The 55,829-nt window shown below is 63.5% G+C and carries 54 protein-coding genes (2 of these 54 running past the window's edge); 20 read left to right on the plus strand and 34 right to left on the minus strand.

Going from position 1 to position 55,829, the window contains the following annotated elements; genetic code table 11:
* The 5 genes from SJI03_RS26665 to SJI03_RS26685 form a co-directional block, all read right to left on the minus strand.
* A protein-coding gene (locus SJI03_RS26665; protein ID WP_322429204.1) for a response regulator crosses the window boundary here: on the minus strand, positions 1-1,119 show its 5' portion. The gene continues 1,767 nt to the left of window position 1, outside the view; 1,119 of the gene's 2,886 nt are visible here — the first part of the coding sequence; it begins with the start codon at positions 1,117-1,119; its stop codon lies off the left edge, out of view.
* A gap of 7 nt (positions 1,120-1,126) precedes the next feature.
* The gene (locus SJI03_RS26670; protein ID WP_322429205.1) at positions 1,127-2,317 is read right to left on the minus strand and encodes a hybrid sensor histidine kinase/response regulator; all 1,191 of its coding nucleotides are present in this window, start codon (positions 2,315-2,317) and stop codon (positions 1,127-1,129) included.
* Complete coding sequence (locus tag SJI03_RS26675; RefSeq protein WP_322429206.1) at positions 2,314-3,192, minus strand: CheR family methyltransferase; 879 nt, start codon at positions 3,190-3,192, stop codon at positions 2,314-2,316. The genes SJI03_RS26670 and SJI03_RS26675 overlap by 4 nt, the downstream gene beginning before the upstream one ends.
* Positions 3,192-6,674: a response regulator gene (locus SJI03_RS26680; RefSeq protein ID WP_322429207.1), complete on the minus strand. Its 3,483-nt coding sequence runs from the start codon at positions 6,672-6,674 to the stop codon at positions 3,192-3,194. The genes SJI03_RS26675 and SJI03_RS26680 overlap by 1 nt, the downstream gene beginning before the upstream one ends.
* A 231-nt stretch (positions 6,675-6,905) precedes the next feature.
* Positions 6,906-8,252 (minus strand): MFS transporter, encoded by a 1,347-nt coding sequence (locus SJI03_RS26685; protein WP_099377550.1) that lies wholly within the window; start codon positions 8,250-8,252, stop codon positions 6,906-6,908.
* A gap of 217 nt (positions 8,253-8,469) precedes the next feature.
* Here SJI03_RS26685 and cyoA point away from each other — a divergent pair, with 217 nt between their 5' ends.
* The 7 genes from cyoA (at position 8,470) to SJI03_RS26720 (ending at position 15,253) form a co-directional block, all read left to right on the plus strand.
* Positions 8,470-9,453 (plus strand): ubiquinol oxidase subunit II, encoded by a 984-nt coding sequence (gene cyoA / locus SJI03_RS26690; protein WP_322429208.1) that lies wholly within the window; start codon positions 8,470-8,472, stop codon positions 9,451-9,453.
* Positions 9,454-9,537: 84 nt separating this feature from the next.
* Complete coding sequence (cyoB, locus tag SJI03_RS26695; RefSeq protein ID WP_099377160.1) at positions 9,538-11,541, plus strand: cytochrome o ubiquinol oxidase subunit I; 2,004 nt, start codon at positions 9,538-9,540, stop codon at positions 11,539-11,541.
* A complete protein-coding gene (gene cyoC, locus SJI03_RS26700; protein WP_034788486.1) occupies positions 11,534-12,172 on the plus strand; it encodes a cytochrome o ubiquinol oxidase subunit III in 639 nt (212 codons plus the stop codon). The genes cyoB and cyoC overlap by 8 nt, the downstream gene beginning before the upstream one ends.
* Entirely contained in the window at positions 12,169-12,555 is a 387-nt protein-coding gene (cyoD, locus tag SJI03_RS26705) for a cytochrome o ubiquinol oxidase subunit IV (protein WP_034788483.1), read from the plus strand. The genes cyoC and cyoD overlap by 4 nt, the downstream gene beginning before the upstream one ends.
* Complete coding sequence (locus SJI03_RS26710; RefSeq protein ID WP_322429209.1) at positions 12,552-13,394, plus strand: SURF1 family protein; 843 nt, start codon at positions 12,552-12,554, stop codon at positions 13,392-13,394. Before cyoD ends, SJI03_RS26710 begins: the two co-directional genes overlap by 4 nt.
* Positions 13,378-14,727, plus strand: coding sequence for an ATP-binding protein (locus SJI03_RS26715; protein WP_099667925.1), 1,350 nt, complete (start codon positions 13,378-13,380; stop codon positions 14,725-14,727). Before SJI03_RS26710 ends, SJI03_RS26715 begins: the two co-directional genes overlap by 17 nt.
* Complete coding sequence (locus SJI03_RS26720) at positions 14,717-15,253, plus strand: response regulator transcription factor (RefSeq protein ID WP_099402007.1); 537 nt, start codon at positions 14,717-14,719, stop codon at positions 15,251-15,253. Before SJI03_RS26715 ends, SJI03_RS26720 begins: the two co-directional genes overlap by 11 nt.
* Here the strand turns inward: SJI03_RS26720 and SJI03_RS26725 are convergent, their stop codons facing one another.
* From SJI03_RS26725 to SJI03_RS26780, 12 genes are all read right to left on the minus strand, one after another.
* Positions 15,254-16,006, minus strand: a complete 753-nt coding sequence (locus tag SJI03_RS26725; RefSeq protein ID WP_322429210.1) for a hypothetical protein — start codon at positions 16,004-16,006, stop codon at positions 15,254-15,256.
* Between the two features lie 146 nt (positions 16,007-16,152).
* The gene (locus SJI03_RS26730) at positions 16,153-16,737 is read right to left on the minus strand and encodes a hypothetical protein (RefSeq protein ID WP_322429211.1); all 585 of its coding nucleotides are present in this window, start codon (positions 16,735-16,737) and stop codon (positions 16,153-16,155) included.
* A 27-nt stretch (positions 16,738-16,764) separates the two neighbouring features.
* The gene (locus tag SJI03_RS26735) at positions 16,765-17,259 is read right to left on the minus strand and encodes a GNAT family N-acetyltransferase (RefSeq protein WP_322429212.1); all 495 of its coding nucleotides are present in this window, start codon (positions 17,257-17,259) and stop codon (positions 16,765-16,767) included.
* 95 nt (positions 17,260-17,354) lie between these two features.
* Complete coding sequence (locus SJI03_RS26740; RefSeq protein ID WP_322429213.1) at positions 17,355-17,777, minus strand: DUF4019 domain-containing protein; 423 nt, start codon at positions 17,775-17,777, stop codon at positions 17,355-17,357.
* Positions 17,778-17,869: 92 nt separating this feature from the next.
* A complete protein-coding gene (locus tag SJI03_RS26745; protein ID WP_322429214.1) occupies positions 17,870-18,235 on the minus strand; it encodes a hypothetical protein in 366 nt (121 codons plus the stop codon).
* Between the two features lie 24 nt (positions 18,236-18,259).
* Positions 18,260-19,063, minus strand: coding sequence for a phosphonate ABC transporter, permease protein PhnE (phnE, locus tag SJI03_RS26750; protein ID WP_322429215.1), 804 nt, complete (start codon positions 19,061-19,063; stop codon positions 18,260-18,262).
* On the minus strand, positions 19,060-19,896 hold the full coding sequence (locus tag SJI03_RS26755; RefSeq protein WP_322429216.1) for an ABC transporter permease: 837 nt from the start codon (positions 19,894-19,896) through the stop codon (positions 19,060-19,062). Before SJI03_RS26755 ends, phnE begins: the two co-directional genes overlap by 4 nt.
* Positions 19,890-20,702: a phosphonate ABC transporter ATP-binding protein gene (locus SJI03_RS26760; protein WP_322429217.1), complete on the minus strand. Its 813-nt coding sequence runs from the start codon at positions 20,700-20,702 to the stop codon at positions 19,890-19,892. Before SJI03_RS26760 ends, SJI03_RS26755 begins: the two co-directional genes overlap by 7 nt.
* Positions 20,703-20,771: 69 nt before the next feature.
* Positions 20,772-21,638 (minus strand): putative selenate ABC transporter substrate-binding protein, encoded by an 867-nt coding sequence (locus SJI03_RS26765; RefSeq protein ID WP_099377113.1) that lies wholly within the window; start codon positions 21,636-21,638, stop codon positions 20,772-20,774.
* 29 nt (positions 21,639-21,667) lie between these two features.
* A complete protein-coding gene (gene selD / locus SJI03_RS26770; protein WP_322429218.1) occupies positions 21,668-22,732 on the minus strand; it encodes a selenide, water dikinase SelD in 1,065 nt (354 codons plus the stop codon).
* 45 nt (positions 22,733-22,777) lie between these two features.
* Positions 22,778-23,869 carry a tRNA 2-selenouridine(34) synthase MnmH gene (gene mnmH / locus SJI03_RS26775; RefSeq protein ID WP_322429219.1) on the minus strand — a complete coding sequence of 364 codons (1,092 nt, stop codon included), beginning with the start codon at positions 23,867-23,869 and terminating at the stop codon, positions 22,778-22,780.
* A gap of 90 nt (positions 23,870-23,959) precedes the next feature.
* Entirely contained in the window at positions 23,960-25,102 is a 1,143-nt protein-coding gene (locus SJI03_RS26780; protein ID WP_322429220.1) for an NAD(P)/FAD-dependent oxidoreductase, read from the minus strand.
* A gap of 84 nt (positions 25,103-25,186) precedes the next feature.
* Here SJI03_RS26780 and SJI03_RS26785 point away from each other — a divergent pair, with 84 nt between their 5' ends.
* Positions 25,187-25,870 carry a TetR/AcrR family transcriptional regulator gene (locus SJI03_RS26785; protein WP_322429221.1) on the plus strand — a complete coding sequence of 228 codons (684 nt, stop codon included), beginning with the start codon at positions 25,187-25,189 and terminating at the stop codon, positions 25,868-25,870.
* Here SJI03_RS26785 and SJI03_RS26790 read toward each other — a convergent pair.
* Both SJI03_RS26790 and SJI03_RS26795 read right to left on the minus strand, forming a co-directional pair.
* On the minus strand, positions 25,867-26,556 hold the full coding sequence (locus SJI03_RS26790; protein ID WP_322429222.1) for an LrgB family protein: 690 nt from the start codon (positions 26,554-26,556) through the stop codon (positions 25,867-25,869). The genes SJI03_RS26785 and SJI03_RS26790 overlap by 4 nt on opposite strands.
* The gene (locus tag SJI03_RS26795) at positions 26,553-27,011 is read right to left on the minus strand and encodes a CidA/LrgA family protein (RefSeq protein ID WP_322429223.1); all 459 of its coding nucleotides are present in this window, start codon (positions 27,009-27,011) and stop codon (positions 26,553-26,555) included. The genes SJI03_RS26790 and SJI03_RS26795 overlap by 4 nt, the downstream gene beginning before the upstream one ends.
* A 103-nt stretch (positions 27,012-27,114) precedes the next feature.
* Between SJI03_RS26795 and SJI03_RS26800 the strand changes: the two genes are divergently transcribed.
* The 7 genes from SJI03_RS26800 to SJI03_RS26830 all read left to right on the plus strand — a co-directional run bounded on the left by SJI03_RS26800 (position 27,115) and on the right by SJI03_RS26830 (position 34,533).
* The gene (locus SJI03_RS26800) at positions 27,115-28,023 is read left to right on the plus strand and encodes a LysR family transcriptional regulator (protein ID WP_322429224.1); all 909 of its coding nucleotides are present in this window, start codon (positions 27,115-27,117) and stop codon (positions 28,021-28,023) included.
* Between the two features lie 25 nt (positions 28,024-28,048).
* Positions 28,049-28,867 (plus strand): glutaminyl-peptide cyclotransferase, encoded by an 819-nt coding sequence (locus SJI03_RS26805; protein ID WP_199534235.1) that lies wholly within the window; start codon positions 28,049-28,051, stop codon positions 28,865-28,867.
* Between the two features lie 81 nt (positions 28,868-28,948).
* Positions 28,949-29,803: a hypothetical protein gene (locus tag SJI03_RS26810; protein WP_322429225.1), complete on the plus strand. Its 855-nt coding sequence runs from the start codon at positions 28,949-28,951 to the stop codon at positions 29,801-29,803.
* Entirely contained in the window at positions 29,800-30,447 is a 648-nt protein-coding gene (locus SJI03_RS26815; protein ID WP_322429226.1) for a hypothetical protein, read from the plus strand. The genes SJI03_RS26810 and SJI03_RS26815 overlap by 4 nt, the downstream gene beginning before the upstream one ends.
* A 270-nt stretch (positions 30,448-30,717) precedes the next feature.
* Positions 30,718-32,742, plus strand: coding sequence for a ferritin-like domain-containing protein (locus SJI03_RS26820; protein ID WP_322429227.1), 2,025 nt, complete (start codon positions 30,718-30,720; stop codon positions 32,740-32,742).
* On the plus strand, positions 32,742-33,671 hold the full coding sequence (locus SJI03_RS26825) for a DUF692 domain-containing protein (protein WP_322429228.1): 930 nt from the start codon (positions 32,742-32,744) through the stop codon (positions 33,669-33,671). The genes SJI03_RS26820 and SJI03_RS26825 overlap by 1 nt, the downstream gene beginning before the upstream one ends.
* Positions 33,661-34,533, plus strand: a complete 873-nt coding sequence (locus tag SJI03_RS26830) for a DNA-binding domain-containing protein (protein ID WP_322429229.1) — start codon at positions 33,661-33,663, stop codon at positions 34,531-34,533. The genes SJI03_RS26825 and SJI03_RS26830 overlap by 11 nt, the downstream gene beginning before the upstream one ends.
* A gap of 65 nt (positions 34,534-34,598) precedes the next feature.
* On the opposite strand, the gene SJI03_RS26835 is transcribed toward SJI03_RS26830, so the two are convergent.
* The 9 genes from SJI03_RS26835 to SJI03_RS26875 form a co-directional block, all read right to left on the minus strand.
* Positions 34,599-34,847, minus strand: coding sequence for a DUF3297 family protein (locus SJI03_RS26835; RefSeq protein WP_010398340.1), 249 nt, complete (start codon positions 34,845-34,847; stop codon positions 34,599-34,601).
* A 178-nt stretch (positions 34,848-35,025) separates the two neighbouring features.
* Positions 35,026-35,358 (minus strand): GFA family protein, encoded by a 333-nt coding sequence (locus tag SJI03_RS26840; protein WP_322429230.1) that lies wholly within the window; start codon positions 35,356-35,358, stop codon positions 35,026-35,028.
* A gap of 11 nt (positions 35,359-35,369) precedes the next feature.
* On the minus strand, positions 35,370-37,142 hold the full coding sequence (locus SJI03_RS26845; RefSeq protein WP_322429231.1) for an ABC transporter ATP-binding protein: 1,773 nt from the start codon (positions 37,140-37,142) through the stop codon (positions 35,370-35,372).
* Complete coding sequence (locus SJI03_RS26850; protein WP_322429232.1) at positions 37,139-37,693, minus strand: hypothetical protein; 555 nt, start codon at positions 37,691-37,693, stop codon at positions 37,139-37,141. Before SJI03_RS26850 ends, SJI03_RS26845 begins: the two co-directional genes overlap by 4 nt.
* The gene (locus SJI03_RS26855) at positions 37,693-38,226 is read right to left on the minus strand and encodes a MauE/DoxX family redox-associated membrane protein (RefSeq protein ID WP_322429233.1); all 534 of its coding nucleotides are present in this window, start codon (positions 38,224-38,226) and stop codon (positions 37,693-37,695) included. The genes SJI03_RS26850 and SJI03_RS26855 overlap by 1 nt, the downstream gene beginning before the upstream one ends.
* Complete coding sequence (locus tag SJI03_RS26860; RefSeq protein ID WP_322429234.1) at positions 38,220-39,086, minus strand: SDH family Clp fold serine proteinase; 867 nt, start codon at positions 39,084-39,086, stop codon at positions 38,220-38,222. Before SJI03_RS26860 ends, SJI03_RS26855 begins: the two co-directional genes overlap by 7 nt.
* The gene (locus SJI03_RS26865) at positions 39,068-40,081 is read right to left on the minus strand and encodes an ATP-grasp domain-containing protein (protein WP_322429235.1); all 1,014 of its coding nucleotides are present in this window, start codon (positions 40,079-40,081) and stop codon (positions 39,068-39,070) included. Before SJI03_RS26865 ends, SJI03_RS26860 begins: the two co-directional genes overlap by 19 nt.
* Before the next feature lie 76 nt (positions 40,082-40,157).
* Positions 40,158-40,343, minus strand: coding sequence for a hypothetical protein (locus SJI03_RS26870; RefSeq protein WP_099376727.1), 186 nt, complete (start codon positions 40,341-40,343; stop codon positions 40,158-40,160).
* A gap of 194 nt (positions 40,344-40,537) precedes the next feature.
* Positions 40,538-40,729 carry a hypothetical protein gene (locus SJI03_RS26875; RefSeq protein ID WP_099376728.1) on the minus strand — a complete coding sequence of 64 codons (192 nt, stop codon included), beginning with the start codon at positions 40,727-40,729 and terminating at the stop codon, positions 40,538-40,540.
* Positions 40,730-41,031: 302 nt separating this feature from the next.
* Between SJI03_RS26875 and SJI03_RS26880 the strand changes: the two genes are divergently transcribed.
* The 3 genes from SJI03_RS26880 (at position 41,032) to SJI03_RS26890 (ending at position 43,313) form a co-directional block, all read left to right on the plus strand.
* A complete protein-coding gene (locus SJI03_RS26880; RefSeq protein WP_322429236.1) occupies positions 41,032-41,412 on the plus strand; it encodes a hypothetical protein in 381 nt (126 codons plus the stop codon).
* Positions 41,413-41,419: 7 nt separating this feature from the next.
* The gene (locus SJI03_RS26885; RefSeq protein ID WP_322429237.1) at positions 41,420-41,749 is read left to right on the plus strand and encodes a hypothetical protein; all 330 of its coding nucleotides are present in this window, start codon (positions 41,420-41,422) and stop codon (positions 41,747-41,749) included.
* A gap of 85 nt (positions 41,750-41,834) precedes the next feature.
* Positions 41,835-43,313, plus strand: a complete 1,479-nt coding sequence (locus SJI03_RS26890; RefSeq protein ID WP_322429238.1) for a serine hydrolase — start codon at positions 41,835-41,837, stop codon at positions 43,311-43,313.
* Here SJI03_RS26890 and SJI03_RS26895 read toward each other — a convergent pair.
* On the minus strand, positions 43,310-43,885 hold the full coding sequence (locus SJI03_RS26895) for a type 1 glutamine amidotransferase family protein (RefSeq protein WP_099376732.1): 576 nt from the start codon (positions 43,883-43,885) through the stop codon (positions 43,310-43,312). The two genes, SJI03_RS26890 and SJI03_RS26895, sit on opposite strands and share 4 nt — an antisense overlap.
* Before the next feature lie 179 nt (positions 43,886-44,064).
* Between SJI03_RS26895 and SJI03_RS26900 the strand changes: the two genes are divergently transcribed.
* Positions 44,065-45,726 carry a phosphoethanolamine transferase gene (locus tag SJI03_RS26900; protein ID WP_099376733.1) on the plus strand — a complete coding sequence of 554 codons (1,662 nt, stop codon included), beginning with the start codon at positions 44,065-44,067 and terminating at the stop codon, positions 45,724-45,726.
* Between the two features lie 78 nt (positions 45,727-45,804).
* Here SJI03_RS26900 and SJI03_RS26905 read toward each other — a convergent pair whose 3' ends face one another.
* Positions 45,805-46,578, minus strand: a complete 774-nt coding sequence (locus SJI03_RS26905; RefSeq protein WP_058051074.1) for a ferredoxin--NADP reductase — start codon at positions 46,576-46,578, stop codon at positions 45,805-45,807.
* 233 nt (positions 46,579-46,811) lie between these two features.
* Entirely contained in the window at positions 46,812-47,963 is a 1,152-nt protein-coding gene (locus tag SJI03_RS26910; RefSeq protein ID WP_322429239.1) for an acyltransferase, read from the minus strand.
* 252 nt (positions 47,964-48,215) lie between these two features.
* Here SJI03_RS26910 and SJI03_RS26915 point away from each other — a divergent pair, with 252 nt between their 5' ends.
* Positions 48,216-49,721, plus strand: coding sequence for an anion permease (locus SJI03_RS26915; protein WP_322429240.1), 1,506 nt, complete (start codon positions 48,216-48,218; stop codon positions 49,719-49,721).
* Positions 49,722-49,734: 13 nt separating this feature from the next.
* Here the strand turns inward: SJI03_RS26915 and SJI03_RS26920 are convergent, their stop codons facing one another.
* The 3 genes in view from SJI03_RS26920 to SJI03_RS26930 are tightly spaced (at most 20 nt apart) and all read right to left on the minus strand, a layout consistent with a single transcriptional unit that may run on beyond the window.
* Positions 49,735-50,109, minus strand: coding sequence for an oxidoreductase (locus SJI03_RS26920; protein ID WP_099376736.1), 375 nt, complete (start codon positions 50,107-50,109; stop codon positions 49,735-49,737).
* Between the two features lie 20 nt (positions 50,110-50,129).
* Positions 50,130-52,670 carry an EAL domain-containing protein gene (locus tag SJI03_RS26925; protein ID WP_322429241.1) on the minus strand — a complete coding sequence of 847 codons (2,541 nt, stop codon included), beginning with the start codon at positions 52,668-52,670 and terminating at the stop codon, positions 50,130-50,132.
* Positions 52,667-55,829: the 3' portion of a response regulator gene (locus tag SJI03_RS26930; RefSeq protein WP_322429242.1), read on the minus strand. Its footprint extends 491 nt past the window's final position; 3,163 of the gene's 3,654 nt are visible here — the last part of the coding sequence; the start codon falls outside the window, past its right edge; it ends in the stop codon at positions 52,667-52,669. The genes SJI03_RS26925 and SJI03_RS26930 overlap by 4 nt, the downstream gene beginning before the upstream one ends.

Raw genomic sequence — 55,829 nt, forward strand, 5'->3', positions numbered from 1 at the left:
GGCGGCATCCTCGGGCAGCACGAAGTCGAACAGGCTGCGGCCCAGCATTTCCTCGGGCAGCCAGCCCAGGATGGCGGCCGAGGCCGGGTTGACGGCGGCAAAGCAGCCTTCCGCATCGATGGCCACCATCAAGTCCTGCGCGCTGCGCCACAGCCGCTCGCGCTCGCTGTTGCGCGCGGCCAGGTCCGCTTCCAGTTTCTTTTCCACGGTGATGTCGCGCGCGCTGCAATACACCTTCTCGCCCTCGGGCACGGCGACCCACGACAGCCAGTGCCAGCCGCCCAGCTTGTGGCGGTAGCGGTTTTCGAAGCGCAGCGCTGGCTGGCCCTGGTTGGCCGCGTCCCAGGCCGCATGGGTACGCGGCAAGTCGTCGGGATGGACCAGTTCCAGGAAGCGCGTCGTGCGGATTTCCTCCACCGACCAGCCCAGGGTGGCTTGCCAGGCGGGGTTCGAATGCTCGAAATAGCCGTCGAGGTTGAGCACGCCCAGCAAATCGGGGCTGACGTTCCAGGTGCGACCGAATTCGCGCGTGCGCTCGGCCACTTGCGTTTCCATGCTGGCACTGAGGGCGCGCAAACGCGCTTCCGCCTGGGCCCGCAAGATGGTCGACCAGACCCGTTCCGACACTTGCACGGCCAGTTCGATCTCGTCCGCATGCCACAGGCGCACGGCGCGGCTGTGCACGACGAACAGGGCCGCCAGCTGGCCATCCTTGGCAATCGGAATGTTCAGGAAGGCACGGATGCCCAGGCGCGCAAACGTGGCCAGCGCGGCCGGCATAGCCGTGCGCGGGTCGCTGGTTACATCGCTGACGGCCAGCGCCTGGCCCGCGCCAAGCGCTTCGGCCAGGCCTGCAGCATAATCGCCGAGGAAATACTCACCGGCGGCGCCCGGCGCCAGGCCGTCGCTCCAGGCATGCTGCAGGGTGGGGCACTGCAGGGCCTGGTCGATATCGAAACACGCCACTTGCTGGGCGCCCAGGCGCTGGCCCAGCAGCTGCGCCGAGAGGGAAAGGATCTCGCCCGTGTCTTGCAGCAGCCGTAGCCGGCGTTCCAGGTGCAGCAGAAAGGCGACGCCGCTGGCGCCGGCCTGGCTGCGGGGGGCGTGTGTGCTGCTCATGCGGGCCTCAGCTGCCGGCCAGCGGCAGGGTGACGCTGAACAGGGCGCCATTGCCGGGCTGGCTTTGCAGGGTGATGGCGCCGCCGTGCGCATCGACCAGCTGCTTGGTGATGAACAGGCCCAGGCCCAGGCCGCCCGTGCGGTCCTGGTGGATGACGCGCTCGAAGGCGTCGAAAATGCGTTCCTGGTCGCGCGCGTTGATGCCGATGCCATGGTCGCGCACTTCGATGACGGCGCTGTTCTGCGTGTGCGCCAGGCTGATTTCCACGGGCTGGCCCTGGCCGTAGCGCACGGCATTGCTGATCAGGTTGACAACGATCTGTTCGACGCGGAAGGCGTCCCAGAAACCCTGGATCGGCTCGAAGGCCATCACTTCCAGCACGCTGCCCGTCGTGGCAGCATATGGCGCCAGGTCGTCCGCCACGCGGCGCACGAGGCTGGTCAGGTCGACGGCTTCGCGGCGGATCGACAGCTTGCCGCTGGTGATGCGCGACACGTCGAGCATGTCGTCGATCAGGCGCACCATGCTGCGGATTTGCCGGCCGTCGCGCGCCACCATCTTGCCCAGCTTGTCCGGCTCGAAGGCGGCCAGGTTGCCCCGTTCCAGGTTGACGGTGCGCATCTGCGTTTCCAGGAACAGCGTGTTCAAGGGCGTGCGCAATTCATGCGCCACCATGGACATGAATTCGTCGCGCAGGCGCAGCGAGCGCTGCAGTTCCGCCTGCGTGGCGCGCAATTCTTTCAGCAGTGCTTCCTGCTGCTGGCGGCTGTGCTCGAGCGCCTGCACCTGGCGCCGCGTTTCGCTGCGCTGCTGGTGCAGGGCCACGAAGACGTTGACCTTGCTTTGCACGGCATTGATGTCGAGCGGCTTGTGCAGGAAGTCGACGGCGCCGCTTTCATAGCCCTGGAAGGCGAAGTTCATTTCCTTGCCGGCCGCCGTGACGAAGACGATGGGGATGTGGCGCGTCTTTTCCGTGCCGCGCATTAATTGCGCCAGCTCAAAGCCATCCATTTCCGGCATTTGCACGTCGAGGATGGCCAGCGCGAAATCGTGCTCGAGCAGCAGGGCCAGCGCTTCTTCGCCCGAGGATGCCTGGTAGACGCTGCGGTCGCTCTCGCGGATCAGCGCATTGAGCGCGCGCAAGTTTTCCGGCAAGTCGTCGACGATCAGCAATTTGGTGCTTGTTTCATTCATCATGTTTCATTCCTGGCATGGCTTTGCCGTCCAGCGTAGTGGGAAGCGGCGTGCGACGGCGCACGCTTGCGGTAGAGCTTTTCGGGACCCGGCAATGGCTCGAAGTCGGCGGCAAAGCGGGTGAAATGCGTGCTTTCCTTGCTGCCCAGACCGAGGAAACCCCGGTGGCACAGCGAGTCGTGGAACAGGCCCAAGGCCCGCTCCTGCAAGGTTTTATTGAAGTAAATCAGCACGTTACGGCATAAAATCAATTGCGTTTCAATAAACACACTGTCCGTGGACAGGCTGTGGTCGGCAAAGTTGATACTGTCGAGCAGGTGCGGCTGGAAGCGCGCCGTGGCATGCTCGACCGTGTAGTAGTCGGCCAGCTGGCCCAGGCCGCCCGCGGCCAGGTAGTTGGCGCCGTACTCATCGAGCCGGTGCAGCGGATACACGCCGCGCGCGGCCGTGGCCAGCGCTTGCGGATTGATGTCGGTGGCGTAAATCGTGCTGCGTTCGAGCAAGCCTTCCTCGTGCAGCACGATGGCCAGCGACAGTGCCTCTTCGCCCGTGCAGCAGCCGGCCACCCAGATGGTCGGCGACGGGTAGGTTTTCAGCACGGGCACCACCTGTTCGCGCAAGGCGAGGAAAAACGCCGGGTCGCGGAACATTTGCGTGACGGGCACGGTCAAAATCTGCAGCAGTTTGCCAAAGGCTGCTGCGTCGTCCAGCACCAGTTGCTGCAAGGCTGGCACGTCGGCGCAATGGAAGCGATCGAGTGCCTGATGCAGGCGGCGCCGTTGCGAGGGTAGCGAATAGTCGCGGAAATCATAGCTGTAGCGCTGATAGATCGCCTCCATCAGCGCCTGCAGTTGTACGTCCGTGATGCGCAGGGACATCAGATGCGTTCCATCTTCGGCATCCACACGCGCAGCAGCGAATACAGGCGGTCGAGGTCGATTGGCTTGGCCAGGTAGTCGGACGCGCCTGCCTGCAGGCATTCCTCCTGGTCATTCTTCATGGCCTTGGCGGTAATGGCGATGATGGGCAGCTTGTTGTAGCGGCCATCGGCGCGGATCAAGCGCGTCGCTTCGAGGCCGTCCATGCCCGGCATCATGACATCCATCAACACGAGGTCGATATCGTCTACGCTGTTGAGCTTGCTGATGGCTTCGAAGCCGTTGCGGCCGATTTCCACCACCACGCCTTTTTGTTCCAGCGCATTCGTCAGGGCAAAGATATTGCGCACGTCGTCGTCCACCAGCAAAATCTTGCGCCCTTCAAACACGCGCTCGCGGCTGCGCACCTGCTGCAACATGCCCTGGCGCTCGCTCGACAATTCCGATTCCACCTTGTGCAGGAAGAGGGTCACTTCGTCGAGCAGGCGCTCGGGCGAGCGGGCGCCCTTGATGATGATGGAACGCGAATACTTCATCAGGTCCGCTTCTTCCTCGCGGCTCAGGTTGCGGCCCGTGTAGACGATGACGGGCGGGAACGAGCACAGCTCTTCATGTTCCATGCGTTCCAGTAATTCGTTGCCCTGGATATCGGGCAGCTTCAAGTCGATGATCATGCAGTCGAAAATCTGTGTTTTCAGCAATTCCAGCGCCTGCTCGCCCAGCGCCACGGCCGTGATTTCCACGTCGTCGTCGCTGATCAGGTGCACCACGCTTTCGCGCTGGCGTTCGTCGTCCTCGACCAGCAGGATGCGCTTCATCTGCTGCGTAAACTTCGATTCGAGCTTGCGGAACACTTCCTTCAGCTGCTCGCGCGTGCGCGGCTTGGTGGCGTAACCGATGGCGCCCAGTTGCATGGCTTCCTGGATCTGGTCGTTGCCGGAGACGATGTGTACGGGAATGTGGCGCGTCAGCGGGTTTTCCTTCAATTGCTGCAAGACCAGCAAGCCCGGACGGTCCGGCAAGCCCATGTCGAGCAGGATGGCGTCGGGCAGGAATTCTTGCGCCAGGCGCAAGCCTTCGTCGGCGCCGTGCGCCACCAGGCAGCGGTATTGCATTTCATGCGCAAGGTCGAACAGGATGCCGGCAAACGACGGTTCATCCTCGATCACCAGCACGGAACGCTGGCCCGTCTTGACGGCCGGCACGCTATTCCTGTCATCCTCAAAGGTGGGCAGCGGCACGGGCTTGGCGGCAGGCGCCGCCTTGGGTGCGGCGGCCGCGATTTTTGCGGGCGCCTGCGGCGCGGCGGCGGGCACGCTTGCCGCTTCCACTGCGCGTTCCGGCATGACGGCCGGCAGCACCAGGGTAAACGTGCTGCCCTGGCCCGGGGTGCTGGCCAGCTCGATGCTGCCACCCAGCAAGGCGGCCAGGTCGCGCGAAATCGACAGGCCCAGGCCCGTGCCGCCGTAGCGGCGGCTGGTGGTGCCATCGGCCTGATGGAAGGCGTCGAAAATCTTGTGCTGCTGGTCGCCGGCGATGCCGATGCCCGTATCCTGCACCTGGAAGCGCACCTGGCCTGCCGCATCCGGGCTCACGTGCAAGGACACCGTGCCTGCATCGGTAAACTTGATGGCGTTCGACAGCAGGTTTTTCAGGATTTGCTCGAGGCGCTGGCGGTCGCTGACGAAGGACGGCGGAGCATCCGGCGCCACCTTGACGTCAAACACGAGTTTCTTTTGCTGCGCCTGGGCGCCGAACAGCATTCTCATGCTGCTGAGCAGTTCGTCGAAGGGCACGGCTTCCGGCGTCAATTCCAGCTTGCCCGCCTCGACCTTGGAAATGTCGAGGATATCGTTGATGAGGGTCAACAAATCGTTGCCGGCCGAATAAATGGTTTGCGCGAACGTCACCTGCTCCGGCGTCAGGTTGCCGCTGGTGTTGTCCGACAGCAGCTTCGACAGGATGAGCGAGCTGTTCAGTGGCGTGCGCAGCTCATGCGACATGTTCGCCAGGAATTCGGATTTGTAGCGACTGGCCCGCTGCAGCTCTTCGGCGCGGGCTTCCAGCTGGGCATGCGCCTCGCCGATGGCCATGTTTTTCTGGTCCAGCGACAGCGCCTGCACGGCCAACTGCTCGTTCGACTGCTCCAGCGCCGCCTTTTGCTCTTCCAGGTGGGCTTGCGACTGTTCCAGCACGCGCGACTGCTCGCCCAGCTCCTCATTGGCCGTGCGCAATTCTTCCTGCTGCACTTCCAGCTCTTCATTCAATTGCTGGGTTTCTTCCAGTACATTTTGCAGGCGCTGGCGATACAGGGCTGCTTCCAGCGAGGTGCCGACATTCGCGGCAATCAGGTTCAGCCATTCCTTGGCGCGGGCGCTGACGGGATGCGTAAAGCCCAGTTCGATGACGCCGTTGACGACGCCTTCGTTGTTGACCGGCGTCAAGACCAGTTCCAGCGGCGTGCCGCGGCCCAGGCTCGATGTCACGGTCAGGTAATTCTCGGGCACCTGCTGCACATGCTTGAGGCGCTTTTCGCGCGCCGTCTCGCCCACCAGGCCTTCGCCCAGCTTGAAGACTTGCCTGTCCTTCACGCCCTGGTCGTTGAAGCCGTACACGGCCGTGCGGCGCAGGCTGCCATCCTCGTCGACCACGTACAGGGTGGCGACGGCCACGTCGAGGCGGTGGGCCAGGAAATCGAGCACATGCCGTCCCAGCTGCGGCAGGCCCAGCTGGCCACTCGTGTGGGCAGCCAGTTCCGTCTGCCCCGTGCGCAGCCACGCTTGCTCCTGCAACACGTCGTTATCCTTGCCGCGTTGTTCGAGCGCATCGTTGTAGATGTCGGACAGGCGCAGCAGTTCGCGCCGTCCCAGATAGGCCAGCAAACCCGACAATCCCAGGCTGAGGATGAGGAACACCACCACGGCCAGCATGGTGCGGCTTTCGGCCGTATCGGCCCGCTCCTGGCGCAGCCGCTGCTCCATCGACAGGAAGGCGAGGAATTCGCGGCGGATTTCGTCAAATTCCAGCTTGCCTTCGCCCTGGCGCACGCGCGCGAGGAATTCCTGGTTGCTGCGGCGCTGGGCGATCACGCCTTCCGCGTAATCGAGCCACTGGCCTTGCAGCGCGCGGATGCGGCGCAAGCGGTCCACCTGGATGGGACTGTCGGACACCAGTTCCAGCAGGGTGTTCATTTCGACGGCAATCTTCGCCTTGCCCGACTTATACGGCGCCAGGAAAGTCTCGTCGCCCGTCAGCAAATAGCCGCGCATGCCCGTTTCCAGGTCAACGGACAGCTTCATGACTTCATTCGCATTGCCGATCACCCGTTCGGAATGCTCGACCGAACGCAGGGCCGAGAGCAGGTAGGCGATCAGGCCGACAAACACGAGGGCGGTGATGACCCCGATGACCAGCGGCAAGGTCACATTGCGGGCGAGGATGCGGCGAAAGCTGAAGGAGTCGATCGGGGTCTTGGTATTCATCATGTCCGTGTAAGGCTGTCGCGAAAAAACAATTTTAATTGAAATGCAAGTTTTCTGGTGGTCAAGCAAAGTGTGCGCTAGCATAACAGCCTTACGGACAATTGCCGACTTGTAAGCCTGTGCAATGCGGGGCAGCGCACAGATGAGGTGGCGTGGCTGCCAGGCATAAAAAAACGCCGGACGGTGCCGGCGTTTTTCAGTGCTGCGCGCGCTGCGCTGTATACATATATGTCAGTCGCGGATTTCCAGCGCCCGGTTCAGGCTCAGGGCAGCCAGCGAAGCGACGGCGCCCGACAGCAGGTAGAAGCTGACGTAGGCGAGGCCGAAGTTGGCCGACAGGCCCAGTGCCACGAGCGGGGCGAAACCGGCGCCGACCAGCCAGGCCAGGTCGGACGTCAGGGCCGCGCCCGTGTAGCGGAAGCGGGCAGGGAAGTTGGCCGTCACGGCGCCGGCTGCCTGGCCGTAGGACAAGCCCAGCAGGCTGAAGCCGACGAGGATGAAGACGTCCTGGCCCGTATTGCCGCCGCCCATCAGGGTCGGCACGAAGGCGCTGAAGATCGCGATCAGCACGGCCAGCACGCCCAGGGTGGTGCGGCGGCCCACTTTATCGGCCAGCAAGCCGGAAATCACCACGCCGATGGCAGCCAGCACGGCGCCCAGCATCTGGATTTGCAGGAAGTCCGAGGCGGAACGGGTTTGGTAGACGGAAATCCACGACAGCGGGAACACGGTCACCAGGTGGAACAGGGCGTAGCTGGCCAGCGCGGCGAGGGCGCCGATCAGTACGTTGCGGCCCTGGCCGCGGCTCATTTCAAATACGCTCACGGGCTGCAGTTCGCGTTCGTCGAGCAGGCGCGCATATTCATTCGTCGACACCAGGCGCAGACGGGCAAACAGGGCGACCACGTTGATGGCGAAGGCGACATAGAAAGGATAGCGCCAGCCCCAGTCGAGGAAGTCTTCATCCGTCAGGGTGGTCAGCATGAACCAGAACAGGCCGGCGGCGATCAGGAAGCCGGCAGGCGCGCCCAGCTGGCCCAGCATGGCGTACCAGCCGCGCTTGTTTTCCGGCGCGTTCAGGGCCAGCAGCGACGGCAAGCCATCCCACGATCCGCCCAGGGCCACACCCTGGCCGATGCGCAGCACGGACAGCCAGATGATGGCGGCAAAGCCCAGGTGCGAATATGTTGGCAGGAAGGCGATGCCCGCCGTCGACACGCCCAGCAGGAAGAGGGCGATCGTCAGCTTGGCGCTGCGGCCCATGCGGCGCTGGATCTCCATGAAGATCACGGTGCCGAACGGACGGGCGATGAAGGCAAACGAGAAGATCAGGAACGCATATAAAGTACCTTCCAGGCGTTCTTCAAACGGGAAGAAGACGCGCGGAAACACCAGCACCGAGGCGATGGCGTAGACGAAGAAGTCAAAGTATTCGGAAGCGCGGCCGATGATCACGCCGACGGCGATCTCACCGGGGTCGATATGCGATTCGACCGTGCCGGCCCCGCGTGCGTCGCGCAGGGAGTGGGGGGAAAAGTCGGCGGGTACATCCCCGCTGTGTATGCGCGTGCTGGACATGATGATCGTCTCCAATATAGTTTCGAGTTCGGCCAACGCGTAACATACCCCGGGTGTCTCACGCCCGGAGTAGGACTATTCAATAGATAGCTGTAGGAAAACTCCGCAACTACCGAGTGAAAATCCGAGCAAGGGGTAGGACAAAACGTCCAATTGCCAACGCGCTCCAGTGAGAATACAGTACCATATCTTCATCCCCTGTACTGGACTTTCCTGTATGTTTTCATTAAAAGTTCGTCGCGGACTGCTTCTTTTACCCCTCGCATTGTTGGCTGGTTGCAATACGGTGGTACTGAATGCGTCTGGTGACATCGCAGTTCAGCAAGGCAATCTGATTGTCATCTCGACATTGCTGATGCTGTTGATTATCGTTCCGGTAATCGCCCTGACCCTGCTTTTCGCATGGCGCTATAGAAAAAATAACACCGCGGCCAAATACGAGCCGGACTGGGACCACTCGACTCGCCTCGAGCTGATCATCTGGGGCGCGCCCCTGCTGATCATCATCGTGCTGGGCCTGCTGACCTGGATCAGCACCCACACCCTCGATCCATACCGCCCATTGAGCCGTATCGACGCCAACCGTCCAATTCCTGCCAGCCACAAGCCGATGATCGTCGAAGTCGTGGCCCTGGACTGGAAATGGCTGTTCATCTACCCGGAGCAAGGCATCGCTTCCGTGAATGAACTGTATGCGCCCGTCGATCGTCCGATCCGCTTCAAGATCACCGCGTCGTCCGTCATGAACTCCTTCTTCATCCCCGCACTGGCAGGTCAGATCTACGCCATGCCGGGCATGGAAACGCAGTTGAATGCCGTCATCAACAAGCCTGGCGTCTACAAGGGCTTTTCCGCCAACTACAGCGGTGCCGGTTTCTCGGGCATGCGCTTCAAGTTCCACGGCGTGAATGATGCGGACTTCGACAAATGGGTGGAATCGGCACGTGCCGGTGGCGGCGCGCTGAACCGCGACGACTACCTGTCGCTGGCCCAGCCTAGCGAACGCGACCCGGTGCGCCGCTACAGCGCCGTGCCTAGCGATCTGTACAAGGCAATTCTGAACCGCACCATCGTTTCCGACGCCCTGTGCGTGACGCCGGTCGAGCCATACAAATTGACGATGGCAAATAGCCCGGTAGCGGCCGTAACGGCAGTAGTCGCTAGCGATGCAGTAGTTGAAAAGGGCGTTCAAGCCAAGTAACGACTGCATGAATCCCGCAGCGCATTGCGCTGCAGATACTGGCGCCGCTTGCCTGGCGCCTCCCTTTTTTCTCTGAGAGTAACAATGCTAGACCATATTGATCTGACGAAGCTTATATTCGGCCGTCTGACTTGGGATGCAATTCCATTTCACGAACCTATCCTGCTGGCGACCTTTGCGATGGTCGCCCTGGGCGGTATCGCACTCGTTGCGGCACTGACGTATTTCCGCGTCTGGGGTACCCTGTGGCGCGACTGGATCACCAGTATCGACCATAAAAAAATCGGTATCATGTACATGATCCTGGGCCTGGTCATGCTGCTGCGCGGCTTTGCCGACGCGCTCATGATGCGTACCCAGCAGGCGATCGCCTTTGGCGACAATGCCGGCTTCCTGCCACCGCATCACTACGACCAGATCTTCACCGCCCACGGCGTGATCATGATCTTCTTCGTCGCGATGCCTTTCGTGACGGGTCTGATGAACTACGTGGTGCCGCTGCAAATCGGTGCGCGCGACGTGGCTTTCCCTTTCCTTAACAACTTCAGCTTCTGGATGACCACCATGGGCGCTGCCCTGGTCATGGCTTCGCTGTTCGTCGGCGAATTCGCCCGCACGGGCTGGCTGGCTTATCCGCCGCTGTCGGGCATCGTCGGCAGTCCGGACGTGGGGGTAGACTATTACATCTGGTCCTTGCAGATTGCCGGGGTCGGGACGCTATTGTCCGGTGTCAACCTGATCGCCACCATCGTCAAGATGCGCGCGCCAGGCATGACCTGGATGAAAATGCCAGTCTTCACATGGACCGCACTGTGCACCAACATCCTGATCGTCGCCGCTTTCCCTGTGCTGACGGCTGTGCTGGCCATGCTGTCGCTGGACCGCGTTGCGGGCTTTAACTTCTTCACGACGGAACTGGGCGGCAACGCCATGATGTACGTCAACCTGATCTGGATCTGGGGTCACCCGGAAGTCTACATCCTGATCTTGCCACTGTTCGGCGTGTTCTCGGAAGTCGTCGCCACGTTCAGCAGCAAGCGCCTGTTCGGCTACGCCTCGATGGTGTACGCCACCTGCGTCATCATGATCCTGTCGTACCTGGTATGGCTGCATCACTTCTTCACCATGGGTTCGGGCGCCAGCGTCAACTCCTTCTTCGGCATCACGACGATGATCATCTCGATCCCGACGGGCGCGAAGATCTTCAACTGGCTGTTTACCATGTACCGCGGCCGTATCCGTTTTGAACTGCCCATGCTGTGGACGATCGGCTTCATGGTCACCTTCACCATCGGCGGCATGACCGGCGTATTGCTGGCCGTACCACCTGCGGACTTCGTGCTGCACAACAGCCTGTTCCTGATTGCCCACTTCCATAACGTGATTATCGGCGGCGTGGTCTTCGGTGTGTTCGCTGCGATCAACTACTGGTACCCGAAAGCCTTCGGTTACAAGCTCGACGCGTTCTGGGGCAAGTGCTCGTTCTGGTTCTGGTTCGTCGGCTTCTACCTGGCCTTCATGCCGCTGTACGTGCTGGGCCTGATGGGCGTGACCCGTCGTGTCAACCACTTTGAAGATCCATCGCTGCAAATCTGGACCATCATCGCCTGGTTTGGCGCCGTTTCGATCGCACTGGGTATCGCTTCCATGCTGATCCAGTTCTTCGTCAGCTACCGCAACCGTCACGCCCTGCGCGACGTGACCGGTGACCCATGGGGTGGCCGTACGCTGGAATGGTCGACGTCGTCGCCACCGCCAGACTATAATTTCGCCTTCACGCCACAAGTGCACGAACTCGATGCATGGACTGACATGAAGAAACACGGTTACCAGCGTCCGACGTCCGGTTTCACGAAGATCCACATGCCGAAGAACACCTGGGCTGGTTTCGTGATCGCTGCACTGTCCGCACTGGTTGGTTTTGGCTTGATCTGGCAAATGTGGCTCGTCGCCAGCATTGGCTTCGTGATCATGATGATTACCATCATCGTCCATACCTTCAACTACAAGCGCGATTACTACATTCCTGCGGAAGAAGTGGTCCGTACCGAAGACGCTTATACTAAATTGCTGAGCAGCCATGTCTGATACCATCGCCCATAACACCGGCGCCGCTGGCGCCGCACCAAGCACGCGCAGCTACTTTGTGCGCGAGCACCACCCGGAAAACGGCAGCCTGCTGGGTTTCTGGCTCTACCTGATGAGCGATTGCCTGATCTTCGCCTGTCTGTTCGCCACGTACGCCGTGGTCGGCCGCAGCTATGCGGACGGCCCGACGGGCGCCGCGCTGTTCGACCTGCCGCTGGTGGCCGTCAACACGGCCATGCTGCTGCTGTCGTCGATCACCTACGGCTTCGCCATGCTGGCCATGCAGCGCAAGCAATTGCGCAGCACCCTGGTCTGGCTGGGCATCACGGGCCTGTTCGGCCTGGCCTTCCTGTCGCTGGAAATGTATGAATTCATTCATCTGATCCACGAAGGCGCCGGTCCGCAGCGCAGCGCGTTCCTGTCGTCGTTCTTCGCCCTGGTCGGTACCCACGGCTTGCACGTGACGTTTGGCGTGATCTGGCTCGTGACCCTGATGTTCCAGTTGAACAAGCATGGCCTGACCCCGGAAAACGGCCGTCGCATGATGTGCCTGTCGTTGTTCTGGCACTTCCTGGACGTCATCTGGATTGGCGTCTTCACCTTTGTCTACCTGATGGGAGTGCTGCCATGAGCGACCACCACACACACGGCGATAGCCACCACCATGACAATCACGATCATGGCAGCCTGAAAAGCTACGCAATCGGCTTCATCCTGTCGGTGATCCTGACGGCCATTCCTTTCTGGCTGGTGATGACGAAAGCCATCACCAACTCGGGCACCATGGGCCTCGTCCTGCTGGCGTTCGCGGCTGTTCAAGTGGTGGTACACATGGTGTACTTCCTGCACATGAACACCAAGTCCGAAGGCGGCTGGAACATGATGGCGCTGATCTTCACCATCATGATCGTGGGTATTGCCATGGCCGGTTCCCTGTGGGTCATGTACCACATGAACCACAACATGATGCCGGATCTGATGCCTGAGTACATGCATACGAAAACGGCTCCATGATGAGTAATACGCGCCCAAGCAACACCGGGCGCGCCCCTGGCGCCGCATCGCAAGATGCCGCGCCAGGCCCACGCGGCATGGTCGTGCATTATTCAAAAATTGCACTGGCCTTGCTGGCGGGGATCTTATTTGCCGGTTTCTGTGCCCTGGGCACCTGGCAAGTCAAGCGCCTGTTCTGGAAGCTTGACCTGATCGAGCGCGTCGAACAACGCGTACACGCGCCCGCAACGGACGCGCCTGGACCTGCAGCCTGGGCCAGTGTCACGCAGCAAACGGATGAATACCGCCATGTGCGACTCTCCGGTACGTATCTCCCCATTTTTAATACCCTGGTGCAAGCAACGACGGCACTGGGCAGCGGTTACTGGCTGATGACGCCATTGCGCCTGGCCGATGGCAGCACCGTGCTGGTCAACCGCGGCTTCGTGCCGAAACGCGAAGGCATCGCCGCCAGCACCCCGGCCGGCATCGTCCGCATCGACGGCTTGCTGCGCGTCAGCGAGACGGGCGGCGGTTTCTTGCGCGAAAACAGTCCTGCCACGCAGCACTGGTATTCGCGTGACGTGGCCGCCATCGGCGCCTCGCACATGCTGAGCAACGTGGCGCCGTATTTTGTCGATGCGAAGGCCAAATCGGAAACGGCTGTGGATGCACCCGTCGGCGGCCTGACCGTGATTTCCTTCCACAACAACCACCTCGTGTACGCCTTGACGTGGTTCGCCCTGGCCCTGATGGTGGCCGGTATCACGTGGTGGCTCGTGCGCGAAGACAAGCGCCGCCGCGCGCGTGGCAAGAACCTTGATCAATCGCAAGAAAGCGACCATGCCGGGCAGGATTGAGATCCTGCCCAACCGCGAGGTATTAGAACGCGGTGCGGTGGCGGCCGAGATGGAACATCCGGCCGGCCACCAGAACATGAAGCTGCTGATCCAGCTGCGCTGGCTGGCCGTGATCGGCCAGATCAGCACGATCTTCGGCGTGGGCGTGGGACTGGGCATCGCCTTGCCCGTGCCCTACATGCTCGAGGTGCTGTCCTGCCTCATCGCCTTCAACCTGGCCAGCCTGCTGCGCTGGCACGAGCGCCAGCCCGTGTCCAACACGGCCCTGTTCCTCGCTCTGCTGGTCGACGTCACCGTGCTGACGGCCCAGCTCTACCTGAGCGGCGGCATCAGCAACCCGTTTGCCTTCCTGTACTTACTGCAAGTCATCCTCAGCGCCGTCCTGCTGGAAGTGTGGTCAACCTGGATCATGGTGGCCATCACGAGCCTGTGCCTGGCCGGCCTGGCCTTGCTGCCCGGCCCCTTGATCCTGCCGATCGACCCGGAGCGGGGCTTTTCCAGCCTCTACGTGCAGGGCTTGCTGATCTGTTTCATCCTGAACGCGGCCTTGCTGGTAGTGTTCATCACGCGCATCAACCGCAACCAGCGCGCCGGCGATGCCAAGGTGGCGGACTTGCGCCAGCGCGCGGCGGAAGAAGAGCACATCATCCGCATGGGCTTGCTGGCTTCGGGCGCCGCGCACGAGCTGGGCACGCCGCTGGCGACGTTGTCCGTCATCCTCGGCGACTGGCGCCGTATGCCGGAATTGAGCAAGAACAGCGAGTTGCTGGAAGAAATCACGGAAATGCAGGCGCAGTTGCAGCGCTGCAAGAGCATCGTCAGCGGCATTCTGTTGTCGGCGGGCGAGGCGCGCGGGGAATCTTCCGTCAAGACGACGATCAATACCTTCCTCAACGACCTGGTCGACGAGTGGCGCACCAGCCGCCCGATCCAGGATTTCGAGTACGATAACCGCATCGAGCACGACGTACCCGTCGTCTTCGATTCGACCCTGAAACAAACCATCTGCAATGTGCTCGACAATGCGCTGGAAGCGTCGCCCGACTGGCTGCGCTTTGAAGCGACGCGCGAAGCGGATGCCTTGCACCTGGTCATCACCGATGCGGGCCCAGGCTTCGAGCCGTCGATGCTGACGCACCTGGGCAAGCCGTATCAAAGCAGCAAGGGCAAGCCCGGCGGCGGCCTGGGCCTGTTCCTGGTGGTGAATGTTGCGCGTACCTTGGGCGGTACGGTGACGGCGCGCAACCGCGTGCAGGGCGGGGCCGTGGTGCACCTGGCCTTGCCGCTGGCGGCCATCAAACTGGAAAGAGAAAGCGACCACCATGCAGGATGACCGTCTGTTACTGATCATCGAAGACGACGCCGCGTTTGCCCGCACCCTGGGCCGCTCGTTCGAGCGGCGCGGCTACCAGGTCATCCTGGCCACCAATTTCGATGAAGCGAGCGCCTTGCTGGAGCAGCATTGCCCCGACTACGCCGTCGTCGATTTGAAACTCAATGGCAATACCTCGGGCCTGGCTTGCGTGCAAATGCTGCACCAGCACGATCCGGACATGCTGATCGTCGTGCTGACCGGCTACGCCAGCATTGGCACGGCCGTCGAAGCCATCAAGCTGGGCGCCTGCCAGTACCTGGCGAAACCGTCGAACACGGACGACATCGAAGCGGCCTTCGGCCACGTGGCCGGCAACGCCGACATCGAACTGACCAACCGCGCCACCAACATCAAGACCCTGGAATGGGAACGCATCCACGAAATGCTGGCCGAGACGGATTTCAATATCTCGGAAACGGCGAGAAGGCTGGGCATGCACCGGCGCACCTTGGCGCGCAAGCTGGAAAAGCAGCGGGTGAAATAATCACTGCGCAGTTTGGGCGTCGTCGAACGTCAGCTCGACAACGCTGTCATCGCTCCAGTCCTGTTCCCGCAACGGCGGCGTGAACGACGCGCCACTGAAGGGCACGGGCGCGCTTTTGCCGTTGTAGCTGATTGCCGCGGCCGTGATGCGCCGCGGTTCGGAAAAGCTGTAGGTTCCCTTTTGCGACACGAAATTGCAGGGCCCGCCCAATGCGCCCATCGCCGTGCGCATGGCAAATGGCAAGGTATCCTTGTCGATGGCCCAATGCACTTCGCACGCCAGCCGCAGGTCGCCAAGGCGGCAGATGGTGTCGCTGGTGGCCGCGCTCCTGACGTAGGGTATCCACCTGACCGACCCAGCCTTGCGGTTCACGGTCAACTCGGCCTGCTCATACAGCGGACCTTGCTCGACGGGCAAGCTGAAGATATTGCGCTCGCCCAACGCTATCGCCATGCCCGCGTCGTCGCTTTCCAGCCTCAGCGCGATGGCGTGCATGTCGACATCGGCACGGCGCGGCTCCAGGATGAAGCGCAGCTGCGCGCCAGGCGCCAGCGCGTGTTTTTCTTCGAAACGTTTGACGCCCTTGAGCATGGCACTGTAGGGCTTCCAGTCAGGATCCCGGATGCCTTGGACATTGATGGACGCCTCCGCCTCCTGGCCGGCTGGCTCCACGGCTTGCGGCGTGTCCGCCCGGGCCTGGACCGCGGCGGCGCATAAACACAGCAGAAAACCAGTTTTTTTGATTGCACGCATATTCATCCTGTTCATTTGACTCCCAAGTAATCGTAATCCCAGCTTGGCAGAGTGTAGAAAAAAACACAGGCGCCAGGTGGGTTTTAAGACAGGATGTCAATCGGGATGAATGGAGTGCCTGAAATTGCCGTTTTCCGGATTCGCCATCAATGATCTGCGGCTGTAATGGCGGTGCCCGAAATGACCAATGCCTCGTGCTCATAGGCGCCCAGATGGCCATAATGACCTTTGGGACTGAGATAAGCGACAATATGCACAAGCGGCTGCTCATAGGCTGAATTGGGCGCCGCCAGGCCCACGTCCCGCCACGCAACGCCGCCGAAGGAATTTAGCCACCACGGACCGGCGTCACCAGGGTCAAGCTGGGCCGGCTGGAACATGCTCTTTTCAAAGCCCCGCGACCAGACGCCATCGCGCTCGATGGCACGGTAGCCATAGCCTGCCATGATATTGGCGTGTTCGGATGGATGGTCGCGCCAATAGCGTTGACCATTTGTGTAGGCATCACGCATGACGCCTGATTGCGTGAAAATTCCACCGTATGGATGAACCAAGCCTTGAAAGAACCACTGCGCATAATCGGTTGGCGGCGTGGATGCTTGCTTGTCCCCCGCCTGTGTTTGCGCAAACGCATGCGCATATTCAAGAACGATATCTGGAATATTGCCAGCGTTCGCCTTGCCGGCAAGGGCAGTTATGAATAGCAGGAGTGTTGCAATAGATCGTCGCATCGCGGTTTATCTTTCCACTGTTAATGCCTATGCAGGTTCCCGCCACTCCATCTTCTGCACCTGGATATGCGGATGGCTTTCCAGCGGCTCCCATTCCGGTAAAAAGACAAAGCCCTGTTTCCGGTAAAACGCGGCCGCGCGCGCATTTTCCGGCGCCACGTCGAGCACCAGGCGTGCGCGGCCATTGTTCACGGCGCATTGTTTCACGGCGTCGACCAGGCCTTGCGCCACGGCCAGGCCCCGATATTCCGGATGTACCCACATGGCGATCAGATGGCACTCGCCATTGCCAGCCACCACTTGCGCGGCGAGGCCGATGGCTTGCTCTCCATCGAAGGCGAGGAAAAACGTGCGTTGCGGCGTGCTGACGGCGCGTTGCTGCCAGTCGGCATCGGAAAAACCGGCGGCGCTGGCGTGGCAGGCGCCAAAGGCCGTGGGGGCGTCAAGCAGGGCGGCCAGGCGCGCGGCTTTCAGGGCGGACCAGTCACTGGCGGTGGTGGGGCGGATGATAATGTTGTTCAATCTTGCAATGCCTTTATTTTAGGTGGCTATGCGCTGGCTCCGGATGCCAAGGACAGCAAGTGCGCGGTGGGGAGCGCGACCGTCAAGGCGGATGACTAGCCGTTGATGTTATACCCGGAAACTTTCCATCCAGAACCTTTTTCAAGGACCGTCGTGATGGTTTCCTGCACGTTGGCCTTGTTTTCGTACTGGCTCACATAATCGATAACGACCTTGTCCGGCCCTGGCTTGCCAGCCGTCGCTTTTTGCAGCGCGGCCGACTTGAGCTTGCGCGACTTGAACTCGCCCAGCGGCCAGTGCACGGCCGTGATGACCATCTTCCAGCTTGATTTCGACATTTCGCTACGCAGCGCTGCGGCACTGGCGTCCCAGGTAGCGGCCTCGTCGCCCGCATCCAGGCGCTTGAGCCAGCTTTCCGCGGCAATTTTGGCGGCCGCCACTTCCTGCGCTTCCTGCGCCATGGCAGGCAGGGACGTCAACAAGGCAACGGCGATACATACGTGGGCGAAGATTTTCATGGCGGCTCTGGAAAGTAGTGAACAGTCTTCAAGATATCCTGAAGGTCCGGTCCGGCAAAGCTCTTTTTAAAAAGGCGGGTATGCGCGCAACGTTACGACTGGTCCCACACTTCGACCGTCAGCAGCTGTCCCGGCGCGCAGGCGGCGATGCGCTCCGGGTGTACGGTAATGCAGCCGGGCCAGCCCGTCAGCTGGTCCTGTGGAAATTCGCCGTCCTGCGCCTCGGCGATGCCCGCCTGCAGCAGGGGCGCGATGACCTCCGTCTTGGCCGTGTAGCGGTTGGGAAAGCCGTTGAAGGTCAGCTGGGTCGCCTTGCCTTGCTGGCACAATTGCGCGATCCAGTCTGCGCCGAACAGGCCCGCTTCCCAGGTGGCGAGAAATGCATCCTTGTTGACTTTCGTCATGTCGGCCATTTGCGCCGGCGTTTCTGTCGAGATAATGGTCCACCAGCCTGACATGGGCGTTCCTTGCAAAAGTGAAAGTTAACGGGTCATGGCGCGGCGCAACAGGTAGCTGAGGCCGTCGACGGCCGCCACCATCAGCAGCATGGCGACGATGACGGTGGCGGCGTTCTGCATCTGGAACAGGGACAGATGGTATTTCAGCATCTGCCCCAGGCCGCCCGCACCGACGACGCCGAGGATGGCGGCGGCGCGGATATTGTTTTCCCAGCGATACAGGGTGTAGGACATCATCTGCGGGCTGCACTGCGGCAAGGTGGCGTACAGGAAAGCCACGGCGGGCCGGGTGCCGTTGATGCGCAAAGTGGCGGCCGGCAAGGGCGGGCAATTCTCGAAGGCATCGGCAAACAGACGGCCCAGCACGCCCACCGTGTGCAGCGCCAGCGCCAGGGTACCCGCGAACGGGCCCAGGCCGGCGGCGATCAGCAAAATCGACGCCCACACCAGTTCAGGGACTGAGCGCAGCACGTTGAGCACCGCGCGCGTGGCGTTGCGCGCGACCATGCCGAAGCGGCCGCTGGCGGGCAGGGCCAGCAGCGCGCCCAATACTGCCGCGATGACCGTGCCGATGGCCGACATGGCCAGGGTTTCAAACGTGGCCACGCCGACTTTCATGAGGAAGGGGCTGGCCAGCTCGGGCGGGGCGAAACCGTGCAGGAAGTCGGCGCTCGTGCGTACGGCGTCGGCGCTGAAGAACTCGCCCCATTTCAAGGGCAGGGTGGCGAAGCTGGCAATGATCAGCAGCAGCAATCCGGCCAGCAAGGCCCAGGTCGACCAGCGCACGGGTGCTGGCGCGGGCATTGCGGCGAAATTCGGATGCTTCATGCCAGCCTCCGGCGCAGCATGGCGGACACGGCGTCGGCGCCCGCCACCAGCAGCACGAACACCATCAGCATGGTGGCCAGTTCACTGCCCGCCATCATCTTCATCGATTCATCCATGCGCTGGCCCAGGCCGCCCGCGCCAACAAAGCCCATGACGACGGAGCCGCGGATCGCGCATTCCCAGCGGTAAATCGTGTACGACACCAGCTCGGCGGCCGATTCGGGCAAGGCGCCGTACAGCAAGGCTTTCAGGCGGCCGCTGCCATTGTGGAGCAGGGCGTTGCAGGCGGACGCATCCGACGATTCGAGGATTTCCGCATACACCTTGCCCAGCATGCCGCAATAGGTGAGTGCGATGGCAATCACGCCGGCAGTCGGTCCCAGGCCGACGATGCGTACTAATAATAAGGCCCAGACCAGTTCCGGCACGCTGCGCAGCAGCACCAGCAAGGCGCGCACGGCGTGGCGCACGCTGGCGGCCAGGGGCGACACCTGGCCGGAGCCGATGCGCGAAATCGACAGGCGCTCCGTCACCAGCAAAGTCAGGGGGATGGCGCCCAGCATGGCCAGCGCCATGCCTGCCGTGGCCATGGCAATGGTTTCCCAGCTGGAAATAGCCACCAGTTGCAAAAATTCCAGCGAGTGGGCGGGCGGCACGAAGCTGGCAATAAACTGCCAGGTGGCCGCCAGGCTTTGCGCATCCCATAAAGTCCACGGCTTGAACTCGGCCTGCACCAGCATCGGCCACAGCACGAGCAGCGCCACGGCCGTGACGGTCAGGCGGCCGCGCCAGGCGGGATCGCGGGGCAGGGCGTCGTTGGCGCTCTTCAGCAAAGGGGCCTCGCGGCGTCCAGGTTCGCTTCCACGGCCTCGAACTGCGGCGCCGGATCGGCCTTGTTGCGGTACAGCGCGGCGATCATGGCGTCGCTGACCTGGGCGCCAGGCAAGTCGAAGACGATCTTGCCATCGCGCAAGGCGACGATGCGCGTAAAGCAGGCGCGGGCGATTTCCACCTGGTGCAGGCTGCAGATCAGGGTGGCGTTGCGCGCCGTCGCTTCCGCCTGCAGCACATGGATCGCCTGCAAGGCCAGTGTGGGGTCGAGCGCGGACAAGGGTTCGTCGACGAGGAAGACTTGCGCATTCGACACGAGCGCGCGGGCCATGCCGCAGCGCTGGCGTTCGCCGCCGGACAGGCGGTCAACCCGCGCATACAATTTATCCTGCAGGTTGAATTTGCCCAGGGCTTCCCACGCGGCGCGCGGGTCGACGGGCGCGACCAGCGAACGGATGGCCGTCCACAAGCTCCATTGCGGCAGGCGGCCCGCCAGCACGGCGTTGACGACCCGCTGGCGCGGCGGCAGCGGCGGCGTTTGCGGCGCCAGGAACAATCGCGCGCGCAAGGCGTGGCGCTCGGCGCTGCCGATCTGCCAAGGTGAAGTGCCCAGGATGCTGAATGTGCCCGCTTCCGGGCGCAGCGCGCAGGCCAAGGTGTGCAGCAGGCTGGTCTTGCCGGCGCCGGAGGGACCGATCAGGGCGATCTGTTCACCTTGGGCCACGTCCAGGTCCAGCTCGCGCAGGGCCAGCGCATTGCCGGCAGCGCCCGCGTGGTGGACGGAGACCTTGTGAAGTTGGAATGTCATGCGATGTTTCGGTGTGGGAGGGAGTGTGTCGGATGCGTCCGCAGAACGGCATCCGACCAGTTTCAGCAATTACTTCAACAGCTTCGCATCGCGCGCAGCCGCTTCGATATCCTTGTAGTTCTCGGCCTTGGTCGGGATGAACTTGGTGGCGCGCTGCAGTTCGAGGATTTCCTTGCCTTCGGCCGTCGATGGGTCCAGCGCCAGGAAGGCGTCCGTCAGCTTCTTGCGCACGACGGGGTTCATGTCGGCGCGCACGCTCCAGTTGTAGTCGTAGTAACCGGGCGTCGTGTAGAACACGCGCACCTTGCTTGGATCGACTTTTTTCGCTTCGACCAGCTTTTCCCATACGGAAATGTTCAAGGTGCCCGCATCGACCTTGCCGCCAGCCACTGCCGCCACGGTGGCGTCATGCGCGCCGGAAAACGCGATGCGCTTCATGTCCGTGTCCGGATTGATCTTGGCGGCCAGCAAGTAGTAACGCGGCATCAAGTGACCGGAGGTCGACGATTCCGAACCGAAGGTGAAATTCTTGCCTTTCAGGTCCGACAATTGATTGATGTCCTTGCTGGTGGTGACGAACACGGAGCGGAATTTCGTGTCTTCCTCGCGCTGCACCAGCGGCACGATCTTGCCGCCGCTGCGCACGTTGGCTTGAACAAACGTGAAACCGCCGAACCAGACCATGTCGAGCTTGTTGTTGATCAAGCCTTCCACGGACGCCGCGTAATCGGTGACAGGCGTAAATTCCACCTTCATGCCCAGCTTTTTCTCCAGGTAGCTGCCCAGCGGCTTGAACTTGCGCTGCAGTTCCGTCGGCGCTTCGTCGGGGATCGCGGACACGCGCAGCACTTGCTGCGCCTGCGCCAGGCCGCTGTGGATGGCCAGGGTGGCGGCAACGGTGGCCAGGATGGCGGGGAATTTTGAGAATGTGGTCATGGGACTGCCTTTGCAAAAAAATTTGTTCATTAGATGACGGAAACCCCGGTCGTGCCTTCCAGCATCTCGCCGATGACGATGGCGTCGGCAAAACCTTCAGCGCGGAAAATCGCCAGCACTTGCTCGACGGCTTCCGGCGCGCAGGCCACCAGCAGGGGACCGGCCGTTTGCGGGTCCGTCAAAATCGCCTTGTCGATGGCGCTCAGGCTGTCGGCCAGCGCCACTTGCGCGCCATAGCCTTGCCAGTTGCGGCCGGAGGCGCCCGTGATGTTGCCGTTTTGCGCCAGTTGCTGCACTTGCGGCAGCAGCGGCACGTCGTTCATGGCGATACGCGCCTGCAACTTGGCGCCACGCGCCAGTTCCAGGGTGTGGCCCAGCAAGCCGAAGCCCGTCACGTCCGTCAGCGCATGCACGCCATCGAGCAGGGCCAGCTTCTTGCCCGGGGTATTCAATTTGGTGGTGTTGTCGATCAAGGAGGCGTAACCGCCCGCATCGAGCGCATTCTTCTTCAGCGCGGCCGACAAAATGCCCACGCCGATCGGCTTGCCCAATACCAGTTTGTCGCCGGCGCGCGCGCCCGCGTTGCGCTTCACTTGCGACGGGTGGACCAGACCCAGCACGACGAGGCCATAGATCGGTTCGACGGAATCGATGGTGTGGCCGCCTGCGATGGGGATGCCGGCCTGGGCGCAGATGGTTTCTCCGCCTTTTAATATGAGGCCGATGGTTTCCACCGGCAGCTTGTTGATCGGCATGCCGACCAGGGCCAGCGCCATGATGGGCGTGCCGCCCATGGCGTACACGTCGGAAATGGCATTGGTGGCGGCGATGCGGCCGAAGTCGAACGGGTCGTCGACGATGGGCATGAAGAAGTCCGTCGTGGCGATCAGCGCCTGCTCGTCGTTGAGCTGATAGACGGCCGCGTCATCCGAAGTTTCTATGCCGACCAGCAATTCCTTCGGCAGGGGAAAGCCGCCGCTACCCTTTAAAATGTCGGCCAGCACGCCCGGCGCAATCTTGCAGCCGCAGCCGCCGCCATGGGCAAATTCGGTCAATCGGATCGGTGTATCTGGTGTTGCTGCGCTATCGGACATGGTCGTCATCCTGCTGAAATAAGTAATTAGGTGGCAAGCCAGGCATCACGCGGCGCTGGCGGTACGGTGTTCGCCGACGATAGCACATAATGCACGCGCGGCTTGCTCAAAGGCATGGTCTGAAATGTCGGGCAAGACCAGCGGCGTCGCCTGGGCGTAGCGGCTGAAATTGCGGGCGATCGATTGCCGGTAGACGGGGTCGTAGTGCTGCACCAGCAATTCTTCCACCAGCTCGGCCATGTGGCCGGACGTGGCCAGTTGCTGCCAGTGGGTAATCTTCTCTTTGCCATGCAGCTGCGTCAACAGGGCCAGCTGCACGTTCAGGCGCGCCGGGTCGCCGACGAAATGCGCATAGTCCTGCATCAGCAATTGCACGCGCTGGTCCGTGGCCAGGCGCACGTCCGTGCAATCGGCTGCGCGCATCTTTTCCATCAGCGCGTCGGGCACGCGCAAACGGCCCACTTTCTTGCTTTCCGATTCGATGAAGACGGGCAGTGCCGGGTCGAAAGTGCGCAGTTGTTGCCACAGCGCGCTTTCAAACGCTTTTTGCGCCGGCTGGTCTTCCTCGGGCAAGCCGCCCAGCACGGAACCGCGGTGGGCCGCCAAGTCTTCCAGGTCGATCACCTGGGCGCCTTGTTTGTCCAATACTTGCAGCAAGCGGCTCTTGCCGCTGCCCGTGGGGCCGCACAGCACGTTGATGAAGTCGAAGCGCTCGGGCAGGGTGGCCAGCTCGGCATTCACGTGGCGCCGGTAATCCTTGTAGCCACCTTCGAGCTGGGTGACGGGCCAGCCGATGCGCGCCAGGATGTGCGCCATGGCGCCGCTGCGGTTGCCGCCGCGCCAGCAGTAGACGAGCGGCTTCCAGTGCTGCGGGTGGCCGAGCAACCCCTCTTCGATATGCCGCGCGATATTTTTTGCCACCAGCGCCGCGCCCAGCTTCTTCGCTTCGAAGGCGCTCGTCTGTTTATACAGGGTGCCGACGCGTACGCGCTGCTCGTCGTCCAGCACGGGCAGGTTGATGGCGCCCGGCAAGTGGTCTTCCGCGAACTCGGACGGGCTGCGCACGTCGATGATGGCATCGAACTCATGCAAGCGGGGCAGGATGTCGCTGAAAGGCTGAACTGCTGGGTATTTCATCGTGGCGCGGCTGCTGGTGGGGGGAAAGACGTATTATCCCCGATAAAGGCCGCTGGCGTGGAGCTTTGGCACTGCGCTTCAGGCCGCCCCTTACACTTCGCGCGCCGGGCCGGCGTCTTGCATGCCGACAAAGAACTGGACCAGGCCGTGCGGCGCGTCGTCGCCAAAGCACAGGCGCAGGATGCGCTCGGACTCCGCCGCCGCCACGCTGCTGCGCGCAAACAGCGCCGTTTCATACGCCAGCAGGGCCGCTTCCACGTCGCCCGGATGGGCCACCAGCGCCTGCGCCAGCTCGGCGCCATCGAACATGGCGAGATTCGCCCCTTCGCCTGCCGGCGCCATCAGATGGGCCGCGTCGCCCAGCAAGGTCACGCCCGCCACGCGCTGCCAGCGGTGGTCCACGGGCAGCATATGCACGGGACGGGGCGCGGGCGGCGTGTCCGCCTCCGTGATCAGGGCTGTCAGCGCCGGCGCCCAGCCGGCAAACTGGGCCGCGATGCGGGTCCGGGCGGCGGCGGGGTCGGCAAAATCGATGTCGGCCAGCCATGCCTCGGGCTTGCTCAGGGCCACATAGGCGTGCAGCACGCCATCGGCTTCGCGGTGCGCCTGTATACCCTTGCCGGGCGCCAGCGCGAACAGGGCGCCACCGCCTACGGCGTGCGCGCTGGCCGGGTGGCGGCGGTCGCTGTCAAACAGATAGGTTTCAATGAAGGCAATGCCGCTATACGCGGGCTGCGCGCTGGAAAGCAGCGGACGCACCTTCGACCAGGCGCCATCCGCACCCACCAGCAGATCGCTGGTGGCCGTGGCGCCGTGCGCAAAGCTCAGCCTGTGCTGGCAGCCGTCCAGCGTCGTGACGCCGGTCAGTTTATGCCCCCAGCGCACGGTGCCGGCCGGCAGCGACTCGAGCAGGAGCTTGCGCAGTTCGCCGCGCGCCACTTCGGGACGGCCGCCCGTGCCATCGTCTCCCTCCTCGAGCAGGACCGTGCCGTGCTGGTCGAGCACGCGGCTCGCTTCGCCGCCCGCATGGATGAGGGCGCGGAAGGCGTCATGCAGGCCGGCTGCCCGCAGCGCTTGCTGGCCCGTGTCTTCGTGGATGTCGAGCATGCCGCCCTGGCGGCGCGCCTGCGGTGTAGCGTCCGCTTCATAGACGGTGGCGGCGATGCCGTGGACGTGCAGCGCGCGGGCGAGCATCAGCCCGCCCAGCCCTGCGCCGATGATGGCGATATGCATGATGCTTCCTTGGTGTTGTCGATGATGTGGAACAGTGTTCCACAAGAATTTTGCGGCAAGCCGGCATCTGTGTCAAGATAAGCGATGCCCAAGACAGTAGCGAACCCACCACGACGCGCCGACTCGCTGACGCGCGACACCATCATCGACGCCGCCATTGCCCTGCTCGACACATCGGGCGAGGGCGGCCTGACGTTCCGCGCCCTGGCAACACGCCTGGCCACGGGGGCGGGGGCTATTTACTGGCACGTGGCCGACAAGGATGATTTGTTTACGGCCGCCAGCGACGCCATCGTCGCCCGCGCCATGGATTCCGCTTCCCACGGCGCCACGCCGCAGGCGGGCATCCGCGCCGTGGCGCTGGCCATGTTCGAGGCGATGGATGCGCATCCATGGCTGGGCTCGGCCCTGTCGCGCGCGCCGGGCCAGCTGCCCACGGTGCGCATCCTGGAACGCCTGGGCCGGCAAGTGGATGCCCTGGGCGTGCCGCAGGAAAAACAGTGGCTGGCGGCATGCACCTTGTTGAATTATTTGCTGGGCGTGAGCGGGCAGAATGCGGCCAACGCCGTCATCGCGCGCGACCAGGGCCTGGAGCGCGCGCATTTCCTCGACACCCTGGCGGGCGCCTGGTCACGCCTCGACGCGCAAGCGTTTCCGTTTGCCCGCAAGGTGGCGGGGCAATTGCGCGCGCACGACGACCGCGAGGATTTTCTGGCGGGGATAGACCTGATCGTGCATGGCATGCAGGCCCTGCAAGCGGACGACTAGCCCAGCAGATACCCCAGCAGAGGCGCCAGCAGCACCGTCACGACGCCCGAGAAAATCATCGTCAGGCTGGCCACGGCGCCTTCTTCCGTGCCGACCCGGCGCGCCACGGACAAGCCAAAGCCGTGCGCGGCCGCGCCATACGGGGCGCCACGGGCGATGCGCATGCGCAAGGGCAGCAGTTTCAATAACGGTTTGCCCAGCAGCAGGCCGAACAAGCCCGTCATCACCACGAATATGCCCGTCAGCTGCGCCGAGCCGCCCATGTGGCGCGACGCTTCCAGCGCGAACGGCGTCGACACGGAACGGGCCAGCAGGCTGCGCGCCATGTCGCCGTGCACGCCCATCAGCCGGTCCAGCAGCAGGGTGGCGGCGACCGATGCGACAATGCCGGCGCAGCTGCCCAGCGACAGGGCCAGCCAGTGCTTGCGGATCAGCTTGCGCTCCTGGAAGATGGGCAGCGCAAACGCGATGGTGGCCGGCCCCAGCAGCCACGGCAGCCAGCGCGTTTCGCCGAAATACGTGGCAAACGGGGTCGAGGTCGCCTGCACGATGATGATCAATATCGCCGAGGTGCAGATGGCGGGCGTGAGCAGGAAGTGGGGATGGCGGCGGTGCAGCGCCTGGTTGGCGTAGAACAGCACCAGGGTCAGCAGCAAGAACAGCAGCGACAGGACGAGGGTGCTCATGCTTGCGCCCTGGCTGCGCGCTGGCGCAGCAGTTTTTGCAGGCGCAGCTTGCGTTCATAGCGGCACACCCCTTCCACGGTGAAGGCCGTGGCCAGCATCACGCTGGCAAAGCCCAGGCCGATATTCACGAAGAGCATCAGACCTTGCGTCTTCAGCAGCTGCGTAAATTGCACCACGGACACGACCAAGGGTATGAAGAACAGCAGCATGTTGGCCAGCAGCCAGTTCGCGCCCAGTGCGATGGCGGCCGGCCGCACCCAGCCGGCCAGCAACAGGGCCACCAGCACGAACAGGCCCACGACGCCGCCGGAAAACGGCAAGTGCAACGCGGAATCGGCCGCATCGGCTAGCCACCAGGCGGCGGTCAGGATGCCCACTTGCCACACGGTCTGCGCTGGCTGGCGCCAGGCAGGGATGGAGGGCAGGGCGGCGGTGGAACAGTGCAAGGCTTTCACGGCGGGCTTTCAAACGGCAGGGGGAAGTTTTCATTGTAGGGATCCCGCATCAAAAGATAAAATGACTTAAACTCATGATTATCATTCGATATTGGAATGCATCATGGATATCCGCTCCCTGCGCTACTTCGTCGAAGTGGTCGAGCAAGCCAGTTTTACGCGCGCCGCCGCCAGGCTGCACGTGACGCAACCCACCGTCAGCAAGATGGTCGCCCAGCTGGAACAGTCGCTGGACCTGGCCTTGCTCGACCGCGCGGGCAAGCGGTTTACCCTGACGGATGCGGGCCAGGTAGTGCTGTCGCGCGCGCATGAATTGCTGGCCCTGCACGCGGAGTTAAAAGTGGAATTGCGCGACCTGCAACATCTGGAACGGGGAGAATTAAGGGTCGGCGTGTCGCCGCAGACGCATTCCACCCTGGCGCCGTGGCTGGCCGAGTACCACCAGCGCTATCCCGGTATCGAGCTGAAAATGTATGAAAGCGGCACGCAGGCGATTGAGCGCGACTTGCGCACCGGCACGGTGGAGCTGGGCACCATGCTCGATTACCCGGGCAATGCGGCCACCTGGCAGGATTTCGAAGCCTTGCCCCTCGTGCGCTCGCCGCTGTGCCTGCTGGCCGCGCCCAGTTCTGCGTGGCAGGGACGCGCTTCCGTCGCCCTGGCCGAGCTGGCCGACAGCCCGTTCATTTTCTATGGCGCCGCCTTTGCCCTGAATGACATCGTGCTGGACGCCTGCCAGCGGGCCGGTTTCGCCCCGCGCATCACGGGCCGCAGCGGCCAATGGGATTTCATTGCCTCGCTGGTCAGGCTGGGCGTGGGTATCTGCCTGCTGCCGAAGATGTATTGCGACACGCTGGATCAAGCGCAATTTGCCGTCATTCCGCTCGCCGGTCCACCCGTGGAGTGGAATCTGATGCTGGCCTGGCGCCGCGGCGGGCGGCTGTCGTTTGCGGCGCGGGCCTGGCTCGAACTCGTCAGGGCGCGCATGGCGGACGCGGCCCGTTTACAATAGGCGCTCGCCAACCACCGTCAAGAATATGAAGAATATCGGTAAAACAAGACTGAAACGCACGGCCGGCTCGCTGCTGCTGGGATTGTTGTGCACCGTGGGTCTGATGAGCGAAATGGGCTACGCTCAGGCCGCCATTCCCGTGTATGGCTATTTCGTCAAGAATACCTATCCGCACGACCCCCAGGCGTTCACCCAGGGCTTGCTGTTCAAGGATGGCCACCTGTATGAAAGCACGGGCCAGAACGGCCAGTCTTCCTTGCGCAAGGTGGAATTGGCGACGGGCAAGGTCTTGCAGAAAACCATGCTGGACAAGACAGTGTTTGGCGAAGGCATCACGGACGTGGGTGATGAAATCCTGGGCCTGACGTGGATTTCGCAAACCGGCTATGTCTTCGACCTGAAGACCTTCAAATTGAAACGCAAATTCAGCTACCAGGGAGAAGGCTGGGGCCTGGCCAGCGACAGTCAATTCGTCTACATGAGCGATGGCACGTCCGCCATCCGCGTGCTCAATCCGAAAACCCTGGCCGAGGTGCGCCGCTTCGAGGTGAAGGCCGAGGGCCGCGCCATCGAGCGTCTGAACGAGCTGGAAATGGTCGACGGGCAATTGTTTGCCAATGTGTGGGGCGCGGACGTGATCGCCCGCATCGACCCGGCCAGCGGCAAGGTTGTCGGCTGGATCGACCTGACGGGCTTGCTGCCGCCCGGGCAGCGGGGCACGGCCAATCCCGATGCCGTGCTCAACGGCATCGCCTGGGATGCGCGCGGCAAGCGCCTGTTTGTCACGGGAAAACTGTGGCCCAAGCTGTTCGAGATCGAGCTGATCGAAATCCAGCGCCGTTGATGTTTCCTATCGGACAGTGTTGCTGGCGAGGAATCGTTTAGAATTCTGATTCTTCGCCCCGTGCGACCTTTACAGGATGCCATGCTGTCCCTATCTTTATGCCGCCTGGCGGCTGCCGCCAGCTTGCTTGCCGCCGTCCTGCCCGCCGCGCAGGCGCAAACATCCTACGTGCCGGTGATGACGCAATACGGCGATTTTGTCGTCACGCGTGACCGCCACGACCCGCTCGTTACCTTGACTTTCCGCAAGCACGGCTATTGGCCCGGCGGCGCGCGCGAAGTGGTGGAAGTGCGGCCGATCAAGGCCACGCGCGAAGGCCAGCCCATGCTGCTGGCCTTTACCAAGGGCTATACGGGGCAGGGCACGATATTGATCGGCGTGCAGAATGGCGAACCGCTGATGCGCCCCATCAGTCCCATGCAGCGCGACAACATGGTGCGCACGGAACGCGACCCCGAATGGGGCGTGCCGCAGCCGGGCAACAGCGAGGTGCTGCTGTTTCCCCGCGACGGACGCGCGCTCGATACGGGCACGGGCGAACTGCTGTGGTTTGACGTGCCGGGCAGCGTCAGGGGCGATTATCCGCATGCCATGCTCGTCTCCGTCTCGCCCGACGGGCGGCGCGGCGCCTATCTGACGAATGCGCTGACGAAGGTGGGCATCATCGTTGCCACGCGCGACGACGGCGTGGCCGGTGAGCTGGCCTTGCCGCCGGACACCTATCAACGGTGGCTGAAGCCCTTGTCGGACGCCGCTTCCGCGCAGGCGGGCGCCGCCATCAAGGCGCGCCAGGGCCGCACGGATTCGATCCGCATCCGGCGCGAGCTGGAACTGGCCTGGTTCGGCCAGCAATTTCAATGGAAACAAGGCAAGAACGGCTTGCAAGTGACGGGGCTGGGCCTCATTTCCGCGCCGCCGGAAGGAAAACAGCCATGACACTACCCAAACTGATCGCGGGCTGCTTCGCCGCCTCCTTGCTGGCCGGCTGCGTGCATGGCGAAATATTCCCGCAGGATTACCTGGCGCAAGATATCGACAAGCAACAAGCCTTGCTGGAACTGGACGTGGTCTTCGGCAAAGAGCCCGATGACAAGCTGGCGTCGCGCATGACGGCGCGCAATACCGTGGAATACGCGGGCGCGCCGCATATCGTCGTGCCGTTTTACCAGAAGGGACTCGGCTTCGACCAGGGTTTTGCCGGCACCTATATCTTTGCCGTCGTGTATCCCGTTGCCAAGGTCGAGACGGCCACGGCCAGCAGCCGCGTCTTCGGCCAGAAACTTGATGGCCAGCAGCCGGGCAGCCCCCGCTACCGCTTCCGCGTGCCGGGCAAGGCGCAGTGGAACAGCAATGAAACCTTCATGCTGGGCTTTGAGCGCAAGGGCCGCCGCGAAGAAATCACTTTCCGCTTCAGCAACGAGCAAAGCTGCCCGTCCGCCTTCCTGGCCACCACGCCAAAATATGGCTTTCCCATCAAGGTCGTCGCCACGTTCAAGGATAACAAAGGCTGCCTGAAAGTATGCGACAGCCGCGACCAGTGGCCGGGCTTCTGCGCCTTCCAGCCGCCGCCGGCGGCTTAACTATCATCGTGCAAGCCACGCGCCGGCGCTTGCCGGTGCGGCGCTTATACACGCGCGCGTTTTGCCGATTCTATTCAATTGTCATCGAATGGCAGCTGAAAACGCCTATTTTCATGGCCCAGGGCTGGCGGCATTGCCCCTTGCTCAGCGCATAAATCTTGCCGCAAAAGTATCTTTCTCAGGCGTATGATTTCCTTGCCGTGAACAGCGCCCGCAGATGGCGCGACCCGGCCCGATATCCGAAACGCATCCTTCCTGTGGAGATACAGAATGAAAATGCCCGTTTTAGGAAGCACCCAGCCCGCCATTACCAACCGCCCGCTCGACATGCTGGACACCGACAAGGCCGCCGTGCGCGCCATCGCCCAGGCAGCCGTCAGCGTGGAACTGTTCACCATACCCCTGTACATGGCCACCATGTACTCGATCCACGGCACGCACCAGATCAACTCGAAAGGCATCACCTATTATGAAGGCCGCCAGTGGCCGGGCATGGGCACCACGGCCCGGCCCGAGCTGAAGGAACAGAAGGCTTTCAATATCATCTTCAGCGTCTTCATCCAGGAAATGCTGCACCTGCAGATGGCAGCCAACCTGGCCACGGCCATCGGCACGGCGCCATGCTTCACGGGCTCGGAGCTTCAATCGCAGGACCACGGCTGGACCTGCTATGGCAAGGATCGCACGGTGATCCCGCACATCGTCGACTTGCAGGATACGGCCGATTACCGCCACGTGCGCGTCAACCTGGAAGAACTGAACACCAATCAGTGCGACCTGTTCCTCGCCATCGAGGAGCCCGAGGAGCAGGCACGCGCCCAACTGGCGGAGTTCGACAAGCACAACCACACCAAATACTTCCCGGAAGTGCCGCTGCCGGGCTGGACACCGGGCAAGCACGTGCAGGACTTGCCCCTGTTCGGCACCATCGGCTACATGTACGAATGCTATGCGCGCTACATCAGCATCGAATACACGGATGGCCAGACCCTGTGGCACAAGCTGTTCGTCAATGGCTCGGTGCAGCAGGACATGTTCAACAGCCAGGTCCAGGGCCACGCGCGGGCGGAATTTCCCCGCTTCGACACCTGCTTCGGCCCGCAGGACCAGGATGGCGGACAGACTGGCTCGTTCAACAAGGCCATCGACATGATGGCGGCCATCACGGACCAGGGCGAGGGCAGCGCAACAGCCATCCAGCGCTACCGCCGCGACGCGGCGCAGCGCCTGATGGCCGTGCAGCCAGACTACCGCGAAGACCTGGATGCCTTGAAGTGCGATTATCCGTCTTACGCGAACAATGGCAAGGATGCCGAATCGCGCGACGCGCAGGCGCGCCACGACAGCGCCCGGTTCGACCACTACGAGCGTTTCCGCCAGGTCAAGGCCATGCTCCCAGTGCAGACCTGGGCCCGCTGGCATGCGGAAGGCGGGCGCTGGAGCGCGGCCATGCTGACCAACGAGCGCTACAACCCGGCCACCGCACCACAGAACATCCCCGCGCCGGCCGCCGTGGCGGGCGCCCTGAACCGCCTGAAGGACGCCAGCGGCACCCTGGAGATGCTGAGCACGGTGGCCACGGGCGCCATCTATGGCATCACTTCCGTGCTGGACAAGTACTGGCTGAACCAGCAACTGGACTTCCCGTATCCGTCGATGGTGGGCGCGGGCGACCGCATGGCCATCTGCTGGGCCGTGCTGGGCCAGGCGCCGAACCTGGCGACGGGCGTGCCGCTGGCCGAGAAAAGCGTGCTGTACCATGCCTGCCAGGGCATGCACCTGGAAGGCGAAGCCTCGTCCACCTGCGCCGCACTGGCCGTCTATCACACTTGCCGGGGCTCCAACGGCTGCCACGCCCAGGGCGGCTGCGGCTTTGCCCAGGCCGACACGGGCGGCTCGTCCTGCGGCCACTCGGTCAAGCTTGCCGCGTCGCCGGGCACGCCATGCTATGTGCCGCCTCCGCCGCCGCAGCCCGATAAAGTCTATAGCGCGCCCAGCGACAACAAATGCGGCGGCTTCGGCGGCTGCGCCGTGCCGATTTCGGCCTCGCAGCTGTATCCGAACACCACGGGCAAGGAACCGCCCGCGCCCGCCACCATGACCCTGTACGACTTTGGCCCCGCGCCCGACCACCGCAGCATTCCGCTGGGCCAGACCATGCGCTTCGCGCTCGGCGACAGTGTCTACGACAAGGCCTGGGAAGCCTACGGCAAGGTGATGGCGGCGCGCGGCACGCCGGTGGGAGCGCCGCCGGCGCCTACCGACCTGCGCCTGGCCTTGCCGCCGTCGACCTGATGCAGCGCGCCATGCACACGGTGGCGCCACGCCTGGGCTTGCCGAACCTGGGCCTGGGCGTGGGGCTGCGCCCGCCGCACTATGCGCACATCCTGCGCCACGGGCCGCAGGTGGACTGGTTCGAGATCATCAGCGAGAACTTCATCGACAACCACGGCTATGCGCGCCATGTGCTGGAGCAGGTGGCCGCGCAAGTGCCCATCGTCATGCATGGCGTGTCGCTGTCGATCGGCAGCAGCGATCCCCTGAGCCTGGCCTACCTGCGCAAGCTGCGCCAGCTGGCCGAAGAGTTCCGGCCCGCGTGGATTTCCGACCACCTGTGCTGGACGGGCGCCGCTTCGCTCAACAGCCACGATTTGCTGCCGCTGCCGCTGGACGAGGCCAGTCTGCGCCACGTGGCGGGGCGCGTGCGCCAGGTGCAGGAATTCCTGGGCCGTCCCCTGATCCTGGAAAACCCCAGCAGCTACGTGGAGTTTGCCCAGTCCAGCATGCCGGAATGGGAATTCCTGGGCCGCCTGGCCGAGGACACAGGTTGCGGACTCTTGCTCGACGTCAACAATGTCCACGTCAGCGCGCATAACCACGGCTATGACGCGGCCCACTACATCCGCCAGTTGCCGCATGCGCACATCGTGCAGATTCACCTGGCCGGGCCGACCGTGTGCGGCGCCGTGCTGATCGATACCCACGACGCGCCCGTGCCGGCCGCCGTCTGGCGCCTGTACGCGCTGGCGCAGCAGCTGACGGGCGGCGTGTCGGCCCTGCTGGAATGGGATGCGAAGATTCCGCCATACCCGCAACTGCTGCTTGAACTGGACAAGGCGCGCGCGGCCGGGCGGGGAGAATTCGCCGCTGCAGTGCCAGCCACGGCTGCCGCCGCCGTCTCCACGCCGCTGGGTTTTCACCTGGAGGCGGCCCATGCGCCGTAGCGCCGCCAGGGACGCGCCCGCCGACGCTCCGCTGGCGCAATTGCAGGCGTGGTTCCTGACGGCCATGACGGCGCCGGGCGGTGCCGTGCATGGTGCACAGCTGGCCAGCGAGCGCCACGGCTTGACGCAGGAGCAAGTGCTGAAACAGGCGCGGGGCGGGCCGGCGCCGCTGCACATCCATGCGGACGGCTATGTGCAGCGCCTGCTCGAATGCCTGCAAGCCGACTACCCTGTCTTGCGCAAGGTCATGAGTGACGAGCTGTTCGTCTTCTTTGCCCGCGCCTATGTCTGGCGCCATCCGTCTGCGTCAGCGACCCTGTATGACCTGGGTGCCGGCTTTGCCGATTTCCTTGCCGCCAGCCAGCGTGCCGCCGGCGCGCAGGGGGACGCCTTGCGCTTTCCCGTCGAACTGGCGCAGCTGGAACGGGCGCGCAGCGAGGCGGGCAGGGCGCCCGGCATGGAAAAGCTGGCGCCGCCCATGCTGCCTTGCGGACTTGATTTGCTGCTGGGAAATGCACCGGCCTGGCGCCTGGCGCCGTGCACGCGGCTGCTGGCCCTGTCATTTCCCCTGTGTGCATATTGGCAACAGGCACAGGCCGCGCCGGACGACGCCGTGCCGGCCCAGCCGGATGCCAGGCCCGCCTTCGTCGCCATTTCGCGCATGCATTACCGGCTTGCCATGCAGGAGTTGCAGCCTTGGCAATTTTACTGCCTGCAAGCGCTGGCCGGCGGCGCGCCGCTGGCACAGTGCGCGGGGCAGGCGGCGCGGTCGAGCGGCCGGACGCCGGACGAGGTGCTGGCCGACGCCATGCTGTGGCTGCCGCTGGCGGCCTCGGCCGGGCTGATCACCGTTGATGCCTGAGTAGAAAGCGGCGGACGTAAAAAAGGCCGATGGAAATCGGCCTCGATGACAACTATAGGTGTTGCTTAGCGGTAAAACGCTTCGACTTTGCCCTTCAGCTTGATCTGCAGCGGACGGCCGCGGCGGTCGAGGGACTTGGTGGAAGCGACCTTGATCCAGCGTTCGCTGATGCAATATTCTTCCACGTCAAGACGTTCCTTGTCGTTGAAGCGGATGCCGACGTCGTTCTCGAACACGGCTGCAACGTGGTAAGGGCTGCTAGGGTCGATCGACAGGCGATCGGGCAATGGGGGTAAGGTGGTGGTATCGTTCATGGGCGTAATTATCGCCCAGAATGCCGATCCAGACAACGGGCAGCGCACGCTTATCTGCCCGCCCACAACATGGCGCAGGCGCATTTCCTTGCCCTGCCATCCTTCTTGCCTCACAGATGCCGCGTTTCCTGCGGCGGTGCGTCCCACACATCGTGCCAGCCATCGACAAAGGTGACGGCTACCCTGGCCAGTTCGGCGGCAGACGCATCGTCGAGGCAGTGACGCTGATGCCGACAAACGGGCCGCTGCGGGGCGTATCGCCGCGGCCGAACGGGCGCACGCCGCAGTGGCGGCAAAAATAGTGGCGTTCGCGGCCTGCGCCGAAGCGGTATTCGCTCAAATCCGCCTCGCCGGACAACAGGCGGAAGGCTGACGGGGGAACGTGGCTGGCCCAGCAGCGCACTTTCAGACAGAACGAGCAGTTGCAGCGCAGGCTGGGAGCCGCCAGGTCGATCTCGGCCGCGAAGCGCACTGCGCCGCAGTGGCAACTGCCATGACAGGTTTTTTTCATCGTGGCCTACTTTACAGCGTTGCCGTACTGTCATGCAACTGCTGGAATTGCGACAGTTGCTGCTGCATCAGCCGTGCATACTGGCCGCCCGCGCGCAGCAGCTCTGCGTGCGTGCCTTGCTGGCAAATTCGACCCTTGTCCATGACGATGATGCGGTCCGCTTTGACGATGGTGGAAAAGCGGTGGGCGATGATGATGGTGGTGCGCCCTTGCATCAGGGTATCGAGGGCGCGCTGCACCTGCTGTTCGCTGGCGGCGTCGAGCGCGCTGGTAGCTTCGTCCAGGATCAGGATTTTCGGCGCGCGCAGGATGGCGCGGGCAATCGCGATGCGCTGCTTCTGTCCGCCGGACAATTGCACGCCCCGTTCGCCCACGAGGGTTTCGTAGCCATCGGGAAAGGCCTCAATGAAATCATGGGCGTGCGCCAGGCGGGCCGCCGCCAGCATCTCCTCACGCGTCACCTGGCGATCCGGCACGGCAAAGCCGATATTGTCGGCGATGCTGCCGGAAAACAGGGCCGGTTCCTGTTCCACCACGGCCATCTGGCGCCGCAGCTGCGTCACGCCCAGCACCTGCGCATCGATGCCGTCGAACTGCAGGCTGCCCGCGCCAGGCTGGTAATGGCCGAGCACGAGGCTGGCGATGGTGGACTTGCCTGCGCCCGAGGCGCCGACGAGGGCGATTTTTTCGCCCGCACGGATGGACAGGCTGACGCCGTCGAGGGCCGTGGCTTGCGTGCGTTCGGGATACGAAAAACGCACGTCGCGCAGCGCGATATGGCCGGCCAGCGGCGGCTGCGGTGCCATCTCGGTCACGGCGCGGTGGCTGCGCAGGATATCGAAGATGCGGTCGGTCGAGCCCATGGTGCGCATCCACGTGTTCCAGAATTCGCTGATCGAGCCGGCCGTGTCCGTCACCATGCTGGCATAGATGACAAAGGCCGTCAGCTCGCCCACGCTCAACCGGCCCTGGCCGATCAGGTGGGCGCCGAAACACAGAGTGGTCAGCAGGGCAACGAAGGCGAGCAGCCCTTGCGCGCCCTGAAACACGGCCAGCAGCCGTGTGCCGGCCAGGGACACCTCCAGCAATTGCCGCATGGCTTGCGCGTAGCGGGCCATGGCGCCGCCTTGCTGGTTGAACGCCTGCACCAGGCGCGCATGGGCAAAGTATTCCTGCGCCACCTTGCCGCTGGCGGCCAGGGTGGCGGAAATGGCCCGCGAACGCTGCCGGTAATTACTGCCTGATAATTTGCCCAGATACAGGCTGACGGGAATGAACAGGGCCAGCGGCAGGCTCAGCATGGGTGACAGCTGCAGCAGCATGGCGATGCCGCCGACGAAGACGCACAGCGAGCGCAGGGCATTCGCCGCGCCGATGGTCAGGCTTTCATGCAGGGCCGACACGTCGGACGTGAGCCGGCTGTTCAGTTCGCCGCCATGGTGCTTGTCGAAGAAGGCGATGGGCTGGTTGATGACCACGTCGAACAGGCGCCGGCGCACGCCCATGACGATCATGTGGCCGCTCGATTGCAGCAAATAGAAGCGCGCGCTCGTGACCAGCGCATACAGCAGGCTGAAGGCCAGCATGGCGATCACCATGCCCGGCGTGATGCCGCGCCGCGTCAGTTCCGCCACGTTGTCGATGAAATACGCGATGGCTTGCGGGAAGGCCAGCTGCGCGCCCACGGTGAGGATCATGCAAAGCAGGCCGGCGGCAATGCGCCAGCGCACTGGATACAGCAGGCGCAGGCGTTCAAGATGGGGGCCGAAGTTCAGATGGCTCATGCGGCGCGCTCCTGAGACGGTTCCGCGTTCAGTTGTTCGACGAGGGCCAGCCAGTCTTCGTCGCCGATCAAACCGGCCGCTTCCACTTGCCCTTCGTAATTGACAAAGACATAGGAGGGAGAACTCATCAGCGGATTCACGCGCCGGTAGTCGCGCAGCGTCAGCCGCGCCGTGGCCGCTCGCAAGGCGTTGCCGGGTAAAAAGGCGCGCAGCCGGCGGACCGGTTCTTCACTGATCAGCCACACGGCCAGGCCTGCCTCGCGCGTCAGCGGCAGCAGCTGTTCGATGCCGGCCAGCTTTTCCGCGCATTTCGGACAGCGGCTGGCCAAAAACAGCAGCACGGCCGCCTGGCCGCTGGCACCCGGCTGGAAACGCGCACCGCCAGCCAGCGGACGGGCTAGCACGGCAGGCAGGGGCTGGCCCGGCACCAGCGCCGTGGGCGCGACGCGTTCGCGGCGGCTGGCGCGCAGCACTGCCAGGCTGAGCCAGATATTGCCGGCGAGGGCGAAGGCCAGCGCCGCCAGCACCAGTTGCAGGGTCGTGGCATCCATCAGTCGGCCTTTGCCAGAGTGGCGATGTCGTGCAGGGAAATCGTGGCCACGCAGACGATGGCCGCCAGTCCGGCGGCCAATACTGTGGTGGCGATGGACAAGGTCGTTTCTTGCGCCAGCGCAAAGTAGGCGCCGTTGATGCCGACCACCAGCACGTTGCGCAGCAAGTCGTACTGCGACACGGGCCGCGTCGCTTCGCCAAAGCAGCTGCAGCGCACCACGCTGTGCGTGAAATAGCGCCAGGCCAGGATAGCCGTGAGGGTACCGAGCAGCAAGAGCGACAGCAGCATCGGCAACTGGGTGCCCCCCGCCAGCAGCCAGCCGGCGAGCCATAATTCAGCCGCCACCAGGGCGGGCGCGGCCACGCTGGCGGCGGCGGGCGGCACGCCGAACGAGGTGGCCAGGTTGGCGCGAAAGTCACCGTAACTGCGCAGCTTGCCCACGCTGGCCGCCAGCAACAGCAAGGCAATGCAGTAGCGCGCGATATCGGATAAAAACGCAGCCAGTAACGTGGACAGCACGGGTGTCAGCATTGCGTGCTCCATAGGGGCGCGTAGCCGCCCGGACGCTGGCGCCGCAGTTGCACGCCGTCGCGCGACGCCAGCAGGGCATCGTTCCACGGCTCGTCGGGCGCGCTGCGCAGGGCGCCGCCTATGCTTGCCTGCAATTGCGTGGAAATGGCCCAGCCCAGCCGTTCGGCGTGGGCATCGCGTTCCATGCGCAAGCCCAGCTGCGCCAGTTCTTCGCGTGTCAAGGCATAGTTGTGCGAGTGATAACCCGTCACCAGTTGCGCGACGATGGCGCGCCGCGCCTCGGGTGTGGCCTCGGGCAATTGCCAGGCCAGCAATTCTTCGCCGATCTGCGCCAGCTCCAGGGTGGTGCGGTAAAAGGCCGTCAGGGAAGGGGGAAAGATGCTGCCGCACAGCAGGGACAGCGATTGCTGGCGCGCTTCGCCGGCATCCACGCCGAACCACTGCTGCGCCATGTCGCCGAAAGCCTTGATGTCCAGGCTGGACATGGAGCCGCCGTCGGCGCCATCGAGCTGCGGGTCGATGGGCGAGAACAGGGCCAGGTCGCCGGCGATGATCTCATCGGCGCCCAGGGTCAGCAGGGTGGCGGCCGACTGGCAGTGGAAGGGCACGATAAAACTCAGGTGGCGCGCATGCTGGCGCAGCAGGATGGCGATGCGGCGCGCCGCGTTGACGATGCCGCCGCGTCCGTGCAGCACCACGTCGAGGCGCGCCACGGGGCCGATGCCCTGACACAGCTCGTACAGGGCGGGCAGCAGTTCCATGTCCAGGTGCGAGGCGGCCAGGACAATGGCCCGGCTGTCGCGCGCCTGCTCCAGTTCGCGCAGCTGCGACGGCAGCAGGTTCAAGTCTGGCTGTGGCATAGCGCTCCTTCGATGAGGGTATCGGCCACGCATTCCAGCAGGGGCAAGGCGGGCACCAGTTGTTGTACATACAAAAATTGACCAACAGGATTGTTTTCCAGGAAAACATACTCACCGTCGGGCGTGACGATGAGGTCCAGCGCACCATACTCGAGGCCATAGCTGTGCACGAAAGCAAGGCAGCGCTGCTCTATCTCCGCTGGCAAGGTGCACGCCTCATAGCGGATGGGGGCCGACATGTCGCGCGAATCGATGGCCGTGCGGGCATCGTCCTGCGAATACAGGCGCGCGGCAAACAGGCGCTTGCCGATCACGGTGATCCGCAGCTCATATTGCTTGGCGATATATTCCTGGAACTGGCAGCTCAGCTCGCTGACGGCGTCCAGGCTGTCCAGCATGGCATCGTCGACGATGGTGGTGCCGATGCCGGCGCTGACCCTGTCCGCTTCCTCGACGGCTTCGGCGGCCAGGCTGGGCGTGGACATGCTCTTGAAAATGATGGGCCCGTTGACGGCCGCGCGGAAGGCGCGCACGTCGTCGGGCACATTGGTGATCACGGTGGCGGGCACGCGAAAGCCCATGCGCGCGGCCCGCGCAAGCTGTTCGCCTTTCCATTGGGCGCCGCGCAGGGCCAGCGGATGGCTGAGCCAGTAGCAATTGAGTCCGTACAGCACGCTGAAGATGGCTTGCTCCGTTTCCAGCTGGGCGTAGGCGCGTTCCTGCTGCGTCAGGTCGGCGCTGGCGTAGGCATAGTCGGCCGCCTTGCGCAGCCAGACGGCGCCCACCTGCTGCAAGTCAAGCCAGTCGCCCTCGGGCAGATGGCGCAGGCGCGCGCTGGCGCGGCCGTCCAGCAGGCGCTGGCACAGCTGGTAATCGCGGGGAAAGGCGTCGAGGTCGATACGGAAGGGGGCATGGCCGCGCGCGGCGAGGATGGCTTCGACCAGGGCGGCGTGCAGATCGCCGCTATGGCTGATAATCAAGACCTTTTTGTGCATGTAGGGGGGCCTGCAGTAGCGGAAAATCGGGAAGATGAAAAAGCCTTGCCGTGGCAAGGCTTTCAGCTGGAACGTATCAGCAGAACTCGCCGCCGTCACTCGAGCCGATGCGCGAATAGCGGTATTGCTCCTCGCTGTCGACCGCCGTGCAGCCGGCCACGGCGACACCGTCGCGCACCTTCCAGGGCGCGGGAAGGGCAGGCTTTTCCTGTTCCTTCTTTTCCGCCAGTTTGAATGCGAACAGCTTGGTTTCTTTGTGCATGGGAATATCCTATATGAATGGTTGCGATTTGATTTTTTCCGGAAATACCTGTTTAAAAAAGGAATCTCCAATTGGCAGGTGTTTATATATTCCCTGCGCGCAGAAAAGCCGCTCCGGAATTGGAGTCGGCGCCAGTTTGAATATGAGGGATTAGATGAAACCCACGCCGGACGGGGGTTGTGGCGTGCCAGTGATCAGCAATACTGGCCGCGGTCGTTTGGCTGGAAGCGCGAGGAATCGCGGTACTGCTCAGCTTCCACCGCGGTGCAGCCGGCCACGGCGACGCCGTCGCGCACCTTCCAGGCGGTGGCGGGCGCTACCAGTTTTTGTACCTGTTTTTCAGCCAGTTTGAATGCGAACAATTTGGAGTGGTTCTGTTTTTGCATTGTACTATCCTCTTGTGATGGTTAAGTACTGCTTGCGCTGTATGCCATGGTATATGGCCATTCGATATTAGCGCCTGAATAAATAAGCGTCAACTTGAAATCAATCGTATTCTCGATTATCTATTTCAAATACTCACCAAATATCACGCAGGCCATTTATTTTATTGCGGTGCGATAAATAATAAGGATGTCGATCTAAATGAGCGGCAGGGTGCTTGATTATTGCCAGCAAACGGATCGACCATACCCGCGGCGAGGCACTATAATGGCGCCTGTTGAATGGATAGGGCAGGACTCACCTTATGGAAATGGCCATCACAGACAGCTTGCGGCAGCTGGCATATGCGCAGGCCGCCGCGTTCGTACGGACACTTGACCGGCGCGATCCTGTTGCGCTGCAACGCGACTGGGGCCTGTCGCCCGGCGTGGCCGACGAGATCATCGAGATGCTCGACAGCTACTTTGTGGCCAACCAGGCGTTGTCCCTGACGCCGCTGGCGCAAGCCTTCGTGCCGGGCAAGGGTGGCCGCGCGGCCGTCGATGTGTATGCCACCGATGCCGGACCGCTGGGCCTGGAATGCATGCTGCTGGCCGATGGCCAGCCGGGCGAAGCGACCTTGCACCTGGAAATGTCCGGCCACGACGGCGCGCTGCGCCTCCATTATCAATACATCGGATCCTGAGAACAGCATGAGCACACCGATCAGCAAAACACAGCAGCGCATCTGCGACAAATTCGGCTTGCCCGCGCAAGCACCGGAGCCCATGGTGGCCCTGGCCATCGGCAGCCTGGACCAGTCGCCCATCTATGGCACGCGCGTCGCGCTGCCGGAAAACGGCACCATCAGCTGGTTCATCCACTGCGGCGAACACGACGATGCCAGCGGCTTTTACCAGCCCCTGCATGCGGAACACTTGCACGACATGCTGCCGCAAGTGGTCGATTACCTGGCCTTGCCCAGCGGCGCCAGGTTCATCCTTGACCGCGAAGGCTACGAAGACGTGTGGCTGGAAGAGTGACTTTCTGACCGGCAAGATTGTCGTTGACGTTGATAAATAGGTATGGGATGCTGCGATTCCGTTTTCCACTGTCGAAAGCCGTATCTTGAACCCACGCTTCCCGTCTTTCCTGCTCGTCATGGCGCTTGCCGCCGTGGCTGCTCCCGTCACTGCAGCGGTCACTGCCGCTCCCGCCAACCAGCAGAAAGTGTCCAACGCGGAGCAGGAGGTTGCCGCCTTCCTGCGCAGCGAAATGCAGGAGCGCCAGATTCCTGGGCTGCAACTGGCGGTGATCCAGGGTGGCAAGGTGGTGTTGACGCGCAATTTCGGCCTGGCCAGCCTGCAATACCAGGTGCCCGTGACGGAGACGAGCCTGTTTTCCATCAATTCGGCAACGAAATCGTTTGCGGGTGTGGCCGTGATGCAGCTGGTGCAGGAGGGCAAGATCGACCTGGCGGCGCCCATTGGCGAATACCTGACGGGGCTCCCGCCAGCCTGGCAAGCCGTGACGGTGACGCAACTGCTCAACCATACCTCGGGCTTGCCCGATGTGCTGGACCAGCGCAGCGGCAAGCTGGTGGGGCCGCTGCCGGACGATGGCGCTGCGGCGTGGACTGCCGTGCAGGCGCTGCCCGTGGAAGCTCAGCCAGGCGAGCGCTTCCGCTATAACCAGACCAATTACGTGTTGTTGGCGCAATTGATCGAGCGACAAGGCGGCCAGCCCTTTACCACTTTCATCCAGCGCCGGCAGTTCGACGTGGCCGGCATGCGGCACAGTGGCTTTGGCGACGCGAAGGACGTGGTCGCCAACAAGGCCAGTTCCTACGTACTGGACCGGGGAGGCAAGGGTTACCGCAATGTGATCGAAGACTTTCCTGTGTTCATGCGCGCTGGCGCCGGCATCAACAGCAATGTGGGCGAACTGGCGAACTGGCTCATCGCGCTGCAGTCGGGACGCTTGCTGGCGCCCGCCAGCGTGGAGAAACTGTGGCAGCCGACCAGCTTGAAGGACGGCAAGCCGGCGCCGTGGGCGCTGGGCTGGCCCAGCATCGGCCGCAGTGAGCACCGCGCCGTGGCCGGCATCGGCGGCGCCCGCTCGGCCTTTTATGTGTATCCGGACGATGGCCTGGCCGTCATTATCCTCAGCAACCTGGCCGGCGCCCAGCCGGAGCAGCTGATCGATACCATCGCAAGCTTCTACATTCCCGGCCTGCGCCAGCAGCGCGGCGGCGCGTATGCGGCGCACCTGCTGCGCAAGCAGGCGGCCATTGACGGTTTTGACGGGCTGGACAAGAAACTGGCGGCCATCCGGCGCCAGCACGGGCTGTCGGAACCCACGGAAGACGACTTGAATGCCTGGGGTTACCGCCTGCTGGGACGGCAGCAAGCGAAGCAGGCGGCGGCCGTCTTCCAGCTGGGTGTACAACTGTACCCGCAAGGGGCGAATGGCCACGACAGCCTGGCCGAAGCGTACGAGGCGGACGGCGCGAAGGCGCAGGCCATCACGCATTATCGCCGTTCGCTGGAACTGGATCCGGGCAACACGCACGCCGTGGCGCGCCTGCGCGCGCTGGGCGTCAATTAGCCGGCAGTCTTGCCGTGCTCGGCCCCGTGCATGGCCAGGTAGGCGGCCAGGTTGTCATCGGCGATGCCCAGGGCGCGCAAGACTTCCGCCGTGAAACTGACGGGCGCCGTGCCGGGCGCCGTGATGACGCGCTGGTCGGCCACGGCCCACGGCACATCCTGGTAGAGGGCGGCGCCCGCATAGCCGGTTGCCGTCAGGTTGTCGGCGGAATTGGAGGTGTGGCGTACGGTGTCGAGCACGCCAGCCTGCGCCAGCACGCGCGTGCCGTCGCAAATGCCGGCCAGCACGATATTCTTGTCGCGGGCGGCGCGCAGCAACGGGCCCAGGTCGGGCGCCTTGCCGCTTTGCCAGTGGCTGCCGCCACACACCATCAGCAAGTCGAGTTCATCGAGCACAATTTCTTCCAGCGCCAGTTGCGGCGTGACCAGCATGCCGCCGGACGAGGTGACGGGCAAGCCGCCCGGCGTGGCGAACTGCGTGTAAAAGCCGTAATACAGGCGCGCCGTGGAATTGAGCAGGGCGGTTTCCCAATCGGCAAAGTTCTCGGTCAGTATGGTGATGGCACGTGTCATGAAAAGTCCTGTCGCTGGTGGAGATATCAATAGTAATACAGGCTCGTTGGCCTGCTGGTGCCGAAATCATAATAAAAAGCACTGACAATTTCTGTCAGGAGCGCGCAGGAAATAATGGTACAAGTTACAACGGACTGCGCTACAATCGCTGGCCCGTCGCACGGGCATGTCTCCCTTGAATGCCTACTATCTATCGCCCCATGCTGATTCTGTTTTGCCGTGTCCTGTTCAGCATTGCTGGCCTGCTGCTGTTCTTCCTCTTCGATCAGTTAAGCGCGAACGAATGCCTGAAATTGAGCGTGTTACTCGCGGCCTTCCTGCTGGGCGTGGGCGGCGTGCTGCATGCGTGGCGCCGCAGCCCGAGCGCGATCTCCGTGCTGGTGCGCGTCGTCGTGCCCGTGTTTTACCTCGATGCCGCCATCAAGGGCTTCTTGCGTGGCTATTTTGGCATGCGGCCGAATCCAAATGCCGTTTTACAGGCGATGTTTGCGACAGATCAAGCCGAAACGGGCGAGTTTTTGCTGCACAACAGCGTTGCCCTGGCGCAAGCAGCCGGCTGCTTTGTGCTCGTGACGGCGGCGGTGCTGCTGGCCGACCGCCAGTTGCAGCGCTGGCACGCTGCGCGCGCCGTTGCGGCGCCGGGCCTGCCGCAAAAATGCCTGGCCGCCAGCATGGCCGTCTTTCTCGTGCTGCTGCACGTCAACACCACCATGCGGCGCGAAAATCCGGCCCTGTTCTGGCCGCTGCGCTATCAGCAGTACAGCGCGCAGCTGCAAGCGATGCAATCGATGCAGCACGCGCTGACGGCGGCCATGTCCGCGCCGCGCGACTGGGATGTACGCTACGCAGGCGAGGATGCCCGCACCGTCATCTTGGTGATCGGCGAGAGCACCAACCGCGCCTCGATGTCGCTGTATGGCTATCCGCGCGCCACCACGCCCCAGCTCGACGCCATGCGCTCGAAGCTGCTGGTATTCAATGACGTGATTTCGCCGGCCGCCAGCACGGTGGAATCGATGATGACGATGCTGACGCCCGCCGATATCGGCAACCCCGACGCGTGGATGGCCAAGCCGAACTTGCTGATGCTGGCCGAGGCGGCCGGCTACAAGACGTTCTGGGTGTCGAACCAGACGCGCAACGATGGCTGGATCGGGCTGCTGGCGGGCGAGGCCGATGAGAGCGACTTCATCAACTATGGCACTGGTCGCGGCGAAAACAATTTTGATGGCAACCTGTTCCAGCCCTTCGCCCATGCGCTGCGCGACGAGGCGCCGAAAAAGCTTATCGTCGTGCATTTGCTGGGCGCCCATCCCAGCTACGACATGCGCTACCCGAGCCGCTTCGCGCATTTCGACCGGGCGCACGACGCCGTCAGCGCGCAGATGGAACACCAGGGCAGGTCAAGCTGGATACGCAACCAGCGCGACGAGTACGACAACGCCATCCGCTATGGCGATTATGTGCTGGGCACCCTGATCGGCATGACGGAAAAGGCCAAGACCGACCGCGCCGCCTCGCTGCTGTTCGTTTCCGACCACGGGCAGGAAGTGGGCTACAGCCGCAATCACGCGGGCCATTCCGCCTCGGACAAGAGCGGCTATGAAATTCCCATGCTGATCTGGGACAACCAGCAAGCGCCGCAATCGGCGGCCGTCCGCGCCGCGCTGGAAAACCGGCCATACCAGACGGACAAGCTCGATGCGACCGTGCTGGGCTTGCTGAAGATCGAAACGCGCTATTACGCAGCGCAGGACGATATCCTCAGCAGCGCCTTTTTGCCCGTACAGCGCTTCATGAATGGCTTGCGCTACCAGCGCGCCGCGCCGCTGGCCCGCTGACGCCGCAATGCAAAGGCCCGACGCCGCCGCAGAAAGCGGCGGGGCCGGGCCCCTGGGGTGTTGCGGATGCCTTACGGATTACTTCTCGGCGAACGCGCGCTCGACCACGAAGTCACCAGGCGTCGAGGTATTGCCTTCCTTGAAGCCACGCGCTTCCAGCATTTCCTTCAGGTCGCGCAGCATTTCCGAGCTGCCGCAGATCATCACGCGGTCTTCGGCCGGATTGAGTGCCGGCACGCCCAGATCTTCGGCCAGCTTGCCGTTCTCGATCAGTTCGGTGATGCGGCCCATGTTGCGGAAGTCTTCGCGCGTCACGGTCGGGTAGTAGCGCAGCTTGTCGCTGACCATTTCGCCCAGGAACTCATGCTTCGGCAAATGCTCTTCCAGCAAGTCGTGGTAAGCCAGTTCATCGACCTGGCGCACGCCGTGCACGAGGATGAGCTGGTCGAAGCGCTCGTAGATGTCCGGATCGCGCACGATGCTGAGGAATGGCGCCAGGCCGGTGCCCGTCGACAGCATGTACAGGCGCTTGCCTGGCAGCAGGTAGTCGGACACCAGAGTGCCCGTCGGCTTGCGGCCGACGATGACGGTGTCGCCCACTTGCAAATGTTGCAAACGCGACGTCAAAGGACCGCCTGGTACCTTGATGCTGAAAAATTCCAGGTGGTCTTCGTAATTGGCGCTGGCGATACTGTAGGCACGCAGCAGGGGCTTGCCATCGACGCGCAGGCCGATCATGGTGAAGTGACCATTCGAGAAACGCAGCGATGGGTCGCGCGTGGTGGTAAAGGAGAACAGGGTATCCGTCCAGTGGTGCACGCTTAAAACGCGCTCTTCATTCATCGAACTCATAGTATTTGTTGGCTGGTCAAAAAAATGGTTAGTTGCTGGCAACTGCTGGCAAAAGTGAAACCCTGTGTAGGCCCAGACGCTATTGTACCGGCCTCCACACGAAATTGTTACCGTCTATCGCCGCCAATGCTGCCGCACACGGTGCCAACATTATAGTGCGGATGGCAAGATCGGGCTGGATTTCGCCCGGAAACGGGCTGTGGGCATGCGGACTCTTGACCTGGCTCAGTTTTTCAAGGCGCCGCGCCAGGGCTGCCGCCAGCGCATGCCGGCGCGGCCGTGGCGGCGCCCCGGAAGCGCCGGCGCAGGGCAGCATTGGCCGGGTCGGACACGTAGCGGGCCACGAGGGCGGCCGCCAGCGCCGTCGCGGCCAGGAACAGCGCCAGCCACGGCAGCCGTTCCGCGTAGCCCAGGCCCGCCTTGTCGACCACATTGCGCATGCCGGCCAGCACGATGATATGGAATAAATACAGCTCATAGCTGTGCCGTCCCAGCCATTGCAGCGGGCCGCAGCGGCCCTGGCCCGCCGTCTGGCCCGCCGTGGCGCCCACGATGTAGGCGGCGCCAGCCACGGCGATCCACGTAAAACCGAACACCTCATGGCCACCGATGCCGCGCACGTACAGGGCCGCCAGGACCAGGCCCGCTGTCCAGCGCAAGAATCGCCCGGCCCGCGCACCTGGTTGCCAGCGTTGCGTCAGCAGGGCCGTCAGGCAACCGATGGCGATGGCGTCGAAGCAGGCAAGGTAGCCGTACATGAAGTAAATCTCGTTGTCCGCATGCAGGCTGCGGTACACGGGGCCGGCGACGATGGCAGCGCCGCACAGCAGCGTGATCCAGTGCCGTCGGCGCAGCAGGCGGCACGACAGGGGCAGCAGCAGATAAAACATTTCTTCGACCGATAGCGACCAGTACACGTTCAGGCAGTAATTGAAATAGCCGGCGCTTTGCATCAGCACGTTGTGCCAGAAGGTCAGGATGGAAGCGATGGCGATGACGAAGTAACTGGCGGGCAAGTCCTTGCCGCCATCGGAATTGGCAAAGAAGGGCACGTCGAGCACGCCCAGCAATACGATGATGGACAGGGCCAGCAGCAGCGCGGGCAGCAGGCGGGCGATGCGGTAGACATAGAACGCCGCCAGGTCGATGCGCGCCAGGTCACCCCAGCGCCGCAGCGAGGTCGATGTGATCAAATAGCCGGAAATGACGAAAAACATGGTCACGCCGTAATTGCCCTGGTAGGCGGCTTTCAATAGCCAAGTCGGCAGAAGGCCGAGCGGGCTGTTCTTCAAGCCGTAGGCCAGGGCGAAGTGCAATACCAGCACGCACAGGATGGCGGCGCCGCGCAGGGCGTCGATGTGATTGTTGCGGGTATGCAATGGCATCCTCGTGGGGGCGGGCGGCAGGAAGGGCGATTATGTGAGAGATGCCGCGCGCAGGTCAACGATTTTGCAATTGCCGGCAAAGGCGCGCCGAATGGAGCAGGAGACGGGCAGTCTTGCGTGTATGATATTGCCGAACAGAATTGTTGGGCATCTGTCATCTTGCGGGCGCGCTTCTTGTGCCTGCCGGCCCATGAATCTGCGTGCACGATTCCTGCCGCCACGATGCCCGACCCACAGCGAAAGGTAATAAAGATGTATAAAACAGTGCGCGACCTGTTCCTGCATTTTAAGGAAGCCGTCCCATTCCGCCTCGTCCCCGCCCTGATCTGCACGATCTTGCTGGTGAGCATGCTATTGCTGCCGGCGCCCGATGGCTTGACGCCCAAGGCCTGGGGCCTGGTGGCGATCTTCCTCACCACGATTTTGGCGATCATATTAAAAGTCATGCCGATCGGCGTGATGGCCATGATGGCCATCGTCATCGTGTCGCTGTCGCAAGTGACGTCGACCTCGTCCAAGGGCGCCATCACGGATGCGCTCAGCAGTTTCTCGAATCCCCTGATCTGGCTGATCGTCGTGGCAATCCTGATTTCGCGCGGCCTGAAAAAGACGGGATTGGGCAGCCGCATCGGCCTGCTGTTCATCTCGCTGCTCGGCAAGCGCACCATGGGCATCGGCTATGGCCTGGCCATCTGCGAACTGGTGCTGGCGCCATTTACGCCAAGTAACACGGCACGCGGCGGCGGCATCGTCCATCCTGTCATGAAATCGATCGCCAACGCCTTCGATTCGGACCCGGCCAAGGGCACGGAAAAGAAGGTCGGCACCTACCTGGCCCTCGTCAACTACCACGCGAACCCCATCACGTCGGCCATGTTCCTGACGGCCACGGCGCCCAATCCGCTGGTGGTCGACTTCGTGGCCAAGGCCAGCGGCCAGAGTTTCCACCTGACATGGACGACCTGGGCCCTGTGCATGCTGCTGCCGGGCCTGGTCTGCCTGCTGGTGATGCCGCTGATTATTTACTGGCTGTCGCCGCCGGAACTGAAAGCCACGCCGGACGCCGTCACCTACGCCAAGGCGGAGCTGAAAAGCATGGGCCCGCTGTCGCCGTCGGAAAAAGTCATGCTGGGCACCTTCGCCTTGCTGCTCTTGCTGTGGGCCAACGTGCCTGCCATGCTGTTCGGCCCCGCGTTTTCGCTCGATGCGACGGTGGTCGCCTTTGTCGGTCTGTTCGTGCTGATCATTACCGGCACCATCGACTGGGATGACGTCTTGTCGGAAAAGAGCGCCTGGGACACCCTCGTGTGGTTCGGCGCGCTCGTCATGATGGCCGAGCAACTGAACAAGACGGGCGTGATCGCCTGGTTCTCGGCCGGCATGAAGGCGGCGATTGTCGCCAGCGGCATGGACTGGCTGCCGATCGCCGGCGTCCTGGTGCTGGTGTTTGTCTTTTCGCATTACTTCTTCGCCAGCACGACGGCCCACATCAGCGCCATGCTGCTGGCCTTCCTGACGGTGGGCCTGCACCTGATCCCGGCCGAATACCACGTGCCCTTCATGCTGATGATGACGGCCGGCTCGGCCATCATGATGACCCTGACCCACTATGCGACGGGCACCTCGCCCATCATCTTCGGCAGCGGCTTCGTGACCATGGGCAACTGGTGGCGCGTCGGCTTCATCATGTGCGTGGTGGAACTGTTGATCTTTGCCGTCGTCGGCACGACCTGGTGGAAGGTGCTGGGCTACTGGTAAAGCAGGCGGCTCGTCACGGCAGCTGGCCGCGCACGACGTGCAGCAGATATTCGCGCGCGGCAGCCCGTTCCATGCCTTTTTCCATCAGCAGCGGCAACAGGCGCGCAAACAGCTGGCGCCGCTCCTGGCTGGCCTCGGAGGTGCTGCGCCGGTCCGAAAAGAAATCCATCAGGGTCGAACCGCACAGGCAATTGCGGTAGACCTCGACGATGGCCACGTTGTTATCGTCGAAGCTTTGTTTTAGCCCGGAGACATTCTGGCGCATCGCCTGCGTCTGCCCGATGAATTCGTCCGCCGTGGCGAAGACGCGCCCGCAACAGGCGCAATGCTTGGGAAAGGCGGCTTCGGCCAGGGCGCGCAAGCCTTCGAAGAACAACTGATCCGGCATGCTGGCTCCTGGTGGCGCGCCTAGGCGGCGCGGTTGCTGATCTCGATGCCATGCGGCCCCACTGGCGGGCGCTGCACGCCCGATTCGAAGCGCACGAAGGCTTCGCGCAGATGCTCTTTCAGCAGGGTCTCGTCCCAGGGTTTGGTGATGAACTTGTACACGGAGCCTTCGTTGATGGCTGCCGTGACCGAATGCAATTCAGGGTAGCCCGACAACATCACGCGCACGATCTCCGGATAGATGCCCTTGATGCGGCGCAGGAGCTCGTTGCCAGACATGCCCGGCATGCGCGCATCCGTGAGGATCACTCCCACGGCGTGGGCGGCCACCAGCTCCAGCGCTTCCTGCGGCTTGCTGGTGCTGAGTATCTGGTAGCCCTCCTTGCGCAGCGAGCGGCGCAGGGAGGACAGGATATGTTCCTCGTCGTCCACCAGCAGCAGCACGCGCTGCGGCGTTTCGGCATGGCAGCTGTCGGGCGGCAAATGGGTGCCGGCATGCAACATCTGATCCATCTCGGCACCGGGCAGCGGGCGGCTGAAGTAATAGCCTTGCATGGCGTCACAGTGGTTGGTATTGAGAAATCCCAATTGCCCCTCCGTTTCCACGCCCTCGGCCACGGTGGTCATGTGCAGCGACTTGGCCATGGCGATGATGGAGCGGGTCAGCGACGCACCATCCACGCTGTCGGTCACGTCGCGGATGAACGATTGATCGATCTTGACCACGTCGATGGGGAACTGCTTGAGGTAGGACAGGCTGGAATAGCCGGTGCCGAAGTCGTCCAGCGACAAGGTGACGCCGATTTCCTTCAACTGTTCCAGCGCCTTCACCACGAGGTCGCGGTTTTGCATCAGCACGCTCTCCGTCAGCTCCAGTTCCAGGCAATCTGCCGGCACGCCGCTGTCGGCCAGCACTTCGCGCACCAGTGCCGGCATGTCGACCTGGCGGAATTGGCGCGCCGACACGTTGACCGCCATCGTCAGGTGCGTAAAGCCGTAGGCATGCCAGACGCCCAGTTGCGCGCAAGCCGTGCGCAGCACCCATTCGCCGATGGGTACGATCATGCCCGTTTCCTCGGCCAGGGGAATGAAGCGGTCCGGCGGCACCAGGCCGATGCCGTCGCGGCGCCAGCGCAGCAGCGCTTCCATGCCATAAATCTTGCCGCTGGTAAGGTCGACCTTGGGCTGGTAGTGCAGTTCCAGCTCGCCCAGCGCCAGCGCCTGGTGCAGCGCGTGTTCGATTTCGGCCCGCTCTTCCACCAGCACGCCCATCTTGTGGTTGTAGAACTGGTAGCCGTTGCGGCCCTTGTCCTTGGCGCTGTAGAGGGCCGCATCGGCCGTCTTGAGCAGTATGTCGCCGCTGTCGCCGTCGGAGGGAAACACGCTGGCGCCGATGCTGGTGCTGACGTGCAGGGTATGTTCGCCCAGTACGAAAGGATCGTCGAACATCGCCAGCACTTTCTTCACGATCTGTTCGGCCGTCTCGAGGTCGGGCAGGTCCGTCAGCAGGATGACGAATTCGTCGCCGCCCTGGCGGGCCACGGTATCGCCTTCGCGCACCGCCAGCTTCAGCCGCCGGGCCACTTCCTGCAGCAGCGCATCGCCCACCGGGTGGCCATAGCTGTCGTTGACGAACTTGAAACGGTCGAGGTCCAGCATCAAGGTGGCCAGGTGCAGGCGGGTGCGGCGGGCATGGGCGATGGCCTGGCCGATGCGGTCGTTCAGCAACTGGCGGTTGGGCAAGTCTGTCAGCGCATCGTGGTTGGCCAGGTATTCGATGCGCAATTCCTGCAGCTTGCGTTCCGTGATGTCCTGCACGGTGCCGCGCATCAGCAGTACCTCGCGGCCTTGACGCACGGCTTCGGCCTGGTGAAAGACGATGCACTCGCCGCCGTCCGGCTGCAGCACCTTGTGTTCCAGTCCGTAGCTGGTGCCGTTCGCATGCAGTTCCATGAAGGCATCGAGCAGCAGGGGCCGCTGGTCTTCCGGCAGGCATTGCAGCAGGCGGTCGAAACTGGTGGGGCCGGAATCGGCGTCCAGGCCCAGGATGCGCAACAGTTCCGGCGACCAGTAGCCGTCGCCGCCGGCGATCCGGTATTCCCAGTTGCCGAGGCGGGCCAGCGCCTGCGCGTGGCTGAGGCTTTCCTGGATGCGGCTCAACTCGGTGAGCGCGCTGCTGGCCCGCAGCAGGTAGCGCAGCCGGTGCGCCAGCAGCCGCCATTGCATCGGCTTGGAAATGAAGTCGCTGGCGCCCGCTTCCAGCGCCTGCTTGATGGAGTCGTCGTCGTCGTTGCCGGTCAGTACGACGATGGGCACGTGCGCGCCGCCTGGCAAGCGGCGTAGCTGGGCGCAGCATTCGAAGCCGCTCATGCCGGGCATGGCGACGTCGAGCAGGATCAGGTCGGGCACGCCGCGCTGGAAGGCGGCCAGCGCTTCCAGGCCGCTGGCCGCTTCCTCGATGCGGAAGCCTTCCGGTTCCAGCGCTTCCGTCACCAGGATGCGCGTCATGGTGTCGTCATCGACCACCAGGACCAGTGCTTGCAGGGGCAGTGCGGTATTCATAGGGCTTCCTTCTCAAGGGCCAGGGCGGCGAGGACACGGTCGAGTTCATGCTGGATGCCGCGGATATGCTGCAGTGCGCTGCCGACATCATTGCCGCGCGCGTATTGTTCGATTTCACGGCAGGTGGCCGACAAGCCCAGCGCGCCCACGTTGGCGCAGCTGGACTTGAGCGTGTGCGCCGCCAGTTGCAGGGCAGCGGCGTCGCTCGCCTCGGCGGCCACTTCCAGCTGGCCCAGCAGGCGCGGGGCGTCGCTGTAGAACAGGTCGATGATGCGGCCCAGTACGTCGGGACGGCCGGGACGCCGCATGGCGCGCAGGTTTTGCAGGGCGGCGGCGTCGAGGATGGAGGCCGATTCCGCCGGCGCCGGAGTCGCTTCCACCGTCACTACCGTTTCCGCAGCCGCCGGCACGGCGGGCGCCGGGTGCCAGCGGGCCAGCACGGCCAGCAGGGCGGCGCGCGTGTACGGCTTGGCGAGGTAGTCGTCCATGCCCGCGTCCAGGCACAGTTCGCGGTCGCCGAGGATGGCATTGGCCGTCAGGGCAATGATGGGCGTGCGGTGACGGCCCTGCTGGGTTTCCATGCGGCGCAACTGCCGGGTCGCCTCGAAACCGTCCATTTCCGGCATCTGGCAATCCATCAGGATCACGTCGAACGGGTGACGTTCCCACAGGGCCAGCGCGCGCCGCCCGTTGTCGGCCGGCATGGCTTCGTAGCCGCTATCTTCCAGCATGGCCAGGGCGATTTCCTGGTTGATCGCATTGTCTTCCACCAGCAGCATGCGCAGCGGCGCCTGGCCTGCGGCTGCGCTGTCCGGCGCAGCGGGCAGGGCAGGCGCCGCTGGCGGCGTCGGCGCCAGGGTGCCGAAGCCGCAGACGGCTTCGATGCAGTGACGCAGTTCCAGCGCCCGCACGGGCTTGGTCAGGCAGTATTCCACGCCCAGCGCCGTGACCAGGCGCAGGTCGGCCGAGGCATCGAGTGAACTGAGCATGATGATTTTCAGCGCCACCATGTCGGCGTCGGCCTTGATCGCCCGCACCATTTCGGCACCGTCCATGACGGGCATGCGCATGTCGATGATGGCCAGGTCGAACGGGCGCCCGCCGCGCAGCGCGCCTTGCAGCAGGCCCAGCGCTTCGGCGCCGTCGGCGGCGCTGGCGGCGGCCATCTGCCACTCGATCGCGTGCTGCAGCAGGATGCTGCGGTTGGTGGCATTGTCGTCCACGATCAGCACGTGCAAGGCATCGAGCGATACGCGCGGCGGCGGCGCCGGCGGCGCGTCTTCGGGCGCTACACTGCCCACGACGACGGTGACGGCGAAGCTGGACCCCTGGCCCGCCACGGATTTCAGCACGATGTTGCCACCCATCATCTCCGCCAGTTGCTTGATGATGGCCAGTCCCAGTCCCGTGCCGCCATACTTGCGCGAGGTGGTGCTGTCGGCCTGGCGGAAGGGCTGGAAGACGGCCGCCGCCGCTTCCGGCGCCATGCCGATGCCCGTGTCGCTCACTTCCAGCCGGATCTGGCCGGCAGCGGGGCAGCTGACGTCGACTGAAATCTCGCCCCGCTCGGTGAACTTGGTGGCGTTGTTGAGCAAATTGGTAAGGATCTGGCGCAGGCGCACGGGGTCGCCGCGCACGTGCTGCGGAACGTCGGAGGCGATGCGGCAGGTAAATTCGATGGCCTTGCGCTGGATGCCGTTGGCAAACAGCGCCACCACATCGTCGATCACCTGGCGCAGGTCGAAGGGGATATGTTCGAGCACCAGCTTGCCCGCCTCGATCTTGGAAAAGTCGAGGATGTCGTCAATGATGCTCAGCAAGCTTTCGCCCGAACGGTGTACCGTGTGCACGAAACGCTGCTGCTTGGGACTCAGTTCTGTGCGCTGCAGCAACTCCGTCATGCCCAGCACGCCATTCATCGGCGTACGGATTTCGTGGCTCATCTTGGCCAGGAATTCCGACTTGGCGCGGTTCGCGGCGTCGGCCTCGCCCTTGGCCTGCTTGAGCGCCAGGTCGCGCTGTTCAACGTGCTCGAGCATGCCGTTAAATCCCAGGATCAATTGCCCCAGTTCATCGCTGCCGTGCTGCGCCACGCGTACCGACAGCGCCTTGCCGTCGCGGATATGCGCGATGGCGTAGGACAGGTGCGCCAGCGGCCTGGCGATGGAAGCGCTGATCAGCCCGGTGATGGCCACGCAGGCCAGCAGCAGCACCAGCGCGATGCCGAGGATCAGCACGAAGGCATGGCGCACGCCCTCGCGCACCTGGGTCACCGCGTCCTGCTGCTGGCCCGTGATGCGCGCCACCTGCTGCGCGGAATAGGCGGCCTGTTCGCGCTCGAAGGCGCGCACGTGGTCGATGACCTCATCCAGCGCCGTCTGGCTGTCCAGCACGCTGCCCTTGGCTTGCACCAGCCGCTGTCCCGAGCGCTCCACCGCATCGAGATGGGTGTTGACGCCGCGCGTTTCGGCCAGCAAGTCCAGCTGGCCTATGCTTTGCAGCAAGGTCTGCATGGTGGCCATGTCGCGCTGCAGGGCGCTGATGCGCTGCGCGATATCGTGGCCCAGGCGCGTGACATCGCCGGCTGCCGTGGCCAGCATGACTTCGCCCACGTCGATGCTGATGGCGTCGACGGCCAGGTTGATTTCGCCGCTGGCATCCTCGATGCGGGCCGAGGTGTGCATGTAGCGGCCGGCCTCCGCCAGCCGGTCGCGTCCGATGGCCAGCTGCAGTTCGATGGGATCGAGCTCCTCGGCCAGGCGCAGGTGGGCGCTGGCCAGCGCGGTGCTGGTTTGCTCCTTGAGGGCGGCGTAGGCCGCCTGCTGCGCCGCGCTGGCGCCGCCCTCGGCCAGCAGCCCGGCACGCAGGGCCAGCAAGCCGGCGGCGGGATCGAGCATCTGGCGCGCCGTGGCCAGCAGTTTCGCCCGCAGCGCCTGCTGGGCCGGACTGATGTCGCGCTCGCTGCTTCCCGCCAGGCGCGCGACGGCCGCCGTCAGCCGTTCGCGCAAGGGCGCGATGCGGAAACGGTTTTTCACAGCTTCCGTTTCGGCCAGCGCAATCTGCATGTCGTGGATGCTCTTGCGCAAATCGGTCAGGTAGCGGGCGTTCTGGTTCAGGCGCTGGCTTTCCAGCTGCACCTCGGCGGCCGTGGCCTGGGCC

The organism is Janthinobacterium sp. GMG1, from assembly GCF_034427795.1.
GTDB lineage: Bacteria > Pseudomonadota > Gammaproteobacteria > Burkholderiales > Burkholderiaceae_D > Janthinobacterium.

What these genes read in the sequence shown, in the direction of transcription:
- SJI03_RS26830 (WP_322429229.1), top strand. Translation starts at nt 33,661, where the DNA reads ATGCGCCGTAGCGCCGCCAGGGACGCGCCCGCCGACGCTCCGCTGGCG.
- SJI03_RS26925 (WP_322429241.1), bottom strand. Translation starts at nt 52,670, where the DNA reads ATGAATACCGCACTGCCCCTGCAAGCACTGGTCCTGGTGGTCGATGAC.
- SJI03_RS26810 (WP_322429225.1), top strand. Translation starts at nt 28,949, where the DNA reads ATGCTGTCCCTATCTTTATGCCGCCTGGCGGCTGCCGCCAGCTTGCTT.
- SJI03_RS26865 (WP_322429235.1), bottom strand. Translation starts at nt 40,081, where the DNA reads ATGCACAAAAAGGTCTTGATTATCAGCCATAGCGGCGATCTGCACGCC.
- selD (WP_322429218.1), bottom strand. Translation starts at nt 22,732, where the DNA reads ATGTCCGATAGCGCAGCAACACCAGATACACCGATCCGATTGACCGAA.
- mnmH (WP_322429219.1), bottom strand. Translation starts at nt 23,869, where the DNA reads ATGAAATACCCAGCAGTTCAGCCTTTCAGCGACATCCTGCCCCGCTTG.
- SJI03_RS26760 (WP_322429217.1), bottom strand. Translation starts at nt 20,702, where the DNA reads ATGACATTCCAACTTCACAAGGTCTCCGTCCACCACGCGGGCGCTGCC.
- SJI03_RS26885 (WP_322429237.1), top strand. Translation starts at nt 41,420, where the DNA reads ATGAGCACACCGATCAGCAAAACACAGCAGCGCATCTGCGACAAATTC.
- SJI03_RS26715 (WP_099667925.1), top strand. Translation starts at nt 13,378, where the DNA reads ATGCCGGGCAGGATTGAGATCCTGCCCAACCGCGAGGTATTAGAACGC.
- SJI03_RS26745 (WP_322429214.1), bottom strand. Translation starts at nt 18,235, where the DNA reads ATGTCAGGCTGGTGGACCATTATCTCGACAGAAACGCCGGCGCAAATG.
- SJI03_RS26680 (WP_322429207.1), bottom strand. Translation starts at nt 6,674, where the DNA reads ATGAATACCAAGACCCCGATCGACTCCTTCAGCTTTCGCCGCATCCTC.
- SJI03_RS26765 (WP_099377113.1), bottom strand. Translation starts at nt 21,638, where the DNA reads ATGACCACATTCTCAAAATTCCCCGCCATCCTGGCCACCGTTGCCGCC.
- SJI03_RS26910 (WP_322429239.1), bottom strand. Translation starts at nt 47,963, where the DNA reads ATGCCATTGCATACCCGCAACAATCACATCGACGCCCTGCGCGGCGCC.
- cyoC (WP_034788486.1), top strand. Translation starts at nt 11,534, where the DNA reads ATGTCTGATACCATCGCCCATAACACCGGCGCCGCTGGCGCCGCACCA.
- SJI03_RS26825 (WP_322429228.1), top strand. Translation starts at nt 32,742, where the DNA reads ATGCAGCGCGCCATGCACACGGTGGCGCCACGCCTGGGCTTGCCGAAC.
- SJI03_RS26685 (WP_099377550.1), bottom strand. Translation starts at nt 8,252, where the DNA reads ATGTCCAGCACGCGCATACACAGCGGGGATGTACCCGCCGACTTTTCC.
- cyoD (WP_034788483.1), top strand. Translation starts at nt 12,169, where the DNA reads ATGAGCGACCACCACACACACGGCGATAGCCACCACCATGACAATCAC.
- SJI03_RS26875 (WP_099376728.1), bottom strand. Translation starts at nt 40,729, where the DNA reads ATGCAAAAACAGAACCACTCCAAATTGTTCGCATTCAAACTGGCTGAA.
- SJI03_RS26725 (WP_322429210.1), bottom strand. Translation starts at nt 16,006, where the DNA reads ATGCGTGCAATCAAAAAAACTGGTTTTCTGCTGTGTTTATGCGCCGCC.
- SJI03_RS26870 (WP_099376727.1), bottom strand. Translation starts at nt 40,343, where the DNA reads ATGCACAAAGAAACCAAGCTGTTCGCATTCAAACTGGCGGAAAAGAAG.
- SJI03_RS26920 (WP_099376736.1), bottom strand. Translation starts at nt 50,109, where the DNA reads ATGCCGGATCAGTTGTTCTTCGAAGGCTTGCGCGCCCTGGCCGAAGCC.
- SJI03_RS26805 (WP_199534235.1), top strand. Translation starts at nt 28,049, where the DNA reads ATGAAGAATATCGGTAAAACAAGACTGAAACGCACGGCCGGCTCGCTG.
- SJI03_RS26780 (WP_322429220.1), bottom strand. Translation starts at nt 25,102, where the DNA reads ATGCATATCGCCATCATCGGCGCAGGGCTGGGCGGGCTGATGCTCGCC.
- SJI03_RS26800 (WP_322429224.1), top strand. Translation starts at nt 27,115, where the DNA reads ATGGATATCCGCTCCCTGCGCTACTTCGTCGAAGTGGTCGAGCAAGCC.
- SJI03_RS26835 (WP_010398340.1), bottom strand. Translation starts at nt 34,847, where the DNA reads ATGAACGATACCACCACCTTACCCCCATTGCCCGATCGCCTGTCGATC.
- SJI03_RS26850 (WP_322429232.1), bottom strand. Translation starts at nt 37,693, where the DNA reads ATGGATGCCACGACCCTGCAACTGGTGCTGGCGGCGCTGGCCTTCGCC.
- SJI03_RS26845 (WP_322429231.1), bottom strand. Translation starts at nt 37,142, where the DNA reads ATGAGCCATCTGAACTTCGGCCCCCATCTTGAACGCCTGCGCCTGCTG.
- SJI03_RS26670 (WP_322429205.1), bottom strand. Translation starts at nt 2,317, where the DNA reads ATGATGAATGAAACAAGCACCAAATTGCTGATCGTCGACGACTTGCCG.
- cyoB (WP_099377160.1), top strand. Translation starts at nt 9,538, where the DNA reads ATGCTAGACCATATTGATCTGACGAAGCTTATATTCGGCCGTCTGACT.
- phnE (WP_322429215.1), bottom strand. Translation starts at nt 19,063, where the DNA reads ATGAAGCATCCGAATTTCGCCGCAATGCCCGCGCCAGCACCCGTGCGC.
- SJI03_RS26915 (WP_322429240.1), top strand. Translation starts at nt 48,216, where the DNA reads ATGTATAAAACAGTGCGCGACCTGTTCCTGCATTTTAAGGAAGCCGTC.
- SJI03_RS26815 (WP_322429226.1), top strand. Translation starts at nt 29,800, where the DNA reads ATGACACTACCCAAACTGATCGCGGGCTGCTTCGCCGCCTCCTTGCTG.
- SJI03_RS26840 (WP_322429230.1), bottom strand. Translation starts at nt 35,358, where the DNA reads ATGAAAAAAACCTGTCATGGCAGTTGCCACTGCGGCGCAGTGCGCTTC.
- SJI03_RS26785 (WP_322429221.1), top strand. Translation starts at nt 25,187, where the DNA reads ATGCCCAAGACAGTAGCGAACCCACCACGACGCGCCGACTCGCTGACG.
- SJI03_RS26855 (WP_322429233.1), bottom strand. Translation starts at nt 38,226, where the DNA reads ATGCTGACACCCGTGCTGTCCACGTTACTGGCTGCGTTTTTATCCGAT.
- SJI03_RS26820 (WP_322429227.1), top strand. Translation starts at nt 30,718, where the DNA reads ATGAAAATGCCCGTTTTAGGAAGCACCCAGCCCGCCATTACCAACCGC.
- SJI03_RS26675 (WP_322429206.1), bottom strand. Translation starts at nt 3,192, where the DNA reads ATGTCCCTGCGCATCACGGACGTACAACTGCAGGCGCTGATGGAGGCG.
- SJI03_RS26710 (WP_322429209.1), top strand. Translation starts at nt 12,552, where the DNA reads ATGATGAGTAATACGCGCCCAAGCAACACCGGGCGCGCCCCTGGCGCC.
- SJI03_RS26790 (WP_322429222.1), bottom strand. Translation starts at nt 26,556, where the DNA reads ATGAGCACCCTCGTCCTGTCGCTGCTGTTCTTGCTGCTGACCCTGGTG.
- SJI03_RS26730 (WP_322429211.1), bottom strand. Translation starts at nt 16,737, where the DNA reads ATGCGACGATCTATTGCAACACTCCTGCTATTCATAACTGCCCTTGCC.
- SJI03_RS26860 (WP_322429234.1), bottom strand. Translation starts at nt 39,086, where the DNA reads ATGCCACAGCCAGACTTGAACCTGCTGCCGTCGCAGCTGCGCGAACTG.
- cyoA (WP_322429208.1), top strand. Translation starts at nt 8,470, where the DNA reads ATGTTTTCATTAAAAGTTCGTCGCGGACTGCTTCTTTTACCCCTCGCA.
- SJI03_RS26740 (WP_322429213.1), bottom strand. Translation starts at nt 17,777, where the DNA reads ATGAAAATCTTCGCCCACGTATGTATCGCCGTTGCCTTGTTGACGTCC.
- SJI03_RS26895 (WP_099376732.1), bottom strand. Translation starts at nt 43,885, where the DNA reads ATGACACGTGCCATCACCATACTGACCGAGAACTTTGCCGATTGGGAA.
- SJI03_RS26720 (WP_099402007.1), top strand. Translation starts at nt 14,717, where the DNA reads ATGCAGGATGACCGTCTGTTACTGATCATCGAAGACGACGCCGCGTTT.
- SJI03_RS26900 (WP_099376733.1), top strand. Translation starts at nt 44,065, where the DNA reads ATGCCTACTATCTATCGCCCCATGCTGATTCTGTTTTGCCGTGTCCTG.
- SJI03_RS26880 (WP_322429236.1), top strand. Translation starts at nt 41,032, where the DNA reads ATGGAAATGGCCATCACAGACAGCTTGCGGCAGCTGGCATATGCGCAG.
- SJI03_RS26905 (WP_058051074.1), bottom strand. Translation starts at nt 46,578, where the DNA reads ATGAGTTCGATGAATGAAGAGCGCGTTTTAAGCGTGCACCACTGGACG.